General features: G+C 72.3%; 50 protein-coding genes, 1 pseudogene and 1 riboswitch (1 of these 52 cut by a window edge). Of the genes and pseudogenes, 20 read left to right on the forward strand and 31 right to left on the reverse strand.

The annotated features are described in order from the left end of the window. Both IE237_RS19835 and IE237_RS19840 read left to right on the forward strand, forming a co-directional pair. Positions 1-6,819 (forward strand): golvesin C-terminal-like domain-containing protein (locus tag IE237_RS19835; RefSeq protein ID WP_189803378.1); only part of this gene is annotated, 6,819 nt, incomplete at its 5' end. Positions 6,820-6,940: 121 nt separating this feature from the next. Next, a complete protein-coding gene (locus IE237_RS19840; RefSeq protein ID WP_189803379.1) occupies positions 6,941-7,477 on the forward strand; it encodes an SMI1/KNR4 family protein in 537 nt (178 codons plus the stop codon). A 479-nt stretch (positions 7,478-7,956) separates the two neighbouring features. Here IE237_RS19840 and IE237_RS19845 read toward each other — a convergent pair whose 3' ends face one another. Next, positions 7,957-9,156, reverse strand: coding sequence for an MBL fold metallo-hydrolase (locus IE237_RS19845; RefSeq protein WP_189803380.1), 1,200 nt, complete (start codon positions 9,154-9,156; stop codon positions 7,957-7,959). Between the two features lie 132 nt (positions 9,157-9,288). Between IE237_RS19845 and IE237_RS19850 the strand changes: the two genes are divergently transcribed. Together IE237_RS19850 and IE237_RS19855 are read left to right on the forward strand one after the other, a co-directional pair. Continuing rightward, positions 9,289-10,467: a glutamate dehydrogenase gene (locus IE237_RS19850; protein ID WP_189803381.1), complete on the forward strand. Its 1,179-nt coding sequence runs from the start codon at positions 9,289-9,291 to the stop codon at positions 10,465-10,467. Between the two features lie 64 nt (positions 10,468-10,531). Then, positions 10,532-11,119: pseudogene (locus tag IE237_RS19855) on the forward strand (TetR/AcrR family transcriptional regulator); the annotation flags it as partial. A gap of 239 nt (positions 11,120-11,358) precedes the next feature. Here IE237_RS19855 and IE237_RS19860 read toward each other — a convergent pair. The 3 genes from IE237_RS19860 to IE237_RS19870 all read right to left on the reverse strand — a co-directional run bounded on the left by IE237_RS19860 (position 11,359) and on the right by IE237_RS19870 (position 13,687). Beyond that, positions 11,359-12,141 (reverse strand): SIMPL domain-containing protein, encoded by a 783-nt coding sequence (locus IE237_RS19860; protein ID WP_189803382.1) that lies wholly within the window; start codon positions 12,139-12,141, stop codon positions 11,359-11,361. A gap of 139 nt (positions 12,142-12,280) precedes the next feature. Then, complete coding sequence (locus tag IE237_RS19865; RefSeq protein WP_189803383.1) at positions 12,281-13,336, reverse strand: DUF6745 domain-containing protein; 1,056 nt, start codon at positions 13,334-13,336, stop codon at positions 12,281-12,283. Between the two features lie 24 nt (positions 13,337-13,360). Next, entirely contained in the window at positions 13,361-13,687 is a 327-nt protein-coding gene (locus tag IE237_RS19870) for a DUF8820 family protein (RefSeq protein WP_189803384.1), read from the reverse strand. A 165-nt stretch (positions 13,688-13,852) separates the two neighbouring features. Between IE237_RS19870 and IE237_RS19875 the strand changes: the two genes are divergently transcribed. The 5 genes from IE237_RS19875 to IE237_RS19895 are packed head-to-tail and all read left to right on the forward strand — an operon-like array spanning position 13,853 to position 19,036. Beyond that, positions 13,853-14,812, forward strand: a complete 960-nt coding sequence (locus IE237_RS19875; RefSeq protein WP_189803385.1) for an STM4015 family protein — start codon at positions 13,853-13,855, stop codon at positions 14,810-14,812. Continuing rightward, complete coding sequence (locus IE237_RS19880) at positions 14,809-15,966, forward strand: STM4014 family protein (protein WP_189803386.1); 1,158 nt, start codon at positions 14,809-14,811, stop codon at positions 15,964-15,966. The genes IE237_RS19875 and IE237_RS19880 overlap by 4 nt, the downstream gene beginning before the upstream one ends. Positions 15,967-15,977: 11 nt before the next feature. Further along, positions 15,978-16,799, forward strand: coding sequence for an STM4013/SEN3800 family hydrolase (locus IE237_RS19885; protein WP_189803678.1), 822 nt, complete (start codon positions 15,978-15,980; stop codon positions 16,797-16,799). Next, the gene (locus tag IE237_RS19890; RefSeq protein ID WP_370468225.1) at positions 16,796-18,130 is read left to right on the forward strand and encodes an STM4012 family radical SAM protein; all 1,335 of its coding nucleotides are present in this window, start codon (positions 16,796-16,798) and stop codon (positions 18,128-18,130) included. The genes IE237_RS19885 and IE237_RS19890 overlap by 4 nt, the downstream gene beginning before the upstream one ends. A 9-nt stretch (positions 18,131-18,139) precedes the next feature. Then, entirely contained in the window at positions 18,140-19,036 is an 897-nt protein-coding gene (locus IE237_RS19895) for an STM4011 family radical SAM protein (RefSeq protein ID WP_189803387.1), read from the forward strand. On the opposite strand, the gene IE237_RS19900 is transcribed toward IE237_RS19895, so the two are convergent. Next, positions 19,023-19,817, reverse strand: a complete 795-nt coding sequence (locus IE237_RS19900) for an SGNH/GDSL hydrolase family protein (RefSeq protein WP_189803388.1) — start codon at positions 19,815-19,817, stop codon at positions 19,023-19,025. The genes IE237_RS19895 and IE237_RS19900 overlap by 14 nt on opposite strands. 161 nt (positions 19,818-19,978) lie before the next feature. Next, a complete protein-coding gene (locus tag IE237_RS19905) occupies positions 19,979-20,950 on the reverse strand; it encodes a M23 family metallopeptidase (protein WP_189803389.1) in 972 nt (323 codons plus the stop codon). 4 nt (positions 20,951-20,954) lie between these two features. After that, positions 20,955-21,115, reverse strand: a riboswitch (cyclic di-AMP (ydaO/yuaA leader). Between the two features lie 367 nt (positions 21,116-21,482). Here IE237_RS19905 and IE237_RS19910 point away from each other — a divergent pair. Beyond that, a complete protein-coding gene (locus tag IE237_RS19910; RefSeq protein ID WP_189803390.1) occupies positions 21,483-22,304 on the forward strand; it encodes a tyrosine-protein phosphatase in 822 nt (273 codons plus the stop codon). 6 nt (positions 22,305-22,310) lie between these two features. Here IE237_RS19910 and IE237_RS19915 read toward each other — a convergent pair whose 3' ends face one another. The 18 genes from IE237_RS19915 to IE237_RS20000 form a co-directional block, all read right to left on the reverse strand. Next, positions 22,311-22,466: a DUF6126 family protein gene (locus IE237_RS19915; protein WP_189803391.1), complete on the reverse strand. Its 156-nt coding sequence runs from the start codon at positions 22,464-22,466 to the stop codon at positions 22,311-22,313. A gap of 19 nt (positions 22,467-22,485) precedes the next feature. After that, on the reverse strand, positions 22,486-23,115 hold the full coding sequence (locus IE237_RS19920) for a helix-turn-helix domain-containing protein (protein ID WP_189803392.1): 630 nt from the start codon (positions 23,113-23,115) through the stop codon (positions 22,486-22,488). A gap of 86 nt (positions 23,116-23,201) precedes the next feature. Continuing rightward, positions 23,202-24,587 carry an aspartate aminotransferase family protein gene (locus IE237_RS19925; protein ID WP_189803393.1) on the reverse strand — a complete coding sequence of 462 codons (1,386 nt, stop codon included), beginning with the start codon at positions 24,585-24,587 and terminating at the stop codon, positions 23,202-23,204. Continuing rightward, entirely contained in the window at positions 24,584-25,609 is a 1,026-nt protein-coding gene (gene hpnH / locus IE237_RS19930) for an adenosyl-hopene transferase HpnH (RefSeq protein ID WP_189803394.1), read from the reverse strand. The genes IE237_RS19925 and hpnH overlap by 4 nt, the downstream gene beginning before the upstream one ends. A 7-nt stretch (positions 25,610-25,616) precedes the next feature. Continuing rightward, complete coding sequence (locus tag IE237_RS19935) at positions 25,617-26,288, reverse strand: phosphorylase family protein (RefSeq protein WP_189803395.1); 672 nt, start codon at positions 26,286-26,288, stop codon at positions 25,617-25,619. Then, the gene (gene shc, locus IE237_RS19940) at positions 26,288-28,270 is read right to left on the reverse strand and encodes a squalene--hopene cyclase (protein ID WP_189803396.1); all 1,983 of its coding nucleotides are present in this window, start codon (positions 28,268-28,270) and stop codon (positions 26,288-26,290) included. The genes IE237_RS19935 and shc overlap by 1 nt, the downstream gene beginning before the upstream one ends. Positions 28,271-28,377: 107 nt before the next feature. Continuing rightward, positions 28,378-29,478: a polyprenyl synthetase family protein gene (locus IE237_RS19945; RefSeq protein ID WP_189803397.1), complete on the reverse strand. Its 1,101-nt coding sequence runs from the start codon at positions 29,476-29,478 to the stop codon at positions 28,378-28,380. Then, complete coding sequence (hpnE, locus tag IE237_RS19950; RefSeq protein WP_189803398.1) at positions 29,475-30,875, reverse strand: hydroxysqualene dehydroxylase HpnE; 1,401 nt, start codon at positions 30,873-30,875, stop codon at positions 29,475-29,477. Before hpnE ends, IE237_RS19945 begins: the two co-directional genes overlap by 4 nt. Before the next feature lie 103 nt (positions 30,876-30,978). Continuing rightward, positions 30,979-31,929, reverse strand: coding sequence for a presqualene diphosphate synthase HpnD (gene hpnD / locus IE237_RS19955; RefSeq protein ID WP_189803399.1), 951 nt, complete (start codon positions 31,927-31,929; stop codon positions 30,979-30,981). Then, complete coding sequence (hpnC, locus tag IE237_RS19960; protein ID WP_189803400.1) at positions 31,926-32,837, reverse strand: squalene synthase HpnC; 912 nt, start codon at positions 32,835-32,837, stop codon at positions 31,926-31,928. Before hpnC ends, hpnD begins: the two co-directional genes overlap by 4 nt. Before the next feature lie 303 nt (positions 32,838-33,140). Beyond that, a complete protein-coding gene (locus tag IE237_RS19965; RefSeq protein WP_189803401.1) occupies positions 33,141-33,788 on the reverse strand; it encodes a TetR/AcrR family transcriptional regulator in 648 nt (215 codons plus the stop codon). A 114-nt stretch (positions 33,789-33,902) separates the two neighbouring features. After that, positions 33,903-34,688, reverse strand: a complete 786-nt coding sequence (locus tag IE237_RS19970) for an ABC transporter ATP-binding protein (RefSeq protein ID WP_189803402.1) — start codon at positions 34,686-34,688, stop codon at positions 33,903-33,905. Continuing rightward, positions 34,681-35,613, reverse strand: a complete 933-nt coding sequence (locus IE237_RS19975; RefSeq protein WP_189803403.1) for an ABC transporter permease — start codon at positions 35,611-35,613, stop codon at positions 34,681-34,683. Before IE237_RS19975 ends, IE237_RS19970 begins: the two co-directional genes overlap by 8 nt. Before the next feature lie 49 nt (positions 35,614-35,662). After that, entirely contained in the window at positions 35,663-36,508 is an 846-nt protein-coding gene (locus tag IE237_RS19980) for a glycosyltransferase family 2 protein (protein ID WP_189803680.1), read from the reverse strand. Between the two features lie 47 nt (positions 36,509-36,555). Further along, on the reverse strand, positions 36,556-37,335 hold the full coding sequence (locus IE237_RS19985; RefSeq protein WP_189803404.1) for a CDP-alcohol phosphatidyltransferase family protein: 780 nt from the start codon (positions 37,333-37,335) through the stop codon (positions 36,556-36,558). A gap of 10 nt (positions 37,336-37,345) precedes the next feature. After that, positions 37,346-38,407 (reverse strand): iron-containing alcohol dehydrogenase family protein, encoded by a 1,062-nt coding sequence (locus tag IE237_RS19990; RefSeq protein WP_189803405.1) that lies wholly within the window; start codon positions 38,405-38,407, stop codon positions 37,346-37,348. Then, positions 38,395-39,147, reverse strand: a complete 753-nt coding sequence (locus IE237_RS19995) for a phosphocholine cytidylyltransferase family protein (RefSeq protein WP_189803406.1) — start codon at positions 39,145-39,147, stop codon at positions 38,395-38,397. Before IE237_RS19995 ends, IE237_RS19990 begins: the two co-directional genes overlap by 13 nt. After that, positions 39,144-40,961: a DUF5941 domain-containing protein gene (locus tag IE237_RS20000; protein ID WP_189803681.1), complete on the reverse strand. Its 1,818-nt coding sequence runs from the start codon at positions 40,959-40,961 to the stop codon at positions 39,144-39,146. The genes IE237_RS19995 and IE237_RS20000 overlap by 4 nt, the downstream gene beginning before the upstream one ends. A 388-nt stretch (positions 40,962-41,349) precedes the next feature. Between IE237_RS20000 and IE237_RS20005 the strand changes: the two genes are divergently transcribed. The 3 genes from IE237_RS20005 (at position 41,350) to idi (ending at position 44,567) form a co-directional block, all read left to right on the forward strand. Continuing rightward, positions 41,350-42,291, forward strand: a complete 942-nt coding sequence (locus IE237_RS20005) for a cation diffusion facilitator family transporter (protein ID WP_189803407.1) — start codon at positions 41,350-41,352, stop codon at positions 42,289-42,291. A 243-nt stretch (positions 42,292-42,534) separates the two neighbouring features. Then, positions 42,535-43,794: a bifunctional class I SAM-dependent methyltransferase/N-acetyltransferase gene (locus tag IE237_RS20010; protein WP_189803408.1), complete on the forward strand. Its 1,260-nt coding sequence runs from the start codon at positions 42,535-42,537 to the stop codon at positions 43,792-43,794. Positions 43,795-43,946: 152 nt separating this feature from the next. Then, the gene (gene idi, locus IE237_RS20015; RefSeq protein WP_189803409.1) at positions 43,947-44,567 is read left to right on the forward strand and encodes an isopentenyl-diphosphate Delta-isomerase; all 621 of its coding nucleotides are present in this window, start codon (positions 43,947-43,949) and stop codon (positions 44,565-44,567) included. A gap of 87 nt (positions 44,568-44,654) precedes the next feature. On the opposite strand, the gene IE237_RS20020 is transcribed toward idi, so the two are convergent. Continuing rightward, a complete protein-coding gene (locus IE237_RS20020; protein WP_189803410.1) occupies positions 44,655-45,107 on the reverse strand; it encodes an ATP-binding protein in 453 nt (150 codons plus the stop codon). A gap of 268 nt (positions 45,108-45,375) precedes the next feature. Between IE237_RS20020 and IE237_RS20025 the strand changes: the two genes are divergently transcribed. Then, the gene (locus IE237_RS20025; RefSeq protein ID WP_189803411.1) at positions 45,376-46,119 is read left to right on the forward strand and encodes an enoyl-CoA hydratase/isomerase family protein; all 744 of its coding nucleotides are present in this window, start codon (positions 45,376-45,378) and stop codon (positions 46,117-46,119) included. 18 nt (positions 46,120-46,137) lie between these two features. Here IE237_RS20025 and IE237_RS20030 read toward each other — a convergent pair whose 3' ends face one another. Together IE237_RS20030 and IE237_RS20035 are read right to left on the reverse strand one after the other, a co-directional pair. Beyond that, positions 46,138-46,782, reverse strand: a complete 645-nt coding sequence (locus IE237_RS20030) for a DJ-1/PfpI family protein (protein ID WP_189803412.1) — start codon at positions 46,780-46,782, stop codon at positions 46,138-46,140. A 16-nt stretch (positions 46,783-46,798) separates the two neighbouring features. Then, positions 46,799-47,779: a GlxA family transcriptional regulator gene (locus tag IE237_RS20035; RefSeq protein ID WP_189803413.1), complete on the reverse strand. Its 981-nt coding sequence runs from the start codon at positions 47,777-47,779 to the stop codon at positions 46,799-46,801. A gap of 128 nt (positions 47,780-47,907) precedes the next feature. On the opposite strand from IE237_RS20035, the gene IE237_RS20040 reads away from it, so the two are divergent. From IE237_RS20040 to IE237_RS20060, 5 genes are all read left to right on the forward strand, one after another. Next, positions 47,908-48,774 (forward strand): SCO6745 family protein, encoded by an 867-nt coding sequence (locus tag IE237_RS20040; protein WP_189803414.1) that lies wholly within the window; start codon positions 47,908-47,910, stop codon positions 48,772-48,774. Positions 48,775-48,881: 107 nt separating this feature from the next. Beyond that, positions 48,882-51,299, forward strand: a complete 2,418-nt coding sequence (locus IE237_RS20045; protein WP_189803415.1) for a Tex family protein — start codon at positions 48,882-48,884, stop codon at positions 51,297-51,299. 209 nt (positions 51,300-51,508) lie between these two features. Then, complete coding sequence (locus IE237_RS20050; RefSeq protein ID WP_189803416.1) at positions 51,509-51,964, forward strand: DUF2690 domain-containing protein; 456 nt, start codon at positions 51,509-51,511, stop codon at positions 51,962-51,964. 61 nt (positions 51,965-52,025) lie between these two features. After that, positions 52,026-52,472: a DUF2690 domain-containing protein gene (locus IE237_RS20055; RefSeq protein ID WP_189803417.1), complete on the forward strand. Its 447-nt coding sequence runs from the start codon at positions 52,026-52,028 to the stop codon at positions 52,470-52,472. A gap of 175 nt (positions 52,473-52,647) precedes the next feature. After that, positions 52,648-53,100: a DUF2690 domain-containing protein gene (locus IE237_RS20060; protein ID WP_189803418.1), complete on the forward strand. Its 453-nt coding sequence runs from the start codon at positions 52,648-52,650 to the stop codon at positions 53,098-53,100. A gap of 73 nt (positions 53,101-53,173) precedes the next feature. Here the strand turns inward: IE237_RS20060 and IE237_RS20065 are convergent, their stop codons facing one another. From IE237_RS20065 to IE237_RS20080, 4 genes are read right to left on the reverse strand one after another with little or no spacing between them, the layout of a single operon-like run. Next, positions 53,174-53,575: a hypothetical protein gene (locus IE237_RS20065; RefSeq protein WP_189803419.1), complete on the reverse strand. Its 402-nt coding sequence runs from the start codon at positions 53,573-53,575 to the stop codon at positions 53,174-53,176. Next, entirely contained in the window at positions 53,572-54,315 is a 744-nt protein-coding gene (locus tag IE237_RS20070; protein ID WP_189803420.1) for a 2-phosphosulfolactate phosphatase, read from the reverse strand. Before IE237_RS20070 ends, IE237_RS20065 begins: the two co-directional genes overlap by 4 nt. A 28-nt stretch (positions 54,316-54,343) precedes the next feature. Continuing rightward, entirely contained in the window at positions 54,344-55,981 is a 1,638-nt protein-coding gene (locus IE237_RS20075) for an ABC-F family ATP-binding cassette domain-containing protein (RefSeq protein ID WP_189803421.1), read from the reverse strand. Positions 55,982-55,994: 13 nt separating this feature from the next. Further along, positions 55,995-56,444: a hypothetical protein gene (locus tag IE237_RS20080; protein ID WP_189803422.1), complete on the reverse strand. Its 450-nt coding sequence runs from the start codon at positions 56,442-56,444 to the stop codon at positions 55,995-55,997. A 70-nt stretch (positions 56,445-56,514) separates the two neighbouring features. On the opposite strand from IE237_RS20080, the gene IE237_RS20085 reads away from it, so the two are divergent. Continuing rightward, positions 56,515-57,397 carry the 5' portion of an FAD-dependent oxidoreductase gene (locus IE237_RS20085; RefSeq protein WP_189803423.1) on the forward strand. Its footprint extends 74 nt past the window's final position, so only the first 883 of its 957 coding nucleotides appear in the window; it begins with the start codon at positions 56,515-56,517; the stop codon falls past the right edge of the window.

Here is a 57,397-nt window from a genome sequence, read left to right on the forward strand (position 1 = left end):
CGCTACGAGGGCAGCGAGTTCGGGTACGGCGGCGAGACCGCCAACTACCCGCGCCTCGTGCTGACCTTCGGCCGTCAGGGCGTCGACCTCTCCGCCCCGACCACCATCCACGACACCGGCGCCGAGCTGAACTGGTCCGCGTACCAGGACAAGGACCCGATCGGGACCGCTGACGACCTCGTCGAGTACCAGGTCCACCGCTCGATCAGCCAGACCTTCACCCCGTCCGCCGCCACCCTGGTGGCGCCGGTCGCGCCGGGCACGACGTCCTTCACGGACACCTCCGCCGTGCCGACGAAGGGCGACGACCTCGACCCGTACGGCCGCGCCTACTACTACATGGTCGCGGCGAAGACGAAGGACGGGCAGGTCGTCGCCGCCCCCACCCAGCTCGTGCGCCTGCCGAAGGCCGGCCGCACGACGAAGGTACTGGACGCGACGCAGGACACCACCCTGTCCTCGGCCCGGACCACGTCGACCCACGACACGATCGACGACAGTGGGCCGAAGAACTGGCTGTCCGTCGGCAACAACTCCGCGACGTACGGCGACACGCGCGCCCTGCTGAAGTTCCCGGCCCTCGGCATCCCGGCCACGGCCCGGGTCCTGGACGCCAAGGTCCGCCTCTGGTCCACGCAGACCGCCCAGGACACCGCCGGCGCCGTCTACGAGCTCCGGCCGCTCACCCGTGACTTCGACGAAGCCACCGCCACCTGGGTCAAGGCGAACGCGACCACCAACTGGACCAGCGCGGGCGGTGACTTCGGCGCTGTCGCGGGCGACACGGGCGCGAAGACCAACGACCCCGCCCGCCACGACTGGAGCGTCACGTCCCTCGCGCAGTCCTGGGTGAACACCCCCGCCTCACAGCAGGGCGTCCTCCTCAAGATGGCCGACGAGGCCGCTTCCCAGGAGCGGACCCTGTTCCTGTCCTCCGAGGGCACCGAGCAGCGCCTGCGTCCGCGCATCGTGGTCACGTACATCGACTCGACGACGGAGTCGACGTACTACGCGCCGCAGACCCCCGCGCGCATGACGCCGAACACCGACTACACGGTCGACTTCACCCTCACCAACACCACCGCCTCCTCCTGGAACGCGGCCGACCACGTCCTCACCTACAAGTGGGCCCTGCCCGACGGCACCGACGTCACCAACGGCGGCAACCAGGTGCAGACCGCGCTGCCGGCGAACGTCGCGCCCGGTGACAGCGTCGACCTCCAGGCCGTGGTGAAGGCCCCGATCAACTCGGACAACGGAAACAAGCGCACCGACTACGTCCTGACCTGGGACGTCTACAACAAGACGACCGGCACGTGGACGTCGGGCACCTCCGGCATTCCAGGCCTGAAGCAGAACGTGGCGGTGGAGGACCCCACCTCCAACAGCCTCGGCCTGGAGAAGTTCTACTCCTACACGGGCAAGAACACCGGCGCCGGCTCGACCGTCATGAACAACCTGGCCTCGGGCAACACGGTCTGGTCGTACAACGCGTTCACCAACCCCGGCCGTGGCATCACCACCTTCGTCCGGTTCGCGTACAACAGCCTCGACACCTCCGACACCGTCTCCGGTCACGGCTGGTCCTTCCAGGCCTCCGGCCCGATCCGGCTGGGCGCACCGCTGGAGTTCCACCCGAAGCCGCACCCGACCGAGATCCGTCTCCCCGACGGCGACGGCACGACCCACGTCTTCCGTGAGCAGTCGGACGGCTCCTGGAAGGCCCCGGCGGGCGTCCACTACAAGCTGACGGCGAAGGCCGGGCTGGACTGCACGCCGCTGAAGGACCCGGTCCCCGACGCCTGGACGATGACCCGTCCCGACGGCACCCGGTTCCTGTTCGGCTGCGACGGCTACATGACGTCGCTGGTCGACAAGAACGGCAACACGCAGACGTACACCTACGAGGAACGCAAGTCGAACAACAAGCCGACCAAGTTCCTCAAGTACATCACCGACCCCGCCGGACGGCAGTCGCTGACGGTCGAGTACTACTCCAAGGCCGACAGCAACAACCCGAAGATCATCGACCACATCAAGTCGATTGCCGACATCGGGGGCCGCAAGACCACCTTCGAGTACTCCGACAAGGGCCTGCTCACCAAGTTCACCAACGGTGCCGGCTCCACCCAGCCGAAGGTGTTCGCCTTCGAGTACGACGCCACCCAGGGCAACAAGAACGTCAAGCTGGTCAAGGCCACCGACCCTCGCGGCAACGTCACCCAGCTGACGTACAACTACCCGCAGACCGGCGACGACCCGAAGTACCACTGGTGGACCAAGACGATCACCGACCGTCTCCAGGGCACCACGGGCTTCACCTACGCCGCGAACGCCGGCAACACCAAGTTCACCGACACCACCGCCACCGACGCCGAGTCGCACGCGACCAAGTACGTCATCGACGACTTCGGCCGGGGTGTGCAGACGACGAACGCCAACTCCCAGGTCACCAAGATGGGCTGGGACGCGGACAACAACGTCACCTACCTGGAGGAGAACAACGGCGCGAAGACGGCGTACTGCTACGACCAGAAGACCGGCTACCCCCTGTGGTCACGGGACGCGGAGAACAACAAGGCCGGTGTCCCGCCGTCCTCGGACTGCGCGCCCGGCGTGTTCCCGGCAGACTCGACGAGATTCGAGTACCGGACCCGGGTGGACGGCTACGCGGCGGACCTCGTCACCAAGACCTCTCCGGAGGGCCGCAAGTGGCAGTTCGGGTACGACTCGTTCGGCAACCTGAAGACGGTCACCGACCCCAAGGGCGTCGCCACCGCAACGGCCGGTGACTACACCTCCTCGTACGAGTACGACGCCTACGGCCAGCTGACCAAGGCGACCGACGCCAACGGGCATCCGACCGTCAACAGTGGCTTCGGACCCCATGGCTACCCGGCGAAGATCACGGACGCGCTGAACAACTCGATGTCGTACGTGTACGACGAGCGCGGCCAGGTCACCGAGGTCGTCGACCCGCTGGGGAAGAAGACCACGCAGACGTACGACACGTTCGGACGCCCGCTGGTCTCCACCCAGCCGAAGGACCAGGCCACCGGCGTGCTGATCACCTCGCCGGCTCCCGTCTACGACGCGAACGACAACGTGACCAGGTCGACCGCGCCCAACGGCGCGGTATCCACGGCGGTCTACGACGCGGCGGACCAGGTGGTGTCGGCGACCGCGCCGGCCAACAACACCACCGATCCGCGCACGTCGACGTACACCTACGACAAGGTCGGAAACCTGAAGACGTCCACCGAGCCACTGGGCTCGCTGACGACGTCGGACGCCACCGATCACATGACCTCGAACACCTATGACGCGATCTACCAGCTCACGGCGGTCGCGAACGCCGAGGGCCACAAGATCACCTACGCCTACGACAGCGTGGGCAACGTCAACAAGGTCATCGACCCGAAGAAGCACGCCACCGCCGACCCGGACGATTTCACGTCCTCGTCGCTGTACGACCTGAACCACCGGGCCGTGCAGGTCACGGACGCGGCCGGCAACTTCACCAAGCAGTCCTACGACAAGGACGGCCTCGTCGTCTCGACGACGGACAAGGAGAACAACACCACCACCATCACCTACGACGAGCGCGGCAAGCAGACCGAGGTCAAGGTCCCCCGTGAGGGCACCACGACGCGTTCGACGAAGTTCGAGTACGACCAGGTCGGCAACACGACCCGGGTGATCACCCCGCGCGGCACGGCCACGGCCGGCGCCGACGACTTCGCGGTCCGCACGACGTACGACGAGCTGAACCGTCCGAAGCGGAAGTACCAGCCGTACGACCCGAACGACGCCCGTCACAACAAGGCGGACGTCTACACCGAGACCACCTACGACGCCGTAGGCCGCGTGGTGAAGAGCTCCTCGCCGCCGTCGGAGGGTGAGACGGTCCGCAACGACACCACGTACACCTACTTCGACAACGGCTGGACCAAGTCCGCCACGGACCCGTGGGACATCGTCACCACGTTCGACTACAACGACATGGGCCAGCAGGTGCGGCGCACGCTCACCTCGGCGGGCGGATCCTCCGACCGCACCATGGCGTGGACCTACTACGTCGACGGCAGCCTGAAGTCGAAGTCGGACGACGGTGTGCCGGTCGGCAAGAGCGTGGTCCTCGTCGACAACTCGGACGCCCAGAACGTCTCCTCCACCGGTACGTGGGCAACGGGCGACCTCACCGGGCAGCACGGCTACGACCACCGCACGCACGCAGCGGGCAGTGGCACGGACGCGTTCACCTGGACCCTGCACATCCCGAAGGACGGCACGTACACCGCGTATGTGAAGTACCCGAAGGTGACCGGCGCGGCGACGGCCGCCACGTACACGCTGACCCACGGCACGACGACGGAGCCGTCGGCGACGAAGGACCAGAACGCGTCCGCCGGCACGTGGGTGTCGCTCGGTTCCTACAGCCTCAAGCAGGGCGAGGACACCAAGCTCAAGCTCGCCGAGAGCAGCGGTGGCGTGGTCGTCGCGGACGGGGTGAAGCTCGTCCGGGACACCACCGGTGAGACGGACACGGAGAAGAACTCCTTCACGTACGCCTACGACGTCAACGGCAACATGACGTCGATCGGCGACACCTCCTCCGGCACGAAGGTCGACGCGTACACGGTCGCGTACACGGGCCTCAACCAGGTCCAGAAGGTGACCGAGGCGCTGGCCGGCCAGGAGAAGAAGGTCACGTCCTTCACCTACGACGTCAACGGCCAGACCGACACCGTCACGCACCCCGATCAGTTCGCCAAGTACACCTACGACCTGCGTGAGCTGGTCAAGACGGTCTCCGTGGGCAAGTCGGCCACGGACACCTCGCCCAAGGTGTCGTCGTACACCTACACGGCCCGTGGCCAGAAGCTGAAGGAGACCAAGGCCAACGGCAACACCGTCGACCACACGTACCTCCTCGACGGAGCCGAGAAGACGACCACGGAGAAGAAGCCCAACGGCACGCTGGTCGCCTCCCACACCTACGCCTACGACGCCAACGGCAACAAGGCGCAGGACGTCGCGAGGAAGATGAACGCCGACAACCACGCGGCGTTCCTCGACTCCACGACGGACTACACCTACGACCCGGTCGACCGGCTCACCAAGACCGTCAAGACGGGCAACGGCGCGGGGACGGACACCTACGTCCACGACGACAACGCCAACGTCATCAGCCAGACGGTCGAGAACACCACGACCACGTACGAATACGACCGCAACCGGCTGCAGAGTGCCGCCGTGGGCGGCCAGAGCTCGACCTACACCTACGACCCGTTCGGCCGTCTCGAGACGGTCACCGCGGGCGGCAAGGTCATCGAGCGGAGCGTGTACGACGGCTTCGACCACGTCGTGGAGTCCCAGAAGGCGGACGGCGCGGGCGTACTGAAGTCGACGAAGTACACGTTCGACCCGCTGGACCGCACGTCGTCGAAGACGGCGGACGGGAAGACGACCGATTTCACCTACCTGGGCCTCTCCGGTGAGGTGCTCGGTGAGGAGGTCGCCGGCAAGGTCACCAAGTCGTACCAGTACAGCCCGTGGGGCGAGCGCCTGTCGCAGGTCAAGCACAACACCGACGGCACGACGGAGGACGGCTACTACGGCTACAACAGCCACACCGACGTCGAGACGCTCACCGACAAGAACGGTGACACCAAGGCCACCTACGGCTACACCGCCTACGGCTCGGACGACAAGGACGACTTCACCGGTATCGACAAGCCCGACACCGCCGACCCGACGAAGGAGGCCTACAACCCCTACCGCTTCAACTCCAAGCGCTGGGACGCCCAGTCCGGCACCTACGACATGGGCTTCCGCAACTACAACCCGGGGCTCAACCGCTTCACCACCCGGGACATGTACAACGGGGCACTCGCCGACATGAACCTCGGCAACGACCCGTTCACCGGAAACCGGTACGCCTTCGGCGGCGGCAACCCGGCCAGCAGCGTCGAGATCGACGGACACTTCGACTGCGGCGTCTGCTCCACCGTGGCCGACACCGCGAGCGACTGGCTGAAGAGCGCGGCCAACGAGGTGGACGACGTCGCCACCAAGGCGGCGTCCGGGGGGTCCGGCGCGCTGAGGTTCCTCGGCAAGGCGTCGGGAATCGGCACGGCGGTCTACGTCTTCCTCGATACGCTCGGTTTCGACCTCGACGGGTCGTCGACAGCGTCCCGTGAGTCGGAGATCGGCGAGGAGTACAACTACAACCTCGGACGCCTCACCACTCCGGACAAGGACGTCGAGTGGCGGCCGTACGCCGACCTGGCTCTGCGGCAGGACAACTGCAGCAAGGGCCAGAGTGCGATCTACTACCTGCCTCTCGACGGGCAGGGCCGAGCACAGGGCGGGCGCGCCTGCCTGACGGCCGGGGACTACAACTACGAGAAGGACGACGGTTCGGACGCGTTCCCGGGGGTCACGTCGAAGATCTTCGGTACCCGTACCCAGTTCCCGATCGACTGGTCGAAGGTTCCCAAGGGCTATTACAGCCGCCAGAATGCGGACCGGCAGGGGCTCGACTACGTTCAGCGCGGCCATCTGATCGGCAAGCAACTCGGTGGCAGTGGTACCGACATGCGTAATCTGGTGCCCCTGTACAACGAGGCGAACTCCCCGGTCATGTCGAGCTTCGAGAACGAGGTCGCCGCCCGAGTCAAGGCCGGTGAGACGATCTACTACCAGTCCGATGCCAACTACGTCGGGGACAGTCCGATCCCGGCCAGCATCTCCATCAGATGGACCAGTCTGACCACCGGTCAGTCAAAGGCCATTTCGATACCGAACGTGCCATGACCTCGATGAGAGGGAAGAGGCCGTCGCGGTAACCTGAGAACAGGCTCCGTCCCCGAGCGCCGGTGCGTGCTCGGGGACGGAGCCACCTTCGATTCCCCCACAAATGCGGAGCGTTGTGCAGATGTCATGGGTCCAGCAGATCCTGGAAGCAGTCGGCCGCCGGTCGGAAGACGTACACGTCGACTGGCCGACGGTGGAGTCGGAACTGGGCACGCCGCTTCCGGCGGATTTCAAGCAGTTGTGCGAGGTGTTCGGCCGGGGTGAGTTCAATGGCTTTCTGTATCTCTACACATCGAAGGGCGGTACTCACCTGGAGGTGATCGACAGCCTGCGGCGGCTCCATCGTGCGCTCGATCGCTTTCCCGAGGCCGAGAGTGTCTACGACCCCTACCGGATCTACGCCCCCGGGAAGGAGGGGCTCATCAGGTGGGCGGGGGCGGCAGCCGAGGGATACGAGTACTTCTGGCTCGCGAACGACCCGGATCCGGAGCACTGGCCGATCGTCGCGCGAACGGACCACACAGAGGAATGGCACACCTACCGGATGAGCACCTCCGAATTCGTCCACCGCATGCTGACGGATGAGGAGTTCAAGCCGTTCACCATGACCGGGTACGCGCCCTCGCCGAAGTATGCGTCCTACGCAGATCCTGAGTGACGAAACCGGCCCGCCCGAGTGCGGTGCGCCGTGGAGCCCGCGCACGAGGTGAGGGCAGGGGCCTCATCCGCGTCGCAGGAATGGCGGGACATCCGTGCTGCCCCACGCGCTGTGCCGCGCCGAACCGCCTACCTGCCGACGGCGACGCCGCACAAGTGACCGACGGACTTCGCCGTCACCTCGCGATCGCTGACGGGACCTGACTCACACCGGCACAGCCGCCCTCGTGAGCCAGGTCCCGTATGTCGTGGACCGCGATCAGCCCGTACTCAAGGCCGCGGTTCAGCCGTCCACGATGCGCGTCCGGACCACGACGCGCGACGATCCCGTCGCAGTCGGCAACGGCCTGAACCACTGAGCGGCTGCCGCGCTCTCCCGGTGGGGCGCGCCGTCTCGCGCCCGCAACACACGACCACGCCCTTCGGCCGGAAGACGCTCCAGCAGCCGCACGACCTCGGCGAGGTCCTCCCCGGGCGATGTCACCGCTCGCCCGCAAGGTCGAGATCGTCGCTGTGCTTCTCGGCCTCGATCTCGGCACGCCGGGGGCGCCGCCACGGACGCGGGATCGGACGGGACACCGCCTGCCACCAGGCCTCCCCGGGCAGCTTCCCCGCGGGCTCGAACGGCTCGCCGGGCCGGGGGAACGCCACCGCCTGGCCGGCCTCCTCCGCCGCGTCCTTCGTCCACTCCCCCGGCTCCGCCCACGCGTGCGGGGCCAGGTTGAACGTGCCCCAGTGGATCGGCAGCAGCACCCCGCCCGGGAGGCCTCCCTGCAGGTCGAGATGGGACCGGACCCCCTCGGCGGGCGTCATGTGGATGTCGGTCCAGAACTCCGAGTAGGCGCCGATCTGGATCATGGTGGCGTCGAAGGGGCCGTGCGCGGCACCGATGTCCTTGAAGCCGGAGAAGTAGCCGGTGTCGCCGCTGTGGAAGATCCGGTGGGCCGGTCCCTCCACGACCCAGGACGCCCAGAGCGTGTGCTGCGTGTTGCGCAGCCCCCGGCCGCAGAAGTGCCGGGCCGGGGTGGCCGTGAGCCTGAGCTCGCCGATCTCGGTGGACTCGTTCCAGTCCAGCTCGCGCAGACGGGAGGCGGACACGCCCCAGTGCTCCAGGTGCGCGCCGACGCCGAGCGGCACCGCGAAGAGCGTGTCGGTGCCGGCCAGGGCCTTGATCGTCGGCAGATCGAGGTGGTCGTAGTGGTCGTGCGAGATCACGACCACGTCGACCGGGCCGAGGGCGGCGAGCGGTACGGGCACGGGGTGGAGCCGCTTGGGGCCCGCGAAGGGGAACGGGGAGCAGCGGTCGCCCCAGACCGGGTCGAAGAGGACCCGGTGGCCGTCGATCTCCGCGAGGACGCCGGAGTGCCCCATCCAGGTCAGCCGCAGACCGGTGGCCGGGGGCCGGGCCAGGTCGGCGACGGTGGTGGGGTGGACGGGGATCGCGCCGGTGGGGGCTCGGCGCGCGCGTCCTTCCTTCTCGAAGTAGGTCTTGGCGAACTCGAGGCCGGACCCGGAGGGGCCGCGTCGCGCCGGTTCGGGGTTCTGGAAGATCCCGTCCGCGAAGTTCGGCGAGCGGCGGATCCGGGCGAGGCGCTCGCCCGTGGGTTCCGCGCCGAAGGACTCGGGGCGCAGCGCGCGCAGCCGGGCCCGTGGCGAACGGTCGGAGCCGGTACCGGTCACAGGACCTCCTGATCTCTGGGGGTCGTTCCATTATGGGCGGCCCGCGGCGGAGACTGCCGGACGGTCGGCCATACTGAATCAGCGTTCAGTACGGCTGCCCCGGCCGGCCCGCCCCCCACGAGGAGATCCGCGATGAGCCCCACCCCCTTGCTGTCCGTCCGCTGGACCGACCACGTGACCGGGAGCCGGGGCCACCTGGTGATCGACCGGCTGGTCCGCGGGGTGGCCAGCGGCGGCCTGCGGATGAGGGAGGGGTGCACGGCGGAGGAGGTCGCCGGGCTCGCCCGCGGCATGACCATGAAGGAGGCGCTGCACTACGACCCGTCCGCCCGGTACGTCCCGCTGGGCGGCGCCAAGGGCGGCATCGACTGCGATCCCCGGTCCCCCGAGGCGTACGGCGTGCTCGTGCGCTATCTGCGGGCGATGCGGCCGTACGTCGAGCGGTTCTGGACCACCGGGGAGGACCTCGGGCTCACACAGGACCTGGTGGACCGCGCCGCGGCCGAGGCCGGGCTCGTCTCCTCGGTGCAGGCCGTGTACCCGCTCCTGGAGGACGAGGCGGAGGCCCGGAAGCGGCTCGCCGACGCGTTCGCGATCGAGGTGGACGGCATCGGTCTCGACGAGCTGGTCGGCGGCCTCGGGGTCGCCGAGTCCGTGCTCGTCGCCCTCGACCGGGCCGGGCGGGCGTACGAGGGCACCCGGGTGTCCCTCCAGGGCCTCGGCACCATGGGCGGAGCGACCGCCCGCTTCCTGGCCCGGGCCGGGCTGCGGGTGGTGGCCGTCGCCGACGTCCGGGGCACGATCGCGAACCCCGAGGGCCTCGACGTCGAGGCGCTGCTCGCCGCCCGGGACGCGCACGGGACCGTCGACCGCTCCGCGCTGCGGCCCGGCGACCGCGAGGAGCCCCGCGACGCCTGGCTCTCGGCCGACGCCGAGGTCCTCGTCCCGGCGGCCGTCTCGTACGCGATCGACTCCGTGAACCAGGAGCGGATCACCGCCCGCTGGATCGCCGAGGCGGCCAACATGCCGATCCTTCCGGAGGCCGAGGAGGCTCTCGCCTCGCGCGGCGTGACCGTGCTGCCGGACGTGGTCGTGAACTCGTGCACCAACGCCTGGTGGTGGTGGACCCTCTTCGGCGACATCGAGGCCGACGCGGACCAGGCCTTCGACCGGGTACGGCAGGCCATGCGGACCCTCGTCGGCGGCATGCTCGACCGGGCGGAGGCGGACGGCACGAGCCCGCGCGCCGCGGCGCACGCGCTGGTGGAGGAGCGGCTGCCGGTGATCGCCGAACGCTACGGCTGGTACTGAACCGGACACCCACCGGAGCTGTTGACGATCATGCCCGCGTCACGTGCTGTGTAGGCTGCACCGCGTGGCGAGAGTGCGGTTGAGCGTGGCCGAGCGGCGGGACGAGCTGCTGACGGCCGCCGTGGAGCAGATCGAGGCGCGCGGTGTCGCGGCCGTCCGGATCTCCGACGTGGCCGCCGCCCTCGGGGTGAGCAACGCGCTCGTGCTCTACCACTTCTCGTCGAAGGAACAGCTGGTCGCCGCCGCCTTCGCGCACGCCGCCGAGGCCGACCTCGCCCAGCTGCGGCGGGTGCTGGGGCGGCGCTCCACGGCGGTGCGGCGGCTGCGGGCCGCGGTGCGCTGGTACGCCCCGACCGGCCAGGCCAAGGGCTGGCGGCTGTGGATCGAGGGCTGGGCGGTCTCGCTGCGCGATCCGGAGCTGCGCCGGGTCGCCGCCTCCCTCGACCGCGAGTGGAAGGCGGCGCTGGCCGGGGTGATCGAGGAGGGGGCCGCGGCCGGGGAGTTCCGCTGCGAGGATCCGGCCGGGGCGGCCTGGCGGCTCACGGCCTTCCTGGACGGCCTCGCCGTGCAGACGACGGCCTACGCCGGCTCCCTCTCGCGCGCCGCGATGCTGCGCTGGGCGGACGCGGCCCTCGCCCGGGAACTGCACCTCCCGGACACGGACCCGGCCCCCGAACACCCCGAACCGGCCCCCGAAGACCCGGAGCCGGCGCCCGAGGCCGGACTCCCCGCCGGGACCCCGCCGACCGGGTCCGGCGGTCGGGCCCACGAGACCGTGGCGACCGGGCGCGGGCGGGAGACCGACGGCGCCCCGCCGACCGGGCCCGGGCTGGCGACCCACGAGGCCGCCCCCGCGACCGGGCCCGGGCAGGGGACCGGCGACGGTCCCGGTCAGATCAGCTCGTAGACCGCCGAGACGGTGACCTGCTCCTCGATCTCGCCCGGCGCCAGCGGAACGCTCGGTTCGTCCGTGGAGACCGCGGGGGCCGCGCCGGGGCCCGGGCGCACGGACTCGCCCTCGCTCAGCGAGACGAGCCGGCCGAGCCGGTGACCGCTCAGCCGGGCGTGCTGCGAGGCCTTGTCGTACGCGTCCCGGTAGGCGGCCTCCCGGGCCTTCGCCCGCAGCGCCGAGGGGTCGGCGACGTCGAAGACGACGCCGTTGACCCGGCCCGCGTTCCCGGCGGCCTCGTTGACGGCGCCGATGACCTGACCGGTCCTGTCGAGGTCGCGGACCTTCACCGAGAAGGACTGCCCCGCCTGATAGCCCGTCACCTTGCTGCTCCCGTCCTTGGTCTGGGTGTAGACCGGGGCCAGCGAGAGGCTGTCGGTACGGATGTCCCGGTCGGGGATCCCCTGCTTGTGCAGCACGTCGAGCAGCGCCTCGGCCGCGGTGGTCTGCGCCGCCATCGCCTCCTTCGCCGTCGGGCGGGTGGACTCGACCCCGGCGGACAGGATCGCCAGGTCGGGCGCGGCGGACGCGCGGCCGTTCCCCGTGACGGTGACCGTGGCCGTGGCCGTGTCCGGGGCGGCCTTCCGGGCGGCGGCGCGGGGGGCGGTCCGCTCGGGCGCGGCGGCCAGGGCGGGGGCCGCGGTGCCGGCGAGGAGGCCGCCGAGCACGGCGGTGGCGGCGAGCAGACGGGCGGTGCGGGCGGCGCTGGGCCGGCGGATCGTCACAGGCGGTCCCTTCGGGGGTGGGTGCCGGGGCTCCGGCGCGCACATCCCAGCACCCGGCGCCGCCGCCTCCCGCGCGCCACTCCTGACCGGCGGCTCCCTTCACCTCTCCGCACCAACCGTGCCCGGTCCCGGCGCGCGCTCAGGTCTGGACGAGCGGCTCGTACGCCTCGGGCCGGAGCCCGAAGGTCCAGGCGACGCCCTCCCGCGCGGTCCGGGTCGTGGGCGGCACCCGCAGCCAGTACGTGCGGTGGGTGCCGTCCGGCTCGGGCGTGGAGTTGACGACCTCGACCATCACCACGTCCTCGTCGTCTGCGAGTTCGATCCGCCAGAGGACGCCGGTCTCGTCGCTGTGCTCGTGCCGGGCCCCGGAGGCGGCGAGGTAGCGGTCGTAGCCGTAGTACTCCAGCATCACGCGCCGCAGTTCGGCGTTCTCCTCGGTGCGGATCCGTTCGGGGGTGAGGTCGGCGAGGCCGGCGAGGAACTCGGCCGGCACCGCCATGCCCCGCCAGGCGTGGAGGGCGAACCCGTCGGGGAAGGCGAGCGCGGGGCCGTCGCCCCGGTCGAGGCGGCCGGCCTCGTCCCGGTGGAGTTCGACGGGCCGCTCGCAGACCACGACGGCGTTCTCGTAGGGCCACCACCAGCCGGCGTGCTCGGCGACGGCTGCGAGGCCGGCGAGCCGGGCACCGCGCCCTTCGAAGGCGGCGAGCCAGGCGGCGTCGTGCTGGCCGAGCACGGCGTCGAGCAGCAGCATCCGCACACCGGCCGCGCCGACGCCCGCGTGTTCCGTGCCCCCTGCCCGTACCCCGTCGGCACCCGCCTCTTCCGTCACCCCCGCCCGTATCCGGTCGGCGAGGCTGCGCGTCTGGTCCCACAGCCGCGCCCCGGTCGCCTGCCAGTGGGCGGCCCAGCCGGCCGGGCCGAGCGCGTCGTGGAGGCGGCGGCGCTCCTCGGCCCACGGCCGGGTGCGCACCTCCTCCCGCACCGAACGGCCCCGGTCCGCGAGGCTCCGTACGAGCGTGACGGCCGCGAGCGGCGAGTCCGCCCACAGGACGCGCTCGGGCTCGGCGAGCCCCGCCGTCCGGTACGCGAGCCGGAGGCCGGCCTCGGCGGCGGTGCGGTCGGCGGGCCCGGTGGCGGCGGCGACGGCCCGCCACTTGTCCGCTGCGGTGGTGCGGTTCATCTCGTTCTCCCCCATGTCCTCACTCCTCTCCGGCGGACGTCAGTCCGCGACGATCCGGTACGCGCCGGGGACGTACTCCCGCTGCCGCACCACCCGGTACCGGCCCTTCGGGAGCGGTATCGGCGCGTGCTCCTCGTGCACCACCCGCCCGCCCTCGGGCAGTTCGAGCAGCAGCGGCCCGAAGGGCCCCGGCTCCCGCACGAGCCGGCCGGGGCCGGGGATCGCGTGGGCGTGCCCGGTGACCTCGCCGAGGGCGAGGACCAGGCGGCCCCGGGCGTCCCTCGGCTCCCCCGCCGCCCCCTTCACCCGCTCCGGAACGGCCGTCTCCGCGACGGGCGCGATCAGTACGTCTCCCTGCCGGTACATGGCTCTCCCCTCCCCGTCCGGCACGTGCGGCCGAACACGAGAACGACGCTAGGGCCCGCCACTGACAACCGGTCCGGAGGCGACCCGGCGAGGGGGTTGTCGGTGCCGCTTGGTAGAACTCTCTCCGTCAGCCGACCCACCGCGACCGTTGTCTGGAGCACCGCCATGACCGTTGGCACCTATCTGCAGGAATTCCACGGCCTGCCCGTGTTCGACTTCCCGGGCGCGGACGTGCGGGTCGAGCTGCCCGCGACGGACACGGTCGCCTGGCGGATCTCCGCCCCGACCTACTCCGACCCCGGGGACGAGCTGTGGGGGCCGCAGTTCGAGCGGTTCCTGAAGACGGTCGACACGGGCCGGGTGCGCGCCCTGGTGGTCGGCGGCTGGGACGAGGCCTACGAGAACTCGTCCGCCGACATCGTCACCGCGCTGATCGGCGCCAACGACCGGCTGACGGCCCTGGAGGCGGTGTTCCTCGGCGACATGACCGGCGAGGACTGCGAGATCTCGTGGATCATCCAGTCCGATGTGACGCCGCTCCTCGCGGCCTACCCGGCCCTGCGGGAATTCGGCGTGCGGGGTGGCTCGGAGCTGGCGTTCCCCTCCCTCCGGCACTCCGCTCTGCGGACCCTGGTCGTGCAGACCGGCGGTCTCCCCGCCGACGTGGTGCGCGGCATCGTCGGCAGCGACCTGCCCGCCCTGGAGAAGCTGGAACTCTGGCTCGGCACCGACGAGTACGGCGGCGACAGCTCCGTCGAGGACCTGGCACCGCTGCTCGCCGGCACGGCCTTCCCCGCCCTGCGCGAGCTGGGCCTGTGCGACAGCGTGATCCAGGACGCCGTGGCCGCGGCCGTCGCGGGCGCACCCGTCGTCGCCCGGATCGAGCGGCTCGACCTGTCGATGGGTGTGCTCACCGACGAGGGCGCGGCGGCCCTCCTCGACGGGCAGCCGCTGACCCATCTCAGCCACCTCGACCTCTCCCACCACTACCTGTCGGCGGCGATGTGCGAGCGGGTCCGCGCCGCGCTCGTCCCGCACGGCGTGACCGTCGACCTCGACGACGCGCAGGTGGCGGAGGACGACGGCGACGGGGACGTCTGGCGCTACGTCGCGGTCGCCGAATGACCTCCGGCCCGCGCCTCGTGGTCGTCGGCGATCCGGCGGGCCGCCGCGTCGCGTTCTTCCAGGACGCGCTGCGGACCGCCGGGCTGCCCGGGGCGCGGGCGGTGTCCTGGCCGGACGTGCTCCGGGGGCGGGCGCGGTTCGCCGAGGGCGAGACCGTGCGGCTGGATTCTCCCGGCGAGGATCCGGAGGCCGACCGTCTGCTGCGCGGGGTCGACGATCCGGCCCGGGTGGAGGGCACCGGCCGCTGGTACGGACGGTTCACCGCCGCCGTGGCGGACCTCGCCCGCTCCGTCGCGCGGGCGGGTGCCGTCCTCGTCGACGACCCCGCCGAGCTCGCGGTGCTGTTCGACAAGCGGCTGAGCCACGGCCGGCTGCGGGCGGCCGGGGTTCCGGTGCCCGAGTCGCCGACCTCGGGACCCGGCGCCCCGGCCGTGCGCGGCTGGGCGGACGTCAGGGCGCTCACCGCCGGGGCCGGTCTGCGCCGGGTGTTCGTGAAGCTCGCGCACGGCTCCTCGGCCTCCGGGGTGCTGGCGCTGGAGACGAACGGCGCGGGCCGGGTCCAGGCGACCACCTCGGTGGAGCGCGGAGCCGACGGACGGCTCTTCAACTCCCTGCGGGTCCGCCGCTATACGACCGAGCACGAGGTCGCCTCGGTCGTGGACGCCCTGGCCCCCGACGGCCTGCACGTCGAGCGCTGGCTGCCGAAGGCCACGCAGGGCGGCAGGGCCGCCGACCTGCGGGTGGTGGTGATCGACGGACGCGCCACCCACGCCGTGCTCCGCACGAGCCGTTTCCCCATGACCAATCTTCATCTGGGCGGAGCACGGGGCGATCTGGCCGCCGCACGGGCGGCGATCGCCGCGGCCGGGGGCCGCTGGGAGGACGCGCTCGGGGTGTGCGAGCGGGCCGCCGCCGCCTTCCCGGGCACCCGGTGCGTGGGCGTCGACCTGCTGCCGGCGAGTGGCTGGCGGCGGTTCGCCGTGGGCGAGGTGAACGCCTTCGGCGATCTGCTGCCCGGTCTCACGGGCCTGCCCGGCCGCGGCGCCGAGGGACTCGACACCTACGGGGCTCAGGTCGCGGCGCAGTTCGTGGACGGCCCACCCGTTTCACCCTTCACCAGCACCACCCGCACCACAGGAACGAGCACCACGTGAACCAGCCCGACATGAACGAGATCGTCGGCAGCCACGACCTGCTCCTGGTCACCCTCGACACCCTCCGGTACGACGTGGCGGCCGAGCTCGCCGCCGAGGGCCGCATCCCGAACCTGGCCCGCCACCTCCCCGGCGGCGCCTGGGAGCGGCGCCACGCGCCCGGGAGCTTCACGTACGCCTCCCACCAGGCGATCTTCGCCGGTTTCCTGCCGACGCCCGCGGCCCAGGGACCTCACCCCCGGCTGTTCGCGGCCCGTTTCGCGGGCAGCGAGTCGACGGCGGACGGCACCTGGGTCCACGACACCCCGGACTTCGTGTCCGCGCTGGCGGGCGAGGGATACCGGACGGTCTGCGTCGGCGGGGTGGGCTTCTTCAACAAGCAGCCTCCGCTCGGCTCCGTGCTCCCCGGCCTGTTCCGGGAGAGCCACTGGGAGCCCTCCTTCGGTGTCGCCTCCCCCCGCTCCTTCGAGTCGCAGGTCGCGCGGGCCGAGGAGGTGGTCGCCGGCATGCCCCGGGAGGAGCGTCTCTTCCTCTTCGTCAACGTGTCCGCGCTGCACCAGCCCAACTGGTTCCATCTGCCGGGTGCTACCCGCGAGGCCGGCGACACCCGGGAGACCCACGCGGCGGCCCTGGAGTACGTCGACCGGCACATCGGGCGCCTCTTCGCCGCGATGAGCGGCCGCCGCCCCTGTTTCGCGATCGTCTGCTCCGACCACGGCACCGCCTACGGGGAGGACGGCTTCACCGGGCACCGGCTGGGCCACGAGGTCGTGTGGACCGTGCCGTACGCGCAGTTCGTCCTGCCGGGACCCGAGAGCGAGGTGGCGGCGTGACCGACATCCCCCGCCCGTACCGGAGCTACGTCTATGCCTACCCGCACAAGACGGCGTACCGCTCGCTCCCCGAGCGCCCCGAGCTGGCCGCGCTCTGGGCCGGGGAGCCGAAGGACGCCCTCTCCCTGTACGCGCACATACCGTTCTGCGAGGTCCGCTGCGGCTTCTGCAATCTCTTCACCCGGATCGGCGCCCCGGACGAGCTGACCACCCGCTACCTCGACGCCCTGGACCGCCAGGCCGCCGCGGTCCGGGAGGCCCTCGGGGACGCGTCGCCGGTGCGGTTCGCCACGGCCGCGTTCGGCGGCGGCACGCCGACCTTCCTCACGGCCGCCGAGCTGGAGCGGCTCTGCGACATCGCCGAGAAGCGGACGGGTGTGGACCTGCGGGCGGTGCCGCTGTCCGTGGAGACCTCACCGGCGACCGCGACCGCCGACCGGCTCGCGCTCCTCGCGGACCGGGGCGCGACCCGGCTCAGCATCGGTGTGCAGAGCTTCGTGGAGGCGGAGGCGCGGGCGGCGGTCCGGCCGCAGCACCGCGCGGACGTCGAGGCGGCGCTCGGCCGGATCCGGGACACCGGCGTGCCCGTGCTCAACATCGACCTGATCTACGGCATCGACGGGCAGACCGAGCGGTCCTGGCGGGTCTCCCTGGACGCGGCCCTCGCCTGGCGTCCCGAGGAGCTGTACCTCTATCCGCTGTACGTGCGCCCGCTCACCGGTCTCGGCCGGATCCAGGACCCGGCGGCCGCCGACCGGGAGTGGGACGAGCGGCGTCTCCGTCTCTACCGGTACGGCCGGGACCATCTCCTCGCGCACGGCTACGAGCAGGTGTCGATGCGGATGTTCCGCCGTGCGGACGCCGGTCCCGCCGGCCCGGACGACTACGCCTGCCAGACGGACGGCATGATCGGCCTGGGCTGCGGCGCCCGCTCGTACACCTCGGCGCTGCACTACTCCTTCGACTACGCCGTCGACATGCGGGAGATCCGCTCGATCATCGACGCGTACACGGAGACGGAGGACTTCTCCCGCGCCGAGGTGGGCCGGGCGGTGGACGGGGACGAGGCCCGTCGCCGGCATCTGCTGCAGTCGCTGCTCCAGGCCGAGGGCATGCCGGTCGCCGGATACGAGGAGCGGTTCGGATCCTCGCCGTTCGCGGACTTCGCCGGGGAGCTCGGCCGCTTCGAGGCGTTCGGCTGGCTGGACGAGGGCGCCCCGGCGGGCCTGCTGCGGCTGTCGCCCGAGGGGCTCGCGCACTCGGACGGGCTCGGCCCCGAGCTGTTCTCCCCCGCCGTGCGGGCGGCGATGGCCGCGTACGAGACGAAGTAGGCGGCGACCGTGGATCTCACCCTGCTCTACCGGGGCCCGCTCTCCTCCTGCGACTTCGACTGCCCGTACTGTCCCTTCGCGAAGCGCCGGGACAGCCGGGAGCAGCTGCGCGCCGACCGGGCGGCGCTCGAACGCTTCACCGGCTGGGCCGCCGCGCAGACCGGGGACCGGCTGCGGATCCTGTTCACCCCCTGGGGCGAGGGTCTGGTGCGCTCCTGGTACCGGCGGGCACTGGTCGAGCTGTCCCGGCTGCCGCACGTGGAGCGGGTGGCGATCCAGACCAATCTGAGCTGCCGGACGGAGTGGCTGGCCGAGGCGGACCCGGAGAGCGTGGCCCTCTGGTGCACGTTCCACCCGGGGCAGACGCCGCCGGAGCGGTTCCTCGGGAAGTGCCGGGAGCTCGCGGAGCGGGGCGTGCGGTACAGCGTCGGCGTGGTCGGTCTTCCCGAGCACCGGGAGGACGCCCGCCGGCTGCGGGCCGCGCTGCCGCCGCACGTCTACCTCTGGGTGAACGCGGCCGAGGGCCACACGTACACCGACGCGGAGGCGGAGGGCTGGACGGAGCTCGACCCGCTGTTCCCGTACAGCCGGCATCCGCACCGCTCGGCGGGGCTGCCCTGCCGCACCGGCGAGTCGGTGATCTCGGTGGACGGCGAGGGGACGGTGCGGCGCTGCCATTTCGTCAAGGCCGAGCTGGGGAACCTGTACGACGGCTCGTACCGCGCCGCCCTGCATCCCCGCGCCTGCCCCCTCGCCGTGTGCGACTGCCACATCGGCTACGTCCACCTGGAGACGCTGCCGCTGTACGACGTGTTCGCGGGCGGGGTCCTGGAGCGGATCCCCGCCGCGCCGCCGGCCAGGGCCCGTCCGACCCTGATCCGCCCGGCAGGCCCTACAGGGGCATGAGGTCGGGGCGCTTGGCCTCGACGTGGTCGCCCGAGCTCTCGCCGCGCAGCCGGCGCCCGATCCACGGCACCAGGTACTCCCTGGCCCAGTGGATGTCGTCGCGGCGCACCTCCAGCGTGCCGCGCGGCGGGACCGGCGGCCAGGGCTGGTCCGGGTCGGCGGGCACCGGCAGGCCGAGGACCTGGGCGGCGCGCAGGGCGACGCGGGTGTGCCCCTCGGGCGAGAGGTGCAGCCGGTCGTCGTCCCAGGCGCGGCGGTCCTGGACGGACTTCAGCGACCACAGGTCGAGGACCGGGCAGTCGTAGCGGTCGGCGATGGCCCGGACGTGACCGTTGTAGGTGGCGATCTTGCCGCGCAGGTGCTTGAGGAGGGTCACGCCGCGGGTGTCGAAGCCGGTGGTCACCATCACGGTACCGACGGCGGAGGTCAGTTCGGCGACGGCGCGCTCGAAGCGCTCGGCCACCTCGTCCGGGTCCGTTCCGGGGCGGATGATGTCGTTGCCGCCCGCGCAGAAGGTCACCAGGTCGGGGGCGAGCTCCTTCGCCCGGGGGACCTGTTCCGCCACGATCTGGTCGAGAAGGCGCCCGCGTACGGCCAGGTTGGCGTAGCGGAAGGCGTCGTGCTCCGGCAGCTGGTCGGCGAGCAGGACCGCGAAGCGGTCCGCCCAGCCGACGAACGTCCCGTCGGGCCCGGGGTCTCCGACGCCCTCGGTGAAGCTGTCACCGATCGCCGCGTACGACCCGAATGCGTTGTTGTCTGTTGATCTCGAATCGTCTGCCACGGGAGCACATCCTTCCCTTTCGGATGTGACCTACGCGACCGTAAGGAGGGGTTGACGCGGGGTGACATATGCCACCGATAAAGATTCCGCCAAGCCGGAATACACCGGAGGCCCGGCACCTACGTGCCGGGCCTCCGGAGGGCAGGCGCGCTGACGTGACGTCAGATGCTCACGCCGTGCTGGCGCAGAGCGGCCAGCGGGTCGATGTCGGAGCCGTACTCCGGCCCGGTGCGCATCTCGAAGTGCAGGTGCGGGCCGGTGACGTTGCCGGTCGCACCGGAGAGGCCGATCTGCTGGCCGCCGGTGACGGTCTCGCCGGCGGAGACGGAGATCGAGGACAGGTGGGCGTACTGCGAGAAGGTGCCGTCGGCGTGCTGGATGACGACCTGGTTGCCGTACGCGCCGCCGTCGCCGGCGGAGTAGACGGTGCCGGGGCCGACCGCGACGACGGTGGTGCCGGTGGAGGCCATGAAGTCGACACCGGTGTGGTAGCCGGAGGACCACATGGAGCCCGCGGCGCGGTACGGGGTGGACATGCCGCCGCTGACGGGGGCGAACCAGCCGGAGGAGGAGGTCGTGCCGGCCGACGAGGACGGCGCGGAGGCGGACGACGAGGTGGAGGTCGTCTCGGCGGCGGCCGGGGCCGCGGGGCGCTCGCCGCCGCGGGAGGCGCGCGTGGTGTCGCCGTTCTTGCCGGAGCTCTGCGTGCTCTTGTGCGTGGTCGCCTTCGGCGCGGCGGCCTTGGCGGTGCTCTTCGCACCGAGGGTGAGCTTCATGCCGGGCAGGATGAGCGAGGGGTTCTCGCCGACGACCTGGCGGTTGTCCTTGTAGAGCTTCTGCCAGCCGCCCGCGAGGTGGTGCTCGGCGGCGATCTTCGACAGGTAGTCGCCGCGGACGACGGAGTACGTCTTCGGCGCGGCCTTCGCGGTGGTGGGCGCGGCCTCGACGGCGGCGGCCCTGACCTGGGCGACGGCCTGGGCGGGAGCGGCGGCCGGGACGGCCTGCTCGGCGGCGTGGGCGCCGGTGGCTCCGAGGAGCGGGAGGGCGACGACGGCCCCGCCGGTACCGGCGGCGGCGATGCCGCGGGTGAGGCGGTTGGACTTGGTGCGGCGGTGCTTACCCTTCGCGGGCATGGCGAATTCCTCTCCGGCGCCTGCGAGGTGAGCTGTCGGGTTCGGACTGGAGATGTCCGGCCGCGTTCTCACGCGGCTTCACCCCGAGCCGTCCTTCTTCGAGGGATCGGCGACTTACCTGGGTCCCCCGCTCCTGCCTTCTACGGGTGAGTGCGGATTCCGGTCGGTGGCAGGATTCGGCGGTCCGTCCGGAGTGAGCGAGACGCTAGACGAGTGGGGTCGGCGCGAACAAGCCACGGTTTTCAAGTGCTCCGGTATTCCGTGATATCCGGCCGGAATTCCGGTCACCCTCCGTGGATGACGGTCCCTCGATCTCCTTTTCCCGGGGGGTATTTGGAAAAGACGATCAGGCACGGTCCGTCACGGTTATGACGCTGCTCACGCGCCGATCCCCATCTCCCCTGCAACCGGGGCGGGTTATGCCTAACACCTCAATACGGACAGATCGCCCATTCCCGTCCGAGGGGGTGCGTGCCGCGGCCCGCACCCGAGATGATTGCCCCAGGAACCGATCTACAGAACAGGAGCAGCCGTGACGCAGCAGCTGCCGCAGGTCCCGCCCACCGAGGTCGACGAGCCCGAGCTGACGGAGGTCCGCAACTTCCGGGACGTGGGCGGCCTGCCGACGACGGACGGGCGCGCGGTCCGCCCCGGCCGGCTCTTCCGCAGCGGCCACCTGGCCCACGCGACGGCGGACGACGCCGCCTTCCTGGCCTCGCTCGGCCTGCACACCGTCTTCGACTTCCGCAACGAGTCGGACCGGAAGGTCGAGGGCGCGGACGTCGACCTGCCCGGCGTGCGGAACGTGAACATACCCCTCAACGACCCGGCCGACGGCAAGGAGTTCTGGAAGCTGGTGCGCGACGGCGAGATCGCGCAGCTGCGGGAGATCCTCGGCGACGGCAAGGCGGCCGCCCGGATGTCCGATTCGTACCGGAAGATGATCGTCGAGCGGACCTCGGAACACAGCCGGATCCTCCACTCCATGGCGGAGGAGAGCGTCCCGGCCCTCATGCACTGCGCGGCCGGGAAGGACCGGGCCGGGCTCGCCATCGCGATCACCCTGCTCGCGGTCGGGGTCGAGCGGGAGGCGATCGAGGCGGACTACGTGAAGTCGAACGACCCGCACCGCCGCTACAAGGTGCGCCGCAGCTCCACCTCCCCGGACGCGATGTCGCCCGAGGTGATGGAGCTGCTGAGCCCGCTGTTCGACGCGCGGGTGGAGTATCTGCGGGCCGCCTTCGAGACGATCGAGGCGACCTGGGGCTCGGTGGACACCTACCTCGCCGAGGGCCTCAAGCTGACCCCGGAGACCCGCGAGCGGCTGCGGGAGCGCCTGCTCACGGAGGCGTAGCCCCGGCTACTGGTTCTGCCCGCCCAGCATGAAGAGCAGGTACAGGAAGCCGGCGAAGAGGTGGCCTGCGATCAGGTAGGCGAACAGTCGGAGCACGAGCCCCTTGGGGAACTTGCCCTCACCGCGCTCCTCGCCGGTGACCGGTACGGACTTCTCGGACATCTCGTTCCTTTCTGATGGGTCAGCGCCGGTGCGGGGTCCCGTCACCGAGGCACAGCTCGGCGGCGGGGCTCTGCATCAGGGTGTGGACGAAGAGCAGCTCGGCCCCGCCGGGTGTGGCGGCGCCGATCCGGTGCGGGGTCAGCGAGTCGAAGTGCGCGCTGTCCCCGGGATCGAGGACGTGGACGGCCTCGCCGAGGGCGAGCCGCACCCGTCCCTCCAGGACGTGGATCCACTCCTCGCCGGGGTGGACGCGCACGATGTCGGCCCGGGTGGCGTACGGCACGTGCACCCGCAGGCACTGGAGGGCGCGCCCGGCGCCGCCCGCCTGGCGGTAGATCCAGCCGTCGGCCTCGACGGGTTCGGAGCGGCCGGCCCGGACGACGGGGTCGCGCTCGGGGGGCGCCTCGCCCAGGAGCTCGGAGACCGTCGTACCGTAGATACGGGACAGGGCCAGCAGCATCGGCAGCGAGGGCTGCCGGTTCCCCGTCTCCAGGCGCGAGAGGTGGGCCGGCGAGAGACCGGCCCGCTGGGCGGCGGCCTCCAGGGTGAGTCCCCGGCGGCGGCGCAGGGCCCGCAGCTGCGGGGCGACGTCGGGCAGGACGCCGGGGGTGGCGGGGTCCGGGGAGGTCTCCCCGGGGACGTGGTCCATGCGTCCATTCCGCCAGGATCGTGCCTCTGAGGCAAGTTTATTGCCTCAGAGGCAAACCCTTGTCGGGAATCGGTGTCGAGATCCGGTCAGCGCTGCGCGACCGCCTGCTTGACCAGCGTCTTCCCGAAGTCCCACATCAGCCCGCCGCCGCCGTGGGCGTCGTCCATGACCGCGGTGAAGGCCGTGACGAAGCGGTCCACGTCCGCCTCGTCGATGACCAGCGGCGGGATCAGCTTGATCACCTCCAGGTGGTCCCCGGAGACCTGGGTGAGGATCCGGTGCCGCTGGAGCAGCGGGACGACGACCATCTGGGCGAAGAGACCCTTGCGGGCCGCCTGGAGCATCGTCCAGCGCCCGCGCAGCCCGAGCGAGGACGGCCTCCCGAACTCGATCCCGATCATCAGACCGCGCCCGCGGATCTCGTGCAGCAGCTCGTACCGCGGCACGAGCTCCCTCAGACGGCCCGAGAGCAGGTCGCCGATCCGCCGGGCGTGGGCGACGGTGCCCTCGTCCTCCATGACCGAGAGGACGGCGAGCCCGGCGGCCATGGCCTGCGCGTTCGATCCGAAGCTCGCCGAGTGCACCAGGACCCGGTCCATCGAGGAGTAGACCTTCTTGAAGATCCAGTCCTTGCCGAGGGTCGCCCCGACCGGCACGTAGCCGCCGGAGAGCGCCTTGGCGACGCAGACCAGATCCGGCTCGACGCCCTCCTCGTGCTGGTAGGCGTAGAAGTCTCCCGTCCTGCCGAGCCCCGTCTGCACCTCGTCCGCGACGAGCAGCGCGCCGTGCCGGTGCAGCAGCTCCTGGGCGCCCCGGAGGAAGCCCGGCGGCGCCTCGTGGACGCCCTTGCCCTGGATGGGCTCGACCACGAAGGCGGCCACGTCCCCCTTGCGCAGCTCCCGCTCCAGGGCGTCGAGGTCGCCCAGGGCGATCTCCGTGTCCGGCAGGAGCGGCTCGAAACCCTCCCGGAAGCCCTGCTCGCCGTTGACGGAGAGGGAGCCGGTGGTGAGCCCGTGGAAGGCGTGGGCACAGTAGAGGACCCTCGGCCGCCCGGTGGCGTACCGGGCGAACTTGAGGGCGGTCTCCACGGCCTCGGTGCCGCTGTTGCCGAAGAAGACCCGGTCGAGGTGCGGGCTGTGGCTGAGCAGCTTCTCGGCGAGCAGCCCCGGCAGCGGCTGGCAGTCGAAGCGGGTGAGGTCGGCGAGCTGGGCGTCCAGCACGTCGTGGAGGGCCTGGCGGACGACGGGGTGGTGCCGTCCGAGGCCCATCACGCCGAAGCCGGCGAGCATGTCGAGGTGGTCGACGCCGTCGGCGTCCCAGAAGTGGGCGCCCTCGGCCCGCTCGTAGACCTTGTCGAAGCCGATGGTGTGCAGCATGCGCGGCAGCTGGTGGTTGAGGTACCGGGCGTGCAGCTCGTACCGCTCCGCGCCGCGCTCGGAGAGCAGCGCCCGCAGGTCGAACCCACCGGTCATGACGTGCTGTTCCCGGAGACCGTCTCCCGGATCGCGCGCAGGGACTCCTTGAGGGAACCCATGGTGGCGAGGACGGCGGTGGGCTCGTAGCCGCAGTGCGCCATGCAGTTGGCGCAGCGGGGGTCCTTGCCGCGGCCGTACTTGTCCCAGTCGGTGTCCTCGACGAGTTCGCGGTACGTGGGGACGTATCCGTCGCTCATCAGATAGCAGGGTCGCTGCCAGCCGAAGAGGGAGTAGTTGGGAATGGCCCAGGCGGTGCAGGGGAAGTCCGCCTTTCCTTCCAGGAAGTCCAGGAAGAGCGGCGAGTGGTTGAGCCGCCAGCGGCGGCGGTTCCCGCCGGCGAACGCCTTCTTGAAGAGTTCCCGGGTCTGCTCGACGCCGAGGAAGTGCTCCTGGTCGGGGGCCTTCTCGTAGGCGTAGGCGGGCGAGATCATCATTTCGTCGACCTGGAGGTCGTCGTTGAGGAAATTGAGCACCTCGATGATGGTCTGCGGGGTGTCGGTGTTGAAGAAGGTCGAATTGGTGGTGACCCGGAAGCCGCGCCGCTTGGCCTCCTTGATGGCCGCCACCGCCTCGTCGAACACGCCCTCCTTGGCGACGGACTCGTCGTGCCGCTCGCGCAGGCCGTCGATGTGGACGGCGAAGGCGAAGTACGGGGAGGGGGTGAACTTCTCCAGCTTCTTGCGCAGCAGCATGGCGTTGGTGCAGAGGAAGACGTACTTCCGCCGGGCCACCAACTGGCGGACGATCTCGTCGATCTGAGGATGCATCAGGGGCTCGCCGCCCGCGATGGAGACCATGGGGGCGCCGGACTCCAGGACCGCGCCGACCGCCTGGGCGACCGGCATGCGCTGCTTGAGGACACCCGCCGGGTGCTGGATCTTTCCGCAGCCCTCGCACTTCAGGTTGCAGGCGTAGAGCGGCTCCAGCTCGACGATCAGCGGGAACTTGTCTCGCTTGCGGAGCTTCTGTTCGAAGAGGTAGGTCCCGACCCGGATGGACTGACGGAGCGGCATGGCCATAACTCGTTCACCTCCTGGGGAGCAGCAAAGAACGGTGCCATTCGAAGAATGCGGGAAGGACGGCACGAAGGACACGGAAGGCTGATATTCCCCCGCGCACCGTGCCGATCCGGACCAGTTCATGTTCCGGAGCGTCCACGACCACCCGGACGGCCGCAACCGGGCGGGCGTCCGGCCCGTCCCCGAGCCCTCCGGCGGCCCGGGCGGTGCGGAGCGTGGCGGCGGACTCCATGTCGACGGCGATCGCGCCGCCGGCCCGCAGCGCGGCCCGCTCGGGGCCGCGCACCACGTGGTCGGAGCCGATCAGCGGCCCGGTGTGGACGGCATGCCCGGGCACCGCCTTGACCAGGGCCTTCACCAGGAGGTCGGTCCCGGTGCAGAGGGTCGTGCCGTCGGGGGCGCGGGTCTCCTCGGCGACGATCAGGTCCCCCGGGTGCATGCCCGGGGCGAGGCCCGCGCAGAAGCCGGAGGCGATCACCGCCGCGTCCCGCCAGCGCTCCTCGCCGAGCGTCCGGGACACGGCCCGGTGGGCCCGTTCGGGTCCCATGCCGGTGCGCAGCACGGTGACCGGGCCCGGTGCGCCGCCCCGGTCCCCGCTGCGCAGGGCGAAGTGCTCGATGCCGAGCGCGCAGGCGATCAGCAGCGGCGGACCGGCGCCCGGACCGGGCTCGCGGCCCATCAGCCCTCCTTGCGCGGCGCGGGCTCCCCGTACACATAGCGCCCGAGCGCCGTGAGCGGGAACACCTGCCGGTAGAGGTGGTAGTTGATGGAGAAGTCCCAGGGGAAGCCGGTGCCGGTGAAATGGGGCTCGTCCCAGGAGCCGTCCTCCCGCTGGGCCGCGGTCAGCCAGGCGACACCGCGCCGGACCGGCTCGGAGTCGCGGTCGCCCGCGGCGAGGAGGGCGATCAGGGCCCAGGCGGTCTGTGAGGCGGTGGACGGCCCGCGCCCGACCCACTCCTCCTCCTTGTACGAGCGGAGGTCCTCGCCCCAGCCGCCGTCGTCGTTCTGGACGGATCCCAGCCAGCCGACGGCCCGGCGGATCGCGGGGTGGGAGCCGGGCAGCCCGGCGGCGGCGAGCGCCGGGACCACCGAGCCCGTGCCGTAGACGTGGTTGACGCCCCAGCGGCCGAACCAGGCGCCGTTGGGCTCCTGTTCGGCGAGCAGCCACTCGATGCCGCGGCGGGCGCGCGGGTCCTGGGCCCTCCCCTCGTACGCGAGCATCTCCACCACGTGGGCGGTGACGTCTGCGGAGGGCGGGTCGATGACCTCGCCGAAGTCGCAGAACGGCAGCTTGTTGGGGAAGACGCTGGTGTTGTCGGCGTCGAAGGCTCCCCAGGCGCCGTTCTTCGACTGCATGCCGAGGGTCCAGCGGGCGCCCCGGGCGACGGCCGCCTCCACCCGGGCGGGGTCGGGGTGCCGGACCCGCCGCAGGGCGAGCAGCACCTCGGCGGTGTCGTCGATGTCGGGATAGTTGTCGTTGTGGAACTCGAACGCCCAGCCGCCCGGCGGGAGTCCGGGCCTCCGCACCGCCCAGTCCCCGGTCCGGGTGATCTCCTCGTCGAGCATCCAGTCCACGGCCTTCACGAGCGCCGGGTGGTCGGGGCTCAGCCCGGCGTCGGCGAGCGCGATGGTGGCGAGGCAGGTGTCCCAGACGGGCGACTGGCAGGCCTCGATCATCCGCGAGCCGTCCTCGCGCCAGACCGCGAACCGGTCGAGCGACTCCAGGCCGGCCCGCATGACGGGATGCTCCAGGTCGTACCCGAGGAGGTGGAGGGCGATGACCGAGTAGACGGCGGGCGGCTGGATGCCGCCCCAGCAGCCGTCGTTCTCCTGGCGCTCGACGATCCACCGGGCGGCGACGTTCATGGCGGTGCCGCGGACCCCGCGCGGGGCGAAGCGGTGGTAGACGTGCAGCGCCCTGTCGAGCCGCTGGAAGATCCCGTCCCAGCCGGTGGCCGGGGCGAGCGGCCGGGGCGGGTTCGGCCGCGCCGGGTCGGTGTGCAGTTCGTCCAGCGGGAAGGGCGCGGGCCGGACCGGGCGCTTCGCGGAGACGACGGTGAGCGGCACGATCGTCTGCCGGGCCCAGCAGCCGAAGTCGTAGATGTTGAGCGGGAACCACTTCGGCAGGAAGAGCAGCTCCGGCGGCAGCTCGGGCAGGTCCTCCCAGCGCCACCAGCCGAAGAGGGCCAGCCAGATCCGGGTGAAGACCCGGGCGCCGGCGATCCCGCCCCGGGCGCGGACCCACGCGGAGGCGCGGGCCATGTGCGGGGCCTCGGGCGGGTCTCCGGCGAGCCGCAGCGCCACATAGGCCTCGACGGTGGCGGAGAGCTCGCCGGGCCCGCCGTAGAAGGTGGCCCAGGCGCCGTCCTCGCGCTGCTCGCGGCGGATGTGGAGGGCTGCGGCGCGGGTGGTGCCGGCGTCGAGGATGCCCAGGAACTGGCGGAGCAGAAGGTCCTCGGCGTCCATGGTGACGTTGGTCTCCAGGTCGCCCTTCCACCAGCCCGCCGGGTCCTGCCGGGCGAGCAGGTGCTCGACCGCCCGTGCGGTGGCCCGCGCGGCGCTCGCGTCGAGCCCCTCCGGCGCGGTGGTGTCGTTCGTCGTGCTGGCCGCGGCTGCCCGGGGGCCCACGGCCCCGGCGCTTCCGTCGGTCGTCGCTGTCATGGCTTCCCCTTTGCGCAGTCGGTTTCTTCTGCTTCTACGGGTCTGCCGTCGGCCGGCGCCGGAAGGCACCGGCCGGCGACCGCGAACTCATATCAGGGTGATGGTGATCATCTCTTCCGTACGACCACGAAGTCGGCCAGGGCGACGAGCTGGTCCCGCACGCGGGCGGGCATGTCCACCTCGTTCAGGGCCTCGATCGCGATCGCGTGCTGGCGGCGGGCCTCCTGGGAGGTCCACTCGCGTCCTCCGGCCTCCTCGATGAGGGCCGCGCGGGTGGCGAACTCCTCCTCGGAGAAGGTGTCGAAGTCGTTGGACTTGGCGTCCGCGGCGAGCAGTTCGCCGAGCCGCTCGGAGGCCGGGCCGCCCGCGGCGAGGGCGGCGACGACCGGGAGGGACTTCTTGCGCTGGCGCAGATCGCTCCAGGTCTGCTTGCCGGTGGCCTCCGGGTCGCCCCAGATGCCGAGCAGGTCGTCGACGGCCTGGAAGGCGAGGCCCAGGTGGTAGCCGTACTCCTCCAGCTTGTCGGCGGTGCGGTCGTCGGCCCCGCCGAGGACCGCACCGATGGAGACGGCGCAGGCGAGCAGGGCGCCCGTCTTGTTGCCCTCCATCTCCAGGCACTCCTCGACGGTGACCCGCTCGCGGTGCTCGTACGAGATGTCCTGGGCCTGGCCGTCGATGAGCTTGCGGCTGGCGGTGGTCAGCCGGCGGGTGGCGCGGCCGGCCTCGACGGTGCCGAGTTCGAGCAGGATCTCGTTGGCGAGGGCGAAGAGGGCGTCGCCGACGAGGATCGCCTGCGCGGGGCCGTGGACCTTCCACACCGTGTCGCGGTGGCGGCGCTGCTCGTCACCGTCCATCAGGTCGTCGTGGAGCAGCGAGAAGTTGTGCACGAGCTCCACGGCGACGGCGCCGGGGATCCCGACCTCGGGCGCGGCGCCCGCGGCCTCGGCCGACAGCAGGGCGAGCGCCGGGCGGACGGCCTTGCCGCCGTCGCCGTCGGCGGGGTTGCCCTGCGCGTCGATCCAGCCGAAGTGGTAGGCGGCCACGGTGTCCATGGGCGGCGCGAGGCGGTCGACGGCCGCCCGCAGTACGGGGGTGGACAGGGTCCGCCCCCGCTCCAGCAGTGCGGACACGTCCGCGGTGTCGACGGCCGGATGTCCCGGCGGCACTGTCGGCACGGTCTCTCCTCTTGTTCCGGTACTCACACTCATACCGCCTCCTGCAGCGGATGGTCATGGCGGCGGCCGAGGGCGGAGAGCGCGGCGCCCGCGGCGCTGAAACCACTGCGGACGGCACCCTCCATGGTCGCGGGCCAGCCGGTGGCGGTCCAGGCCCCGGCCAGATACAGCCCCGGGGCCCTGGTGCGGGCGCCGGGCCGGAGCCGGCCGACGCCCGGGGTGGGGGCGAACGTGGCCGTCCGCTCCCTGGTGACGAAGAAGTCGCGGATCCCGGCGCCGCGGGCGGCGGGCAGGAGCCGTTCCAGCTCGGGGAGGTACTTCGCGCGCAGGGCGGCGACGGGCTCGTCGATCTCGTCCTGGGCGGCGGACTGGGAGACGGCGAGGTACTGGCCTCCGCCGGCGAGTCCGGAGGAGTCCGTGCGGTCGAAGACCCACTGCACCGGCGAGCCGAGCGCGGTGAAGAAGGGCCGCTTCAGCACCTTGCGGTCGTAGACGACGTGCAGGTTGAGGATGGGCGCGGTGTCGATGTCGAGGAGCCGGTCGGGGTCGTCGAGGGCGCCTTCGGGCAGCAGACCGTGGGTCTCGTGCTGCGGGACGGCGAGGACGACCGCGTCGGCCTCGATCCGCTCCCCCGGCACGTCGACGGCCCAACGCCCGTCGTCGGTCCGGGAGATCCGCTCGGCCTTGGCGCGCAGCAAGGTGCGGACGCCGAGGGCGTCGAGCTCCTTCGCGGCCCGGGTGTCGTGGAGTTCGCCGAGCGGGACGTGGGCCCAGCCGATGTCGGCGGCGCCGGGCTCGGAGAGGAGTCCGGTCTTGAAGACCATGGCGGCGAGCCCCATGGAGGCCTGCGGGGCGGGGGCGTTGAGGGTGGGGATGCCGACGAGGTCCCAGAGGGCCTCGACGGTCCGCGGGGACTGTCCGTGCCGGCCGAGCCAGGTGGCGAAGTCGATGCCGTCGAGCGCCGGGTCGGCGGGGTCGAGCTTCTTCAGGGCGAGCGCGGCCCGGCCGACCGAGGCGCGCTCGGCGAGGGAGAGGTGCGGGTACGTGGCGAGGCTGCGCGCGAGGTGCAGCGGCACGGGCAGGCTGTCGCGGCGGATCCGGCCGAGCCGGGGGCCGCGGGGGTGCGCGACGTCGAGGACGGGGACGTCGAGGCGGTCCTGGAGGGGGGCGAGCCGGGCGCCGTCGACCCGGTCGAGGAACCAGCGGTAGGCGGTGCAGCAGCGCAGGTAGACGTGCTGGCCGTTGTCGACGGTCAGATCGCCCCGGCGGAAGGAGAAGGCGAGGCCGCCGAGCCGGGGCCGGCCTTCGAGCAGGGTGACGTGGACGCCGCTCTCGGAGAGCTGGAGCGCGGCGGTGATCCCGGCGAGCCCACCGCCGACGACGACGGCGCGGGGCTGCCGGGCGTTCCGCTCGGTTCCTTCGTGGTTCACCAGGCCTCCTTTCGGGTCGTCGCGGTCGGATTCCGGGGCGTCTCGGGCAGGGACGCCGGGGCGGCGCCCGGGGTTGCCCGGCGGGCGGGGGCGCACGGGCGCATCAGGGACGCCTCCTGACGGTGCGCCGGGCGATGTTGCGGGTGTCGAGGCCGGAGAGCCCGCGCACCGCGACGTACGCCTTCTCGCGGCCCGGCAGGGAGACACGTCCGCGCAGCACGGCCTCGGGGTCGCGCTCGATCCGGTCGAGGAGGCGCCGGTAGATGCCGGCCATGGCGGCGACGCAGGCGCCGCTGCGCCGGTCGAGCATGGGCAGGAGCCGGTAGCCCTCGGCGAACAGGGCGCGGGCGCGGCGCACTTCGAAGTGGACGAGCCCGGCGAAGTCGGCGCCGGGGGGCGGGGTGTCGCTGCCGAAGCCGTCCGAGCAGCCGAACTTGGCGAGGTCGTCGGCGGGCAGATAGGTGCGCCCGTTCCCGGCGTCCTCGCGTACGTCCCTGAGGATGTTGGTGAGTTGGAGCGCGAGGCCCAGGGTGTCGGCGTACTCGGGCGCGCGGTCGGCGCCCTGGGCGCCGGGCTGGGTGCCGAAGACGCCGAGGGAGAGACGGCCGATCGCGCCGGCGACGCAGCGGCAGTAGACCTTGAGGTCGTCCCAGGTCTCGTAGGTGGCGCCGCGCACGTCCATGAGGACGCCGTCGATGAGCTCGTCGAGGCCGTCGAGCGGGATCGGGAAGCGGCGGGCCGAGTCGGCGAGGGCGACGGCGACGGGGTCGGTGTCGTCCTCCTCGACCAGGCCCTTGCGGACGCGGTCGAGGACGTCACGGGTGGCTTCGAGCCGCTCCCGCTTGTCCTCGGTCGCGAGGGTGCCGTCGCCGATGTCGTCGACGCGCCGCGAGAAGGCGTACAGCGCGGACATCGCCTGTCGCTTCTCGGCCGGCAGCAGCCGGATCCCGTAGGCGAAGTTGCGGGCCTGCTGTCCGGTGACCGCCTCGCAGTAGCTGTAGGCGGCCTGGACCGGTGCGGACGGCTGGTGCTGTGCCTCCACGGTCGCGCTCACCCCTCTCTCCGCGCCCGGAGCAGAACCGCTCCCGCCTGGCGCATCAGGCTCGGCTTGGTGGACTTCGGTGGGCCGGCCAGCACGTCGTATCCGGCGTCGGCGACGGCGTCGAGCGCCGCGAGCCCCCCGGCGGTGAAGCCGGCGAGGAGGAGGCGGAGCCGGCCGTGGACGCTGCCGACGAGCGGGAGGCCCGCGTGCAGGAGGGCGCGGGCCCGCTCGGCCTCGAAGGCGATCAGGGCCCGTACGGAGGCGCCGGCGGTGGGCTCGGCGAGGTCGCGCTCGGTGACGTGGAAGCGCTTGAGGTCCTCGGCGGGCAGGTAGATCCGGTCGCGGGCGAGGTCCTCGGCGACGTCCTGGAGGTGCTCGACGATCTGCAGGGCGGTGCAGATCTCGTCGGAGCGCCGGATCCGCTCGGGGGTGTCGGTGCCGGTGATCGCGAGGACGAGCCGGCCGACGGGGTTGGCGGAGAGCTCGCAGTACGCGAGGAGGTCGTCGTACGTCTCGTAGCGGCGGACCAGCTGGTCCTGCCGGTTGGCGGCGATCAGGCCGAGGAAGGGCCCGGGGGTGAGCCCGCGCCGGCGGACGGTCGGCTGGAGGGCGCGCAGCAGGGGGTGGTGCGGGGTGGAGTCGAAGACCCGGTGGAGGTCGGTCTCCAGGGCGTCGAGGAGGACGAGCCGGTCCTCCGCGGCCGCCGGGCCGACGCCGAGGTGCCGGGCGTCGGCGCCGCCGGGGGCGAGGTCGCCGTCGCCGATGTCGTCGACGAGCCGGGCGTAGCCGTAGACGGCCATCAGGTCGTCCCGCCAGGCGCGGGGCAGGAAGAAGGGGGCCACGGGGAAGTTCTCGTCCGCGGCCTTGCCGAGTGTGGCGCGCGAGGAGGCGTCGGTGCGCGCCTGCCGGGTCTCCGTCACTGGGCGCTTCCCGACGGAGGGACGGCGACACCCTCGTGGAGCTGGAGAATCTGCGTCATGGCCGTCACGTCTCCCGTTCTACACTGCCGATCCAATCCATCCTATTTCGGACACGCCGCCGACCCCCGCCCGTAGGGCCGCCACCCCGGGGGCCCGATGGCCGCGGGGTATCGCCCTACTTGCCGCGAAACAGACCGGTCCAGCTTACGTTGTACGACGACCTTCGCCATTCCGGGGTGGCGGGCGTCGCGAACCTCACTCGCACGATCCGTCAACTGCCGTGCACCGCAAGAGAGTTCGGGCTCAGTCGGACCCCGCTCCGGAGACCACCATGGCGAGGGTCGCCTCGACGGCCACCCTCCTGCCCTGCGCGGAGAGCCGGCGGAGCGGACCGTCGACCAGGAGGAGTGACAGCCCGTGCACGGCCGACCACGCGGCGGCACCGGTGGCGGGGCGGGCGCCGGGACGCGCGGTGCCGAGCGCCGTGAGCGCTTCGAGTGCCTCCCTGAGCAGGGTGTAGGCGCGGATCTCGGGCTCGGCGGGCGGCCTGGCGGGCCCGGGTTCGCACGCCGAGGCGGGACGGGGCACACAGAACGCGGCCCGGTAGAGGCCGGGATGCTCCACGGCGAAGCCGACGTACGCCCGGCAGAGCGCGGTGACCCGGCGCTCCGCCGCGAGCACGGGGTCGTCGGCGCCCGGCTCGCGCGCGGCGGCCCGCTCCATGGAGGCGGCGAGCTCCCGCCGGGCATGGGTCCGCACGGTACGGAGGAGCTCACCGCGCCCGTCGAAGTGCCGGTAGGCGGCGGTGGGCGAGACGCCGACCCGGCGGGCCGCCTCCCGCAGGACGACCCGCTCGGGGCCGCCTTCTCCGGCGAGGTCGACGGCCGCGCAGATGAGCGCGTTGCGCAGGTCGCCGTGGTGGTAGGTCTTTCCCGCCGAGGTCGCTGCCATGGGCTCATCCTGCCCGAAGTTAACCGCATGAACATTCCAGGTGGGGCAGCGACGCGCGGAAAACGGAGGAACCCCTACCGGATGCTTCCGGCAGGGGTTCGCGGGTCCGGGGGACTAGCGCGCGGTCTCGCGCTCGTACGCCTTGAGGACCTCGTCCGTGGGGCCGTCCATCAGGAGCTGCCCCTTCTCCAGCCAGAGCACCCGGTCGCAGGTGTCCCGGATGGACTTGTTGCTGTGGCTCACCAGGAAGACCGTGCCGGCCTCCTTGCGGAGCTCGCGGATGCGCTCCTCGGAGCGGATCTGGAACTTGCGGTCACCGGTCGCCAGCGCCTCGTCGATGAGGAGGACGTCGTGGTTCTTGGCCGCCGCGATGGCGAAGCGGAGCCGGGCGCCCATGCCGGAGGAGTACGTCCGCATCGGCAGGCTGATGAAGTCGCCCTTCTCGTTGATGCCGGAGAAGTCGACGATGTCCTCGTAGCGGGAGCGCACCTCCTCGCGGCTCATGCCCATGGCGAGGCCGCCCAGGATGACGTTGCGCTCGCCCGTGAGGTCGTTCATGAGGGCCGCGTTGACGCCCAGGAGCGACGGCTGCCCGTCGGTGTAGACCCTGCCGCTCTCGGTGGGGAGCAGACCGGCGATCGCCCGCAGGAGCGTGGACTTGCCGGAGCCGTTGGTGCCGATGAGGCCGATGGCCTCGCCCCGGTACGCGGTGAAGGTGACGCCGCGGACCGCGTGGACCTTGCGGACACCCCGGGACACCTCGGCCTTGCCGCGGCCGACGATCCGGCTGAGCGCCGCCGTGGCGCTGCCCTTGCCGCCGCCTCCGGCGTTGACCCGGTAGACGATGTGGACGTCGTCGCAGATGACGGTGGGGACGTTGCTGCGGTTCGTGTCAGCCACGGCCGTACCTCTCCTCGGCCTTCCAGAAGTAGACGAAGCCGCCGATGCCGAAGACCAGGGCCCAGCCGAGGGCGGTCATCCAGACATGGTCCGGCAGGTTGTGCGCGCTGTAGCCCTCGATGAGGGCGTACCGGATGAGGTCCATGTAGACCGCCGCCGGGTTGTACATGAGGATGTCGGCGATCCAGTCCGGCTTGTCGCGGAGCATGACCGGGATCGAGAACATGACGCCGGACGCGTACATCCAGGTGCGCATGATGAACGGCATCAGCTGGGCGAGGTCGGGCGTCTTGGCACCCATCCTGGCCACGATCATGGCGAGTCCGATGTTGAACACGAACTGCAGGGCAAGCGCCGGGACCACGAGCAGCCAGCGCGGCGACGGGTAGCTGCCGAAGGAGACCGCGACCGCCACGAGCACGATCATCGAGAACAGCAGCTGCTGGAGCTGCTGGAGCGAGAAGGAGATCGGCAGGGTGGCGCGCGGGAAGTGCAGGGCCCGGACGAGTCCGAGGTTGCCCGAGATCGCCCGGACGCCCGCCATGACCGAGCTCTGGGTGAAGGTGAACACGAAGATGCCGGTGACGAGGAAGGGGATGTAGACGTCCTTGCTCATCCCCTGTCCCGCGCCCAGGATCAGCCCGAAGATCAGGTAGTAGACCAGGGCGTTCAGCAGGGGGGTCGCCACCTGCCACACCTGGCCGAGCTTGGCCTGGCTGTACTGCGCGGTCAGCTTGGCCGAGGAGAAGGCCAGGATGAAGTGGCGACGGCTCCACAGGTCCCGGACGTACTCGAACAGACCGGGCCGGGCGCCACTGACCGAGAGGCCGTACTTCGCGGCGAGGGCGGCCGGGGCCAGGTCCTCGCCGACGGAGGACGGAGGCGCGCTGGTCGCGACCGCTCCGCCCTGGTGTGTGTCACTCACAGTCGAAACTTTCGTGTTCAAGATGCGCGGCACGAGGGGTACCACGATGTCAGACGACCGGTGGACGACCCAGCCGGGTCAGCCGCCACACCGTACGCCACCTCATGGGGCGGCGCGGTCCGCAGGGGGTCGCCCAGCCCGCGCGGAATCCGCCGAGCCACGCCTTCAGCGCGGAGAGCGAGGGCCGCCGGGCCAGGGTGAGCAGGAGCCAGACGCCGAGATAGACCGGCACCAGGGGCGCGGGCAGATTGCGACGTGCCAGCCACACTCGGTTGCGGGCCACGTTGAAGTGGTACGAGGCGTGCCGGGACGGGGCTGTGGTGGGGTGCAGCAGCACCATGTCGGAACGGTAGTCGATCATCCAGTCGGCGTCGAGCGCGCGCCAGGCGAGGTCGGTCTCCTCGTGCGCGTAGAAGAACTCGTCCGGCAGACCGCCGACTTCGGCGAAGACCTTGGTGCGGACGGCGTTGGCGCCGCCGAGGAAGGTGGTCACCCGCGAGGAGCGCATCGGATCGGCCGAGCGGAGCCGCGGCACGTGCCGGCGCTGGGTGACTCCGGTCTCCGGATCGGCGATCCGGAAGCTGATGATGCCCAGGCGCGGGTCGGCGGTGAAGGCCTGCCGGACCAGTTCGGCGGTGTCCGTGTGGGCGAGCAGCCCGTCGTCGTCGAGGAAGAGCAGGACGTCGACGTCGGTGCCGCCGGGACCGAAGGCCTCGATGCCGACGTTCCGGCCGCCCGGGATGCCCAGGTTCTCGGGCAGGTCGACGGTCCGCACCCAGTCGGGCACCCCGGTGACCGGGGTGCCCTGACCGACGACGACGACCTCGACCGGGTCGCCCTCCTGCTTGGCGACCGAGTCGATCAGCGCGCGCAGGTCGTCGGGGCGGTTGCCCATCGTGATGATGACGGCACCCACCCTGAGCGGCGTACTCACGGCCGGCCTCACTTCAGCCTGCTGGAGACCATGATCGACACCAGGTGCAGCACGGTCTGGAGCAGCGCGATGCCGGCGAGGACGGCGACACCGAGCCGGGTGAAGAAGAGGTCTCCCCTGATCTGGTCCGCGATCGCCAGGACCACGATGAGCAGCGAGGCCTCGATGCCGAGGACCAGCCGGTGGAACTTGAGCGCGGCGGCGGCCCGGCGGGCCAGCGCCATGCCCGAGGAGCGCGGCTCGGACGCCGCCTCCTTGACCGGCGGCAGACCGCCCTGGTGGCGGGCGACACCGACGAGGTCGGTCTCGGCCTTGATCAGGATGGCGCCGAGGGCGGCGAGCGTGCCCAGGAAGGCCCACAGCCAGTCGATCCGGCCCGAGCCCCACAGGTCGGCGGCGCGCAGGCCGAAGCCGACGAGGACGGCCGCGTCGCACAGATAGGCGCCCACCCGGTCGAGGTACACCCCGGCGAGCGAGAACTGCTTCTTCCAGCGGGCCACCTCGCCGTCGACGCAGTCGAGCAGCAGGTAGAGCTGGACCATGAGCGCGCCCAGCAGCGCTCCGGGGATCCCGGGCACCAGCAGGGCCGGTGCGGCCAGGACGCCCGCGAGCGTCATGACGTAGGTGAGCTGGTTCGGCGTGACCTTGGTGCCGACGAGCTGACGGGTGATCCTGAGCGAGATCTCCCGCATGTAGAGCCGGCCGCCCCAGTGCTCACCGCTCCGCCGGTCCTTCACACCCGGGGGGTGGACGACCGGGCGGAGCTCGGCGACGGTCGGCTTCCGCACGGGACGGAGCTCAGCTACCGATGGATTTGGCATAGTCGGCGTACGCGTCCCTGATCTCGTCGTCGGACAGGTCGAGGTGTTCGAGGATGGTGAAGCGGCCCGGCCGGGTCTGCGGGGCGAAGGACACCGCCTGGACGAACTCGTCCACGGTGAAGCCCATCTCCTCCGGCAGGACGGGAAGTCCGTGCCGGCGCAGGGTCTCGACCATCAGCGCGGATCCGCCGCGGTCGCCGCGCAGGTGCATGGCGAAGGCCGCGCCGAGACCGCACTGCTCGCCGTGGCTGGCGGCGCGGGCCGGGAAGAGCAGGTCGAAGGCGTGGCTGATCTCGTGGCAGGCGCCCGAGGAGGGGCGGCTGTCACCGCTGATCGACATGGCGATGCCGGACATCACCAGGCCCTCGGAGAGCGTGACGAGGAAGTCGTCGTCGCCGACGCCGCCGGGGTGGCGGAGCACGGCCTCGCCGGCGCTGCGGGCCATGGCGGCCGCGAGGCCGTCGACCTTCTCGCCGGTCTCGCGGTGCGAGAGCTCCCAGTCCGCGATGGCGGAGAGGTTGGAGATCGCGTCGCCGATGCCGGAGCGGACGTACCGCACGGGGGCGTCCCGGATCACGTCGAGGTCGATGACCAGCGCGATCGGGGTGGGCACCCCGTAGGAGCCGCGCCCGTTGTCGTTGTCCAGCGTGGAGATCGGCGAGCAGATCCCGTCGTGCGACAGGTTGGTGGCGATGGCCACCAGCGGCAGCCCGACCCGGGCCGCCGCGTACTTCGTCACGTCGATGATCTTGCCGCCGCCGAGGGCGACCACGGCGTCGTACCGCTTGCCGCGCATGGCGTCGGCGAGCTTCACGGCCTCGTCGATCGTGCCGCCCGAGACCGGGTACCAGTCGGCGCCGGGCAGCTCGGGGGCGAAGTGGTCACGCAGCTTGAGGCCCGAGCCGCCGCTGATGGCGACGGCGATCTTGCCGTTGCTGGAGATCCGCTGGTCCGCGAGGAGCGCGGACAGGTCGTCCAGCGCTCCCCTGCGGATGTCGACGACGACCGGCGAAGGGATCAGCCGGGTCAGTACTGGCACGCGATCTCACGGCCCTTCGCGAGGTCGTCGTGGTTGTCGATCTCGACCCACTTGACGTCGCCGATGGGGGCCACGTCGACGGTGAAGCCGCGGTTGACCAGCTCCTGGTAGCCGTCCTCGTAGTAGAGGTCGGGGTCGCGCTCGAAGGTGGCCTTGAGGGCGTCGGCGAGCTCCTCGGCGGCCTCGGCCTCGATGAGGGTGACGCCGATGTACTCGCCGGTGGCGGTGGCCGGGTCCATGAGCTTGGTGATGCGCTGGACGCCCTTGCCCTCGGCGGTGATGACCTTCATCTCCTCGTCGGCGAGGTTCTTCACCGTGTCGAGGGCGAGGATGATCTTCTGGCCGTTGCCGCGGGCGGCGAGGAGGGTCTTCTCGACGGAGACCGGGTGGACGGTGTCGCCGTTGGCGAGGATCACACCGCGCTTGAGGACCTCACGGGCGCACCACAGGGAGTAGGCGTTGTTCCACTCCTCGGCCTTGTCGTTGTCGACGAGGGTGATCTTGAGGCCGTACTTGGCCTCCAGGGCGTCCTTGCGGTCGTAGACGGCCTCCTTGCGGTAGCCGACGACGATGGCGACCTCGGTGAGGCCGATCTCGGCGAAGTTCTTGAGCGTGCCGTCGAGGATGGTCAGCTCGTTCTCGGTGCCCTCGCCGGACACGGGCACGAGGGCCTTCGGAAGCGTCTCGGTGTAGGGGCGCAGACGCCGTCCGGCACCGGCTGCCAGTACGAGGCCGATCATGCTGTTTCTCCTTCGTCGTGAACGGCGGGTGCTCCGGAGGAGACCCAGAAGCGGATGGACTCCACGAGCACCACCAGTGCGACGGCGACCGCGAGCGCGGTCAGTGCCAGGGTGAAGTCGTCGCCGCGGTCCGCCAGCAGGGCGGCGAGGACGGTCACCAGGAGCGTGCGCCCCTCGTGTCCGCCGGTGACGCGCACCAGCCAGGCGGGCGGCGCGCCGGTGCCGCCGCGGATGCGGTACACCGTGTCGTAGTGATGGTAGGCGACCGCCGCGACCAGCCCGAATGCGGCGGGCAGGGCGTGCGGGGAGTCGGAGCGGGCCGCGAGGACGAGGACGGTGGTGTACTCGGCGGCACGGAAGAGCGGGGGGACCAGCCAGTCGAGGGCGCCCTTGAGGGGGCGGGCGACGGCGGCGCCGGCGAACATCACGTACAGGGCCGCGGCGACGACGGTCCCGCGGTCCCCGAAGGGGCGGCCGAGGACCGCGGGGATCAACACGCCCGCCGCGACGAAGGCGAGGACGAACCCGGGGAGCATCTGGAGTCCGGCGCGGCCGAAGATCCGGCCCGCGATCCCGGCCAGCGGGCCCGAGTCCGCGAGGTCGGCCAGTGCCTGGGCCGCCCGGTCGGTCCGCTTCGCCTTGCGGGTCAGGGAGCGCAGGACGCGGCCGGCCGTGGTGTAGCAGGCGCCGAAGGCGCAGCCGACGATCAGCGCCCAGAAGACGATCCGGGGGCTGGTGAAGGCGGTGAGGACGGCGATCATCGCCCAGCGCTCGCCGATCGGCAGGATGATCATGCGGCGGGCCCAGACCGTCCAGCCGACGCTGTCGAGCCGGTTGGAGAGGGAGGCCGTGGGGCTCGTGTTGGCCGTCGCGTCGTGGTTGGCCTCGTTGAACGAGAAGTCCACGACGTGCCGGCAGGTCATGAGGACCATGGCGCCGAGCGCGAGGGCCCAGACGTCGTCGCCGTTGCGGGCGGCGCCGAGGGCGAGGCCCGCGTAGAAGGCGTACTCCTTGGCCCGGTCGAAGGTGGCGTCGAGCCAGGCGCCCATCGTCGAGTACTTGAGCGCGTAGCGGGCGAGCTGCCCGTCCGTGCAGTCGAGGACGAAGGAGACCAGCAGCAGGACGCCGGCGGCGATGTAGCCGCCGCGCTCGCCGGTCGCCGCGCAGCCGGCCGCGATCAGGGCGGTGAGCAGCGAGGCGGTGGTGACCTGGTTGGGGGTCAGTCCGCGGCGCGCGCACCAGCGGGCGATGTAGCGCGAGTACGGACTGATGAAGAAGGTGGTGAAGAAGCCGTCGTGCGCCTTGACGGCTGAGCGCAGGCGTACGGCCTCGTCGTCGACGGCGTCCACGGCGGCGCGGGCCTCGTGGCGGGCCTCCGCGTCGGTGGGCACGGTGGCGACGAGGGTGCCGAGCTGGGGCCGGTGCACGGCGACGCCGTCGGCGTCGAGGGCCTCGGCGAGCGAGTCGGTGAGGCCGTCGGTGAGCGTGCCGGCTCCGGCGCCGGTCCCGGAGGTCGCGGAGACCGCGTCCAGGGCGCGGGCGAGCGCGGGGCGGGCCTCGCGCTGCGCGGTGAGCGCGCCGGGGGCGGCGGCCGCGGGGAAGCGGGGGTCGGTCAGGGTGAGGCGCAGCGCGTGCAGGTGGCCGACGAACCGGGGGTCGACGAGCGCGACGCGCTCGCCCGCCGGGACGGCGGCCAGCAGGGCGCCGGCCTCCTCGGCGCCGGAGGCGATCCGGACGTCGAAGCCGAGCGACCGCAGATCACCGTCGAGCGAGGATCCGGGTGCCGGCGGGCCGGTGAGGATGGCGGTCGACAGACGAACTCACTCCTTGGAGCTGACGGAGGGGCCGGCGGGGCCATGGCGGCCCCGGCGCGGCGGTGCGGCCCGGCACCGGGCGGCGACACGTCGGCTGAGGCTATCGGATGAACGGAAGGCGAGTTCACCGAGGCTTCTCCGGCAGGACTCCCCCGGGACCGTCCGTGTCCGTCCGGGTGCGCCGCGTCCTGTGGAGATCATCATGGGCGATCGGCGGCCCACCCCACAAACCCCGTTCCGGGAGGCCGGTGGCCGGATCCCCCCGATCGGACGTCGTCGCAGGTCAGAGCATATGACAACGGTGTTCAGTACCGTGTTGCACATACCCCCCACCCGTAGTTCACTTGCGAATCGGGGCACACACACGACACGACCGGGAGGCCTTGTCATGGGGGCTGGACACGACCACGGGCACAGCCACGGCGGCCCGCCGCCGACGGGTACGGCGGGCGCCGCGTACAGGAACCGACTGCGGATCGCGCTCGGCATCACGCTCTCCGTGATGGTGATCGAGATCATCGGCGGCCTGGTCGCCGACTCGCTCGCGCTGATCGCCGACGCGGCGCACATGGCGACCGACGCCGTCGGCCTCGCGATGGCGCTCCTCGCGATCCACTTCGCGAACCGGCCGCCCTCGGGGAACCGCACGTTCGGGTTCGCCCGGGCCGAGATCCTGGCGGCGCTCGCCAACTGCCTGCTGCTCCTCGTCGTCGGCGGCTACGTGCTGTACGAGGCGGTCCAGCGGTTCCTGGAGCCGGCCGAGACCAAGGGCGGTCTGGCGATCGCCTTCGCCGCGGTCGGCCTGGTGGCCAACGTGATCTCGCTGTCGCTGCTCATGCGGGGCCAGAAGGAGAGCCTCAACGTGCGCGGGGCGTATCTGGAGGTGCTCGCGGACGCGCTGGGCTCGGTCACCGTGATCGTCGCCTCCGGGATCATCCTGGCGACGGGCTGGCAGTACGCCGACCCGATCGCCTCGATCCTGATCGGCCTGATGATCGTGCCCCGTACGCTCAAGCTGCTGCGCGAGACCCTGGACGTGCTCCTGGAGGCGGCCCCCAAGGGCGTCGACATGGCGGAGGTACGGGCGCACATCCTGGCCCTGCCGGGCGTCGAGGACGTGCACGACCTGCACGCCTGGACGATCACCTCGGGGATGCCGGTGCTCTCCGCGCACGTGGTCGTCGACCAGGGCGCGCTGGACTCGGTCGGGCACGAGAAGATGCTGCACGACCTCCAGGGCTGCCTGGGCTCGCACTTCGACGTGGAGCACTGCACCTTCCAGCTGGAGCCCGCCGGGCACGCGGAGCACGAGGCGAAGCTCTGCCTCTGAGCGGCTCCGCCCCGGGAGCCCGGGGAGCGGATGCCCTCCCCGGGCCGACCGCCACCTGTTAGTCTTTTCGTACGAACACGTGTGGAGAGGAGCTGAGGTTGATGACCGTCGCGATGGAGGCTGCCCAGTGCGGCAGCGCCCGGTCGTCCCTCAGCCTCCGGGTCTCCGGCTGACCTGATCCCGGTCTTCCCACCGGTACGTCACGTCGTCGGCCGGGACCCTCGTCACCAAGGGTTTCCCACGTTGTCCGACAACGCTCTGCACGACTCCTTCTTCGCCCTGCACCACGGTCTGCCGCGGCAGGGTCCCGGCTCCGACACCACCACCCGCCGGCTCCTCGCGCTCGCGGGGAGGCTTCCGGAGCGCCCGCGCGTGCTCGACCTGGGCTGCGGCCCCGGCCGTTCCGCGCTGCTCCTGGCCGCCGAGGCGGGCGCCGAGGTGACCGCCGTCGACACCCACGAACCGTTCCTCGCGGAGCTGCGGGAGACCGCCGCCGCCCGCGGGCTCGACGGTTCGGTCCACACCCTGAACGCCGACATGGGCGCACTGCCGTTCCCCGACGGCTCCTTCGACCTGGTCTGGGCCGAGAGCTCGGTCTTCGTCCTCGGCTTCGACCGGGCACTGGCCGAATGGCGCAGGCTCCTGGCCCCCGGGGGCACCCTGGTGCTCACCGAGTGCGTCTGGACCACCGAGGAGCCGGGCCCGGCGGCCCGGGGCTTCTGGGAGGACCACTACCGGCTCCGTACCGTCGCCGGGAACGCGGCGGCGGCGATCGAGGCCGGCTACCACGTCCTGGGCACCGTCCCGCAGCCCGACGGCGACTGGGACGAGTACTACGTCCCGCTCGCCGCGCACGCCGACGCGGCGGACACCACCGTGCCCGGCATGGCCGAGGCGGTGGCCGGGGCCCGCGCCGAGATCGCGCTGCGCCGCGACCACGGCTCCGACTACGGGTACGCCGGCTTCGTCCTGCGGCCCGCCGATCCGCGCTGGCGCACCCGCCCCGAGACCGACGCGGACGCGGCGGACATCCGCCGGGTCGTGGCCACGGCCTTCGGGTCGGAGGCGGCGCCCTCGGAGACGGAGGCCGATCTCGTCGAGGCGCTCCGCGTCCACGACGCCTGGCTGCCGGGTCTGTCGTACGTGGCCGAGGCCCCGGACGGCACGGTCGCGGCGCACGCGATGATCACCCGCTGCCTGGTGGACGGCGTCCCCGCGGCCGCGCTCGCCCCGGTCTCGGTGGCTCCCGCGCACCAGCGGACGGGGGCCGGGCAGGCCGTCGTCCGGGCCGTGCTCGACGCGGCCCGGCTGCGGGGCGAACCGCTCGTGCTCGTCCTGGGCCATCCGGAGTACTACCCGCGGTTCGGGTTCGTACGGGCGTCCGAGTATGGAATCAAGCCAGGTTTCGAGGTCCCGGACGAGGCGATGATGGCGCTCGTCCTGGACGGTTCGACACCCGTCCCGCCGGGCACACTCGTCTATCCGGCACCTTTCGGGGTGTAGTGCCCCGTAGAGTCCCTCCCGCTCCCGCCGCACCGGCTGTACTCCGGTGTGGTGGGAGCGGCCACGTCCGGCCGCCGAAGTACGGACAAGCCGCTTTTGTACGGCAGACTGTGGTGGCCCCACCGGGCCGAGGACCGATGCGAAGGATGGGTATGCCGACCACACCAGCCACCGCGGCTCAGATCTCGCCGGAGATCGCGTCGAACGGTGTCCAGCCGTCCGGAGTCCCGGCGCCGATCATGCTCGAACTGGTCGACGAGGAGGGGAGGACCATCGGCACCGCGGAGAAGCTCGCCGCGCACCAGGCTCCGGGGCAGCTCCACCGCGCCTTCTCCGTCTTCCTCTTCGACGAGTCGGGCCGGCTGCTGCTCCAGCGGCGGGCGCTCGGCAAGTACCACTCCCCCGGCGTCTGGTCGAACACCTGCTGCGGCCATCCCTACCCCGGCGAGGCCCCCTTCGCCGCGGCGGCCCGGCGCACCTTCGAGGAGCTGGGCGTCTCGCCGACGCTGCTCGCGGAGGCCGGCACCGTCCGCTACAACCACCCGGACCCGGCCTCGGGTCTGGTGGAGCAGGAGTTCAACCACCTCTTCGTCGGCCTGGTGCAGGCCGAGCCGCGGCCGGACCCCGAGGAGATCGAGTCCACCGCCTTCGTGACCGCCGACGAGCTGGTCGAGCGGCACGCCGCCGCGCCCTTCTCCGCCTGGTTCATGACGGTCCTGGACGCGGCGCGTCCGGCGATCAGGGAGCTGACGGGTCCGTCCGGGGGCTGGTGACCACCCACGCCGGACACACCCCTCCCGGCCCCGGTGCCATCGGGGCCGGGGCCCGTCCGACCGTGCGCGCCGCCCCGGCGGGAACCGTCAGACGGGCCCCAGGGGCAGCGCCGCCCAGATGATCTTCCCGCCGCTCGCGGTGTGCTCGACGTCGCAGGCGCCGCCGGCCTCCTGCGCGATCTCACGGACCAGGAGGAGCCCACGGCCGCCGGTCTGCCCCCAGTCCGCCTCCAGGGCCTTGGGACGGTACGGGTGGTTGTCCTCGACGGACACCCTGATCCATTCGGGGCCGATCGCGACCTCGACCGCTATTTCCGGGGAGAGCAGCGCCGCGTGCCGCACGGCGTTGGTCACCAGCTCGGAGACGATCAGCAGCAGGCCGTCCATGATCTCCTGATGGACCGGGACGCCCTGGCGGACCAGCAGGTCGCGTACCGCGTGCCGGGCCTGCGGGACGGAGACGTCGACCGCTGCAGCGGTGAAGCGCCAGACTCCTTCGTAGGACGGTTGCCCGGCGGGGGCGCCTCCGTGGGTCTCCACGGTCCCGTTCCCACCTTCGTGCTCGATTCTCGCCACGGATCGAGTCTTGGCAATGCGCGCGGGCCGACCTACCTACTGACCAGAAGTCGACACTTATCGGCCACCTTCTGATCGGCCGAGTATGCCAACGTCAGTTGTTCGACTGATCCTGCACGGTTTCTGAGAACTCCGGAGGCGGGCTCGCGGCTCCGGCCGCACTGCGGCCCGCACACCACCCACCCCACCCTTCCTGATCGTACGTTCGGGCCCGGCGGATAGCATCCGCCCCATGGAGCCGCAGCTGAAGGACAGCGTCACGGACGGGATCGCCACCGTCGTCATCGCCAACCCCGCCAAGCGCAACGCGATGAGCGCCGGAATGTGGCGCGCCCTGCCCGGCCTCCTGGAGCGGCTCGCCGCCGACCCCGCCGTCCGGGTCCTGGTCCTCACCGGCGAGGGCGACACCTTCTGCGCCGGGGCGGACATCTCGGCGCTGCGGGAGCCCGGTGACGAGCAGCAGACGCTCGCGGTACGGGCCGAGGAGGCGCTCGCGGCCTTCCCGAAGCCGACGCTCGCCGCCGTCCGCGGCTTCTGCGTCGGGGGCGGCAGCCAGCTCGCCGCCGCCTGCGACCTCCGCTTCGCCGAGGAGGGCGCCCGCTTCGGGATCACGCCCTCGAAGCTCGGGATCGTCTACCCGTCCTCGTCGACCCGCAGGCTCACCGCCCTGGTCGGCCCCTCGACCGCCAAGTACCTGCTGTTCTCCGGCGAGTTGATGGAGGCCGAGCGGGCGCTGCGGACCGGGTTCGTGGACGAGCTGCACCCGGCGGGCGCACTGGACAAGCGGGTGGCCGAATTCGCCCGGGTGCTCGCCTCCCGCTCCCTGCTCACCCAGGCGGCGGCCAAGGAGTTCGCCGACGGGCGGCTGGACCGGGACGCCCACTGGGCCGAGCAGGCGCGCGGCAGCGGCGACACCGCCGAGGGTGTCGCCGCCTTCCTGGAGCGCCGCGCACCCCGCTTCACGTACGGGCTCTGAGGCCCGGCGGGCCTTCGCTCAGCTCCCCTGGGGGAGGTCCTCCGTCCTCACGCTCCGCCACCGCGCGACGATCGCGGCCGGGGCCTTCTCCGGCGAGCCCGCGTCGTACGGCGGCTGCGGGTCGTACTCGGTGAGCAGCTGGATCGTCTGGGCGGTCTCGTCCCCGGCGATCCGGCCGAGCAGGTGCAGCGCCATGTCGATGCCGGAGGAGACGCCGGCGGCCGTGACGTACTTGCCGTCGAAGACGACCCGCTCGCCGGTGGGCTCGACGCCGAGGGCGCGCAGTTCGTCGAAGGCGAGCCAGTGGGTGGTCGCCCGGCGGTCCTTCAGCAGGCCCGCCGAGGCGAGGATCAGCGAGCCGGTGCAGACGGAGGTGGTCCAGGTGCTGGTGGCGTCGGCCGTACGGAGCCAGTCGAGGGTCTCCTGGTCGTGCATGGCGACGCGCGCGTCGGGGCCGCCGGGGACCAGGACGATGTCCGGGCGCGGGACCTCGGCGAGGCTCCGGTCGGCGACGAGCGCGAGGCTGCCCTGGTCGTTGCGGACCGGGCCCGCCTCCTTGGCCACGAAGACGGTCTCGGCGCCGGGGAGGCGGGCGAGCAGCTCGTACGGGCCGACGGCGTCGAGGGTGGTGAAGCGGTCGTAGAGCAGGACGGCGATCTGCACGGAGGTCCCTTTCGGTTCAGTGGAGTCGGTCGACAGGCGAGTGGAAGCGGCGGCGGTACTCCGCGGGGCCGGTCCCCAGGGCTTTGAGGAAGGCGCGGCGCATCGCCTCGGGCGTGCCGTACCCGGAGGCGCGGGCGACCTCCTCGACGCCGCGCGAGGTCTCCTCCAGGAGGCGGCGGGCGTGTTCGAGCCGGACCCGGTCGACGTAGCGGCCGGGCGGGGTGCCGGTCTCCGCGTGGAAGGCGCGGGCGAAGTGGCGTGGCGAGAGCCGGGCACGGGCGGCGAGCGCCTCGACGGAGAGGTCCTCACCGGGGTGCTCGCTGATCCACTGCTGGAGGTCCCGCAGCGGCTCCCTGCGGGCGGTCTGGGCGGACAGCTGGGCGCTGAACTGGGCCTGGTTGCCCGGGCGGCGCAGGAAGACGACCAGGTGGCGGGCGACGGTGAGGGCGACGTCCCGTCCGAGGTCCTCCTCGACCAGGGCGAGGGCCAGGTCGATGCCGGCGGTGACCCCGGCGGAGGTGGAGAGCCGCCCGTCCCGTACGAAGATGGGGTCCGGGTCCACGTCGACCCCGGGGTAGCGGCGGGCGAGGTGGTCGCAGGCGATCCAGTGGGTGGTGGCCCGGCGCCCGTCGAGGAGCCCGGCCTCGGCGAGGAGCAGGGCCCCGGTGCAGACGGAGACCAGGCGTTCGGCCTGCGGGGCGTGGGTGCGCAGCCAGTCGATCAGGGCCGGGTCGGGGGCGCGGGTGCCCTCGCCGCCGGGGACGACGAGGGTGTGCGGGGGCCCGTCGGCGACCGCGGCGTCGAGGCCGGTGTCGGGGAGCAGGCGCAGTCCGCTGTGCGTACGGACCGGTCCGCCGTCCAGGGAGGCGGTGCGGATCGGGTAGGCGGACGGGTCCCCGGCGGCGCGGGCGGCACCGGCGAACACCTCGACGGGGCCGGTGACGTCGAGGCTCTGGACGTCGTCGAAGAGGACGACGAGGACGGGTCGCTGCGTCATGGCTCCATCCTTGGCGGGTCCCGTGACGTCCGCAACGACGGAGAACCCACCTTTCCTGCCATCCCGGCGTCCACTCGGGTCGGCCCGGCCGTTCCCGTCGTACCGACCAGTCGGTAACGTTCGGCTCCATGACGACTGCTCTCCCCCCGCGCGCGGGACGCCGCTGCCACAACGCCCTCAACCCGCTGCACTCCACGCTGTACTTCTCGCCCGACCTGGACCGCGAGTTCGCCGCCCTCGGATTCACCGACCCGAGCGCGATGCGGCTCGCCGCGCGGAGCGCCGCGCTCGGCGCGGTGGGCGCGGGCACGGTCGCCGCGGCCTTCTACAACTACAACCACGAGCTGCTCGCCCGGCACCTCCCGGGCGTCTGGGAGACCGCCTCCCCCGCCGAGGTCCTGGACGCGCGCCTGCGGACCGTGGACGCGACCCTGCGCCGGCTGCTCGGCGACGAGGCCGTCGCCTCCCCGGAGATGGCCGAGGCGGCGGAGCTCGCCCTGCGCGCCACCGAGGCCTGCACCCGGCACGCCCGGCCGCTCTACTCCGCCCACGCCGACCTGCCGGTGCCCGAGGAGCCCCACCTCGCCTACTGGTACGCCGCCACCCTGCTCCGCGAGCACCGGGGCGACGGCCACCTCTCCGCGCTGCTCTCCGCCGGGCTCGACCCCGTCGAGGCCCTCGCCTCGCACACCGCCACCGGCAAGGGCATGGCCCCGCGCTGGGTCCTCGGCACGCGCGGCTGGGGCCGCGCCGACTGGGAGGCGGCGACGGAGCGGCTGCGCGGGCGCGGACTCCTCGACGCGGACGGCGAGCTGACGGACTCGGGCACGGCGCTGCGCGCCGAGCTGGAGGAGCACACCGACCGCCTCGACTCCGCCCCGTACGAGCACCTCGGCGCGGCCGGTGTCGAGCGCCTCACCGAGCTGGGACGCGGCTTCCTGTTCACGGCGGCCGGCGCGGGCGCCTTCCCGGCGGACCTGGTCGGCAAGGGCTGACCCGGCGGACCGGTGACGCGCGGGACGGGTCGGTTGCCGCGTCCGGGTGACCGACCCGGCAGAATGCACTCGCAAGCTTGAGGCACGAGAAGGCGAGTCGGGACACCGTGACGACGTCCATCGAAGCAAGGATCGCCGAGGAGCTCGGCGTACGCGAGCGACAGGTGAAGGCAGCCGTCGAGCTCCTCGACGGCGGTTCGACCGTGCCGTTCATCGCGCGCTACCGCAAGGAAGCGACCGAGATGCTCGACGACGCGCAACTGCGCACGCTCGAGGAGCGGCTGCGCTATCTGCGCGAGCTGGAGGACCGCCGGTCGGCGATCCTCGACTCGGTCCGCGAGCAGGGGAAGCTGACGGACGAGCTGGAGGCGAGCATCCGGGCCGCCGACACCAAGGCGCGCCTGGAGGACATCTACCTGCCGTTCAAGCCGAAGCGCCGGACGAAGGCCCAGATCGCCCGCGAGGCCGGTCTGGAGCCGCTGGCCGAGGGCCTGCTCGGCGACCCGTCCGTCGAGCCGGCGGCCGCCGCGGCGGCCTTCGTGGACGCGGACAAGGGCGTCGCGGACGCCGCCGCGGCCCTGGAGGGGGCGCGGGCGATCCTCGCCGAGAAGTTCTCCGAGGACGCCGACCTCATCGGCGAGCTGCGCGAGCGCATGTGGGGCCGCGGGCGGCTCGTGGCGAAGGTGCGCGAGGGCCAGGAGGAGGCCGGAGCGAAGTTCGCCGACTACTTCGACTTCGCCGAGCCCTTCACCGCGCTGCCCTCGCACCGGGTGCTCGCCATGCTGCGCGGCGAGAAGGAGGACGCCCTCAGCCTGGAGCTGGAGCCGGAGGAGCCCACCGAGGGCCCTTCCTCGTACGAGGGGATCGTCGCGGGCCGCTTCGGCGTCGCCGACCGGGGCCGCCCCGGGGACAAGTGGCTCCGGGACACGGTCCGCTGGGCCTGGCGGACCCGCATCCTGGTGCACCTCGGGATCGACCTGCGGCTGCGGCTGCGGACGGCCGCCGAGGACGAGGCGGTCCGGGTCTTCGCGGCGAACCTGCGGGACCTGCTCCTCGCCGCGCCGGCCGGCACCCGCGCCACGCTCGGGCTCGACCCCGGTTTCCGTACGGGCGTGAAGGTCGCCGTCGTCGACGCGACCGGCAAGGTCGTCGCCACCGACACGATCTACCCGCACGTCCCCGCCAACAAGTGGGACCAGGCGCTGGAGAAGCTGGCGCGGCTCGCGAAGGAGCACGCGGTCGAGCTGGTCGCGATCGGCAACGGCACGGCCTCGCGCGAGACCGACAAGCTGGCGGCCGAACTCCTCGCCAAGCACCCCGAGCTGAAGCTGACCAAGGTCATGGTCTCCGAGGCCGGCGCCTCGGTCTACTCGGCCTCCGCCTTCGCCTCGCAGGAACTCCCGGGCCTCGACGTGTCGTTGCGCGGTGCCGTCTCCATCGCCCGGCGGCTCCAGGACCCGCTGGCCGAGCTGGTGAAGATCGACCCGAAGTCCATCGGCGTCGGCCAGTACCAGCACGACCTGGCCGAGGTGAAGCTCTCCCGCTCGCTCGACGCGGTCGTCGAGGACTGTGTGAACGGTGTCGGCGTGGACGTCAACACCGCCTCGGCGCCGCTGCTTTCGCGGGTCTCGGGCATCAGCTCCGGCCTCGCGGAGAACATCGTCGCGCACCGGGACGCCAATGGCCCGTTCCGCTCCCGCCGGGCGCTCAAGGACGTGGCCCGGCTCGGGCCGAAGGCGTACGAGCAGTGCGCGGGCTTCCTGCGCATCCGGGGCGGCGACGACCCGCTCGACGCCTCCTCGGTCCACCCGGAGGCGTATCCGGTGGTGCGCCGGATGGTGAAGACGACCGGCGGCGAGGTCGCGGCGCTGATCGGCGACACGGGCACGCTGCGCTCGCTGCGCGCGGACGACTTCGTCGACGAGACCTTCGGTCTGCCGACGGTGACGGACATCCTGCGCGAGCTGGAGAAGCCCGGGCGCGACCCGCGCCCGGCGTTCCGTACGGCCACCTTCAAGGAGGGCGTCGAGAAGATCGGCGACCTCGCGTCCGGGATGGTCCTGGAGGGTGTCGTCACCAACGTGGCCGCGTTCGGCGCGTTCGTGGACGTCGGTGTGCACCAGGACGGTCTGGTCCACGTGTCGGCGATGTCGAAGACCTTCGTCAAGGACCCGCGCGACGTGGTGAAGCCCGGCGACGTGGTCAAGGTGAAGGTCCTGGACGTGGACATCCCACGCAAGCGGATCTCGCTGACGCTGCGGCTCGACGACGAGGCGGGCGCCGACGCCCAGGGCGGCGCGCCCCGGCGCGAGCGGGGCGAGCGCGGCGACCGGGGCGAGCGCTCCGGCCGGCCGCCGCAGCAGCGTCAGGGCGGTGGCCGGCGGGCCGAGGGCGGAAACCGGAACGACCGCGGGGACCGCGGCGGCCGGGACCGTTCGGCGGCGCCCGCGCCCGCCAACAGCGCGATGGCGGACGCCCTCCGCAAGGCCGGCCTGCTCGGCGAGGGCGGTAAGAAGCGCCGATAGACGCGCAGGTCGGATGTGGTTTCCGACATGCGGGGCGAGGCGTCCCCGCGCTCCCGGACAAGGGGGCGCGGGGACGACCGGGGAGCAACCGGGCATCGCAACGAGGCGGCCCGTTTTGCCCGTTGACGCGCTCAGGACAGGCGACCATGATCGTCTTCGGCCTCCACGGGGGAGGCGCATGATTCCTGCTCCTGGAGGTCGTTCCACTCATGAAGCGCATGATCGCGAGGATCGCCGGCGTCGCCGCCGCCGCCATGACCATGGCCCTCGTCCCGCTCGCCGGCACCTCGTACGCCGCCGGCTGCTCCGGCGCCGGCTGTGACAACCGTGGCCCCGTCTCCATGGGCTGCGACGCCGACGCCGTCACCAAGGGCAGCGCGACGTCCCGCACCCACTCCGGCCTCAGGGTCGAGCTGCGCTGGTCCCCCACCTGCCAGGCGGCCTGGGCCCGGGTCACCGCCACCGGTGAGCAGTGGTACGAGCGGTACGGCGTCATCGAGAAGTGGTCGGGCAAGGGCTCCGGGTTCCAGCGCAGCCTCCAGGTGACGTTCCCCAACCCGGGCTCGGACTGGACCAACATGCTGGGCAGCCCCACCGCCTACTACCGCGCCTGCATCAGCGCCCCCGCCGCCACGGACGAGGTGGACTGCACCCCCTTCTGGTAAACCCGCCGACCCCCGCGTCCGCGTGTCCGAGCTCGTCCACTCCCAGAGGAAACAACCACAGATGAAGCGCATGATCGCGAAGGTCGCGGGCATCTCCGCCGCCGCGATGACCATGGCCCTCGTCCCGCTCGCGGGCACCTCGTACGCGGCCGGCTGCTCCGGCAGCGGCTGCGACAACCGCGGCCCCGTCTCCATGGGCTGCGACGCCGGCGCCACGACCAAGGCGTCGACCGTCAACGGCAACGGCTTCAAGGCCGAGCTGCGCTGGTCCGACGCATGTCAGGCCGGGTGGGTCCGCACCACGTCCCCCGACGGCAGCCAGTGGTGGCCCCGGTACGGCTCCATCGAGAAGTGGTTGGGCCCCGGCACCGACTTCCAGCGCAGCCTCTCGGTGCAGTTCCCCTACGAGGCGGGCACCGACTGGTCCAACATGCTGGGCAGCGGCAGCGCCTACTACCGCGTGTGCATCAGTGACAACGGCAACGTGACCTGCAGCAACTTCTGGTAGACCGCTGCCCCCACGTCCGCACGAGTGAGGCCACAGCCCATCGGGCCGTGGCCTCCCCGCGCGGGACCCCGAGGCGGTCCGACCAGCCATTGACGTGGACAGGACAGACCGCCATGATCGGCCCGGCCTCCTCGTGAGGCCACGACGTCCCCCCTCCTGGAAATGGCACCAGCTCATGAAGCGCTTCCTCGCGAAGACGGCGGCGGTCTCCGCCGCCGCGATGACCCTCGCCCTCGTCCCCCTCGCGGGCACCTCGTACGCCGCCGGCTGCTCCGGCGCCGGCTGTGACAACCGCGGCCCCGTCTCCATGGGCTGCGACGGCGACGCCGTGACGAAGCAGACCGCCTACGCCGACGGCAGCCTCAAGGCCGAGCTGCGCTGGTCGCCCGCGTGTCAGGCCGCCTGGGTCCGCGTCACCGACCCGTCCGGCCCCAACGCCTGGTGGGACAAGTACGGCTACATCGAGAAGTGGTCGGGCTACGGCACCGGCTTCCAGCGCAGCCTCCAGGTCACCTTCCCCGACCCGGGCAGCGACTGGTCGAACATGCTCGGCGGCAGCACGTACTACTACCGCGTCTGCATCAAGGACTCCGGCACGGGCCAGATCGACTGCAGCAACTTCTGGTAGAGCGCCGGCCCCCGCGCCCGCATGAGTGAGGCCACAGCCCTGCAGGGCTGTGGCCTCTTCGCGTGCCGCCCGGCTACGGGAGGAAGCGCAGCGCCCAGTCGGCGCGGTTGGCGACGGAGAGGTCCTCGTCCTCCGTCATCGGCTGGAGCAGACGGCGCGCCGCCTGCGGGTCCGCCTGGACCAGCTCGACGATCTCGGCGGCCAGGCCGTCCTGGTCGTCGCCGAGGTCGACCGCGGAGGCGCGGATCAGGGTCGGGAGGGCGTCCGGGCCGCCGAGGGCGGCGAGGACGCCGCCGAGCAGCTCCCGGGCATAGGCGTTCCGCTCGGTGAGGGCGCGGTCCAGCTCCGCCTGGAGGCGCGGCAGGAGACCGGCGTCGCCGGAGGCCGCGATCTCGTCGGCGAGGTCGATCGTCTCGTCCACGTCGGCGTCCAGATCGTCCAGCATCTCGGTCAGCCGGGTCAGTAGGTCGGTCATGGTGCCTCCTGGAATGCGCCGTCCACGAGGAAGGGCACGGCCGTCGAGCGGTCGATCTCGGCGGCCACCGCCACGTCCTGCGGAAAGCCGTACTCGTACAGTTCACGGCCCGAGTCGCAGCCGTGCAAGGCGGCGACCGGGTCCTCGGTCGCGTCCCACAGCGTGGCCGCCGCGGTCGCCTCCGGGGTCAGGGTGCGCGGGCCTCCCGCGGCCCGCAGTCCGGCGAGGACGGCGCCCGCGCCCAGCAGGTCCTCGAGCGCCGGGCGCAGCGAGCCGTCGGGCCACCGCTCGCCGGAGGCGATGACGGCGAGCGGGCGGTCCGCCGTGCCGTACCCCTCGTGGGCGAGCCGGCGGGCCACGGCCGAGTGGTTGCGCAGGGAGGCCGCGACGACGGTCGCGCCGCGCGCGGTGGCCTCCGCGGCGATGGTGGAGCCGTTCGGGGACGGCAGGACCAGGCGGTCGGGCATCGGCACGGGCGCGCTGCGCAGGGCGGCCGGGGAGAGCGACCACGGGTGCGCCTCGGTGGCCTCGCGCCGGCCGACGGCGAGCACGGCGTCCCGCTCCCGCGCGTACGCGGCGGCCGTCGCGTCCCTCCAGCGGTACGGGAGGACGGCGGTGCCGCCCTCGACGGCGACGCCCACGGCGGTGGTGAAGGAGAGCACGTCGACGACGACCACGCAGGCTGCCGCCGGGCCGAGGGCCCGCGCCTCGACCGGGCCCCAGCCGAAGGAGACCGTCATCGCGCGCTCCGCAGGGGGAGGACCGGCATCAGAGCTCGGTCACCTTGCCGTCGGCGACCTCGATGCGGCGGGTGGTGCGGACCGCGTCGAGCATGCGCCGGTCGTGGGTGACGAGGAGCAGCGTGCCGGTGTACGAGTCGAGGGCGGACTCCAGCTGCTCGATGGCCGGCAGGTCCAGGTGGTTGGTCGGCTCGTCGAGGACGAGCAGGTTCACGCCCCGGCCCTGGAGCAGGGCGAGCGCGGCGCGGGTCCGCTCGCCCGGGGAGAGCGTGGTGGCGGGCCGCATGACGTGGACGGCCTTGAGGCCGAACTTGGCGAGCAGCGTCCGGACCTCGGCGGGCTCGGTGTCGGGCACGGCCGCGCAGAACGCCTCCAGGAGCGTCTCCGTGCCGTGGAAGAGCTTGCGGGCCTGGTCGACCTCGCCGACGACGACGCCCGAGCCGAGGACCGCGTCGCCGGAGTCCAGCGGCAGCCGGCCGAGGAGGGCGGCGAGCAGGGTCGACTTCCCGGCGCCGTTGGCGCCGGTGACGGCGACCCGGTCGGCCCAGTCGATCTGGAGGGTGACGGGACCGAAGGAGAAGTCGCCCCGGCGCACCTCCGCCTCGCGGAGGGTCGCGACGACCGAGCCGGAGCGGGGCGCGGCGGCGATCTCCATCCGCAGCTCCCACTCCTTGCGGGGCTCGTCGACGACGTCGAGGCGCTCGATCATGCGCTGGGTCTGCCGGGCCTTGGCGGCCTGCTTCTCGCTGGCCTCGCTGCGGGCGTTGCGGCCGAGCTTGTCGCCGTCGGTGGCCTTGCGGCGGGCGTTCTTGACGCCCTTGTCCATCCAGGACCGCTGCATGTGGCCGCGCGCCTCGAGGGCGGCCTTCTTGCCGGCGTACTCCTCGTAGTCCTCGCGCGCGTGGCGCCGGGCGGTGTCCCGCTCCTCCAGGTACGCCTCGTAACCGCCGCCGTACAGGGTGATCTGCTGCTGGGCGAGGTCGAGTTCGAGGACCTTGGTGACGGTGCGGGTGAGGAACTCGCGGTCGTGGCTGATGACGACCGTCCCGGCGCGCAGCCCCTTCACGAAGGACTCCAGGCGCTCCAGGCCTTCGAGGTCCAGGTCGTTGGTGGGCTCGTCGAGCAGGAAGACGTCGTAGCGGGAGAGCAGGAGGGAGGCGAGGCCGGCGCGAGCCGCCTGGCCGCCGGAGAGCGAGGTCATCGGCTGGTCGAGGCCGACGGTGAGGCCGAGGGAGTCGGCGACCTCCTCGGCGCGCTCGTCGAGGTCGGCGCCGCCGAGGTTCAGCCAGCGCTCCAGGGTGATCGCGTACGCGTCGTCGGATCCGGGCGTGCCGTCGACGAGCCCCTGGGTGGCCTCGTCCATGGCGGCCTGGGCGGCGGCGACGCCGGTGCGGCGGGCGAGGAACTCCCGCACGGTCTCCCCGGCGCGCCGCTCGGGCTCCTGCGGGAGGTGGCCGACGGCGGCGGTGGGCGGGGAGAGCCGCAGCTCGCCCTCCTCCGGGGTGTCGAGCCCGGCGAGGAGCCGCAGCAGGGTCGACTTGCCGGCGCCGTTGACGCCGACGAGGCCGATGACGTCGCCGGGGGCGACGACGAGGTCGAGCCCGGCGAAGAGGGTGCGTTCGCCGTGGCCGGCGGCGAGGTCCTTGGCGACGAGGGTTGCAGTCATCAGGGAACGAATCCTAGGCGACGCGGCGACACGCCGAGGATTCGAGGAGCCGGAGCAGTACGGAGCGGTAGGCCGCGGCATGGAAGCGGTAAGGGCCGACGCCGGGGTAGCCCTCGCGCTCGGGGTCGGCGGTGGGGCCGGTCTGCCAGGCGAAGTCGCGCCAGACGACGTCCCCGCCCTCGCGCGCGACGACGGCGGTGACCGCGCCGCAGCCGGGGTCCTCGCAGTCGGGGCAGGAGTGGATCACCTGGCGGCTGCCGTCCGCCAGGAGGAGGCGGTGGGCGTGCTCGGCGCGGACGGTGGGCGGAAGGTCCGCCGCGAGGGGCGAGACGGTGTCGAAGCCGTCGGTCTCGTCGAGCCGGTGGAGCAGCGGCCTGCCGTCGACGAGGAAGTCGTGGTGGAGGTGCTCCCCGCCCGGACGGGCGGCGGAGACGAGGTCGAGGGGCGTGTGCGGGACCGGCATGACTCCAGTGTTTCCGCCTTCCGTGGCCGCACGGTCCCGGAAATGTCCCGGTCCCGGTACGGTCCGGATCATGAGGAGCGACGTGATCGTGGTGGGCGGCGGGGTCGTCGGACTGGCGACGGCCACGACCCTGGCGGAGCGCGGGCTGCGGGTACGGATCTGGTCGCGGGACGCCGTGACCGGGACGACCTCGGCGGTGGCCGGCGCCCTGTGGTGGCCGTACCGGATCGAGCCGGCGGCCGAGGCCGGCGCCTGGGCGCTCGACTCCCTGCGGGTGTACGGGGAGTTGGCGGCCGATCCGGAGCGGAGCGGGGTCCGGTGGGTGGCCGGGGTCCACGCGGACACCGTCCTCGACGGTCTCGGTCCGTGGGCCGAGGAGGTCGAGGGGCTGCGGGAGTTGGCGCCGGAGGAGGTGCCGGGGCCGTACCGCACGGGGCTCGCGGCGCGTCTGCCGCTGATCGACATGCCGGTCCATCTGGCGTTTCTGCGGGACCGGTTCGAGGCCCTGGGCGGGGTCTTCGAGCGGCGCGAGGCGCGCGCGCTCGACGAGGCGGCGGAGGAGGCCCCGGTGGTGGTCGACTGCGCGGGGCTCGCTGCGCGCGAGCTCGTACCGGATCCCGGACTGCGGCCGGTGCGGGGGCAGTTGGTCCTGGTGGAGAACCCCGGGATCGAGGAGTGGTTCACGGCGGCGGACGAGTCGGCGGGCGAGACCACGTACTTCTTCCCGCATCCCGACCGGCTGGTGCTGGGCGGGACGGCCGAGGAGGGCGACGAGCGGCTCGCTCCGGATCCGGCGACGGCGGCGGCGATCGTGGCGCGGTGCGCGCGGGTGCGGCCGGAGATCGCGGAGGCGCGGATCCTCGGGCACCGGGTGGGGCTGCGGCCCGGGCGGGTGGGCGGGGTGCGGATCGAGGCGGTGCCGCTGCCGGGCGGCGGACGGCTCGTCCACCACT

The sequence above is a fragment of the Streptomyces tanashiensis genome, assembly GCF_014648895.1.
GTDB classification, from domain to species: domain Bacteria; phylum Actinomycetota; class Actinomycetes; order Streptomycetales; family Streptomycetaceae; genus Streptomyces; species Streptomyces tanashiensis.

Excerpts from the sequence above, each read along its gene's own strand:
- IE237_RS19840 (WP_189803379.1), top strand. The coding sequence starts at position 6,941 with ATGTCATGGGTCCAGCAGATCCTGGAAGCAGTCGGCCGCCGGTCGGAA.
- IE237_RS19850 (WP_189803381.1), top strand. The coding sequence starts at position 9,289 with ATGAGCCCCACCCCCTTGCTGTCCGTCCGCTGGACCGACCACGTGACC.
- IE237_RS19865 (WP_189803383.1), bottom strand. The coding sequence starts at position 13,336 with ATGGGGGAGAACGAGATGAACCGCACCACCGCAGCGGACAAGTGGCGG.
- IE237_RS19870 (WP_189803384.1), bottom strand. The coding sequence starts at position 13,687 with ATGTACCGGCAGGGAGACGTACTGATCGCGCCCGTCGCGGAGACGGCC.
- IE237_RS19875 (WP_189803385.1), top strand. The coding sequence starts at position 13,853 with ATGACCGTTGGCACCTATCTGCAGGAATTCCACGGCCTGCCCGTGTTC.
- IE237_RS19880 (WP_189803386.1), top strand. The coding sequence starts at position 14,809 with ATGACCTCCGGCCCGCGCCTCGTGGTCGTCGGCGATCCGGCGGGCCGC.
- IE237_RS19885 (WP_189803678.1), top strand. The coding sequence starts at position 15,978 with ATGAACGAGATCGTCGGCAGCCACGACCTGCTCCTGGTCACCCTCGAC.
- IE237_RS19905 (WP_189803389.1), bottom strand. The coding sequence starts at position 20,950 with ATGCCCGCGAAGGGTAAGCACCGCCGCACCAAGTCCAACCGCCTCACC.
- IE237_RS19915 (WP_189803391.1), bottom strand. The coding sequence starts at position 22,466 with ATGTCCGAGAAGTCCGTACCGGTCACCGGCGAGGAGCGCGGTGAGGGC.
- IE237_RS19920 (WP_189803392.1), bottom strand. The coding sequence starts at position 23,115 with ATGGACCACGTCCCCGGGGAGACCTCCCCGGACCCCGCCACCCCCGGC.
- IE237_RS19925 (WP_189803393.1), bottom strand. The coding sequence starts at position 24,587 with ATGACCGGTGGGTTCGACCTGCGGGCGCTGCTCTCCGAGCGCGGCGCG.
- hpnH (WP_189803394.1), bottom strand. The coding sequence starts at position 25,609 with ATGGCCATGCCGCTCCGTCAGTCCATCCGGGTCGGGACCTACCTCTTC.
- IE237_RS19935 (WP_189803395.1), bottom strand. The coding sequence starts at position 26,288 with ATGGGCCGCGAGCCCGGTCCGGGCGCCGGTCCGCCGCTGCTGATCGCC.
- shc (WP_189803396.1), bottom strand. The coding sequence starts at position 28,270 with ATGACAGCGACGACCGACGGAAGCGCCGGGGCCGTGGGCCCCCGGGCA.
- IE237_RS19945 (WP_189803397.1), bottom strand. The coding sequence starts at position 29,478 with ATGAGTGTGAGTACCGGAACAAGAGGAGAGACCGTGCCGACAGTGCCG.
- IE237_RS19965 (WP_189803401.1), bottom strand. The coding sequence starts at position 33,788 with ATGGCAGCGACCTCGGCGGGAAAGACCTACCACCACGGCGACCTGCGC.
- IE237_RS19980 (WP_189803680.1), bottom strand. The coding sequence starts at position 36,508 with ATGGGCAACCGCCCCGACGACCTGCGCGCGCTGATCGACTCGGTCGCC.
- IE237_RS19995 (WP_189803406.1), bottom strand. The coding sequence starts at position 39,147 with ATGATCGGCCTCGTACTGGCAGCCGGTGCCGGACGGCGTCTGCGCCCC.
- IE237_RS20005 (WP_189803407.1), top strand. The coding sequence starts at position 41,350 with ATGGGGGCTGGACACGACCACGGGCACAGCCACGGCGGCCCGCCGCCG.
- idi (WP_189803409.1), top strand. The coding sequence starts at position 43,947 with ATGCCGACCACACCAGCCACCGCGGCTCAGATCTCGCCGGAGATCGCG.
- IE237_RS20025 (WP_189803411.1), top strand. The coding sequence starts at position 45,376 with ATGGAGCCGCAGCTGAAGGACAGCGTCACGGACGGGATCGCCACCGTC.
- IE237_RS20035 (WP_189803413.1), bottom strand. The coding sequence starts at position 47,779 with ATGACGCAGCGACCCGTCCTCGTCGTCCTCTTCGACGACGTCCAGAGC.
- IE237_RS20040 (WP_189803414.1), top strand. The coding sequence starts at position 47,908 with ATGACGACTGCTCTCCCCCCGCGCGCGGGACGCCGCTGCCACAACGCC.
- IE237_RS20050 (WP_189803416.1), top strand. The coding sequence starts at position 51,509 with ATGAAGCGCATGATCGCGAGGATCGCCGGCGTCGCCGCCGCCGCCATG.
- IE237_RS20055 (WP_189803417.1), top strand. The coding sequence starts at position 52,026 with ATGAAGCGCATGATCGCGAAGGTCGCGGGCATCTCCGCCGCCGCGATG.
- IE237_RS20060 (WP_189803418.1), top strand. The coding sequence starts at position 52,648 with ATGAAGCGCTTCCTCGCGAAGACGGCGGCGGTCTCCGCCGCCGCGATG.
- IE237_RS20065 (WP_189803419.1), bottom strand. The coding sequence starts at position 53,575 with ATGACCGACCTACTGACCCGGCTGACCGAGATGCTGGACGATCTGGAC.
- IE237_RS20070 (WP_189803420.1), bottom strand. The coding sequence starts at position 54,315 with ATGACGGTCTCCTTCGGCTGGGGCCCGGTCGAGGCGCGGGCCCTCGGC.
- IE237_RS20075 (WP_189803421.1), bottom strand. The coding sequence starts at position 55,981 with ATGACTGCAACCCTCGTCGCCAAGGACCTCGCCGCCGGCCACGGCGAA.
- IE237_RS20080 (WP_189803422.1), bottom strand. The coding sequence starts at position 56,444 with ATGCCGGTCCCGCACACGCCCCTCGACCTCGTCTCCGCCGCCCGTCCG.